Source organism: Streptococcus australis (assembly GCF_040226615.1).
In the GTDB taxonomy this organism is placed as follows: domain Bacteria; phylum Bacillota; class Bacilli; order Lactobacillales; family Streptococcaceae; genus Streptococcus; species Streptococcus australis_E.
In genome coordinates this window covers 1-57,671 of sequence record NZ_JBCOAT010000003.1, presented here as the reverse complement: position 1 = coordinate 57,671, position 57,671 = coordinate 1, and the positions used below count along the sequence as shown (strand labels likewise).

Below are 57,671 nucleotides of genomic sequence, written 5' to 3'. Positions count from 1 at the left end.
GGGTTGTCTTTTAAGTACATTTGAGCAGCTGAAATATAGTTTGCTGCGCGCCACCACGCATCCACTTTATCCAAGTATGCTTTGCTGTTAAAATCAACAGTCATATTGTCTCCTCTCAAATTCTAGCTATGATTCTGATGAATTAGAATCCAGTGCAAGTATTTAGGTTATAAACATTCTGTTTCACTAACATGAAGACAGAATGAGCGCGAACCAAATTTAATTCAATTCTTTTCTATTCTATCAATAATTTATCTTTTTGTATATAGAAAAAATTAAAAAAAATATAGTTTTTTATAAAAAGTTACAAATCTCTTTTAAAATCAAACCATTTTTCAATCATTATACAGACAGCTTTTGGGTAAAACTACTAAAAAGCCTTAGAAATCAGCCGTCTATAAATTTCCTTGTCACATAAAATCTTTCATGATATACTTTAGATATCAAACTAAAGGAGGTCGATATGATTAAGGAAAAACGCAATAAAGGATTTGTTTCAGGTCTGGTGCTTGCCCTTGTCTTCCTAGCATTCGCAGGATTAATATTTTCATTATGGATTCGTCACCAAAATCCTGCTACTAGCTTTGCTAAGGCAGAAAAGTCTGGGGATCCTGTAACGATGCAAGTCTATGATATTTATCCAGAACCTGTCGGAACTGTGGACAAAAGGCATGTACTCTATATTGTCCAATACGATAACCAAAATGATGGTAAGTATGCAGGGATCGAAACCAAAAAAGACGATGCGACGATTAAAGAAATCATTGATAAAGCGAAGAATGGGGAACTGCAGACCGATCCTTATCAACTAAAGGGAACGCAATTAGCCCCTTTGGCAAAGGATAGCAAGAATACATCTCGCAATGGTCGCCTTGTCGGTTATAGTGAGTACATCCATTCCCTCCTTGACCCGACTTCTGTCGTGTCACTCAATATGACGACCAACTATTATCTAAGCCTTACGGAATATAACAAAGACTCCTTATTCCTCTTGCTAGGTTCAGTTGCTTTAGCTGGACTTACCATTACAATGGTTGTAGCCAGCTTCTCTGTTCGGAAACGGACCATTGCTTCCTATCAGGAACTCCACCAAAACTATCCCGAACTCCAAGGAGATCTAAACCGTTTGGCTGATGAGGCCAGTTACTACAATCAAGACTTAAAAGTTATCTTATACAAAAATCATTTGATCACCTATTTCAGAGGAACGCAAACGATTGATTTACGAGATGTTCAACAACTATACTTACATGTCACTCGAGTTCGTCAATCAGGTATTGCCCGCTCTATCTTCCAATTGTGCTACATCCGCAAGGACAAGCCAAAGAAACAGCACCGCCTAGCCATTAAAAATAAGAAGAACTCTGAAGAACAACTCTACACTCTCTTTGCACAGGTGTCTGAGCGATTCCCAGATGTCAAGGTTGGAATTTAAAGCTTTCTAACTCCTCTTTTGAAATACTTTTCTAAGCCCTAAAACCCCCTCATCAACCAATTCTGATGAGGGGGTTTTTCTATTTAGGTCACATTTAAAACGAAGAAAATTAAATCACTTTCTTACCATTCTTATAGACATCTGTCACTAGGTTAGTCGCAAAGAAATAGAAGAGATAATCTAGATTTGGTGCGTCATAAATCGTGATATCAGCTTGTTTTCCAACATCGAAAGAGCCAATCGTTTTGGCACGATCTACTGAGTAGGCTGCATTGATGGTCACTGCATTGAGAATTTCCACTGGAGTTAGGCGCATCATGAAGCAACCAAGGTGCATAGCAAACTGGAGATTGGCTGTCGGACAGGATCCTGGATTGCTGTCTGTTGTTAGGGTAATAGCCATGCCAGCGTCCAACATCTTACGAGCTGGTGCATAGGTATCTTCCATGAGGCTGAAGGTTGTTGCAGGCAAAAGATTTCCAATAACTTTTGCTTTTGCTAGTTTTTGAATGCCCTCATCAGTAATGACCATCAAGTGTTCTGCACTGGTAGATTCCAATTCGGCTGCTACATCCACGCCACCAATGGACTCAATTTCATCCGCATGAATTCGTAATTTGAAGCCCATTTCCTTGGCTTTTGACAGAAGATAGCGGGACTCATCTGCTGTAAAGACACCCTTTTCACAGAAGATGTCACAGAATTCAGCTAGATTGTCTTCTTTTACCTTTGGAATCATTTGTTCAATAATCAGATCTAAATATTCTTGAGAACGGCCCTTGTACTCTGTCGGGATCGCATGAGCTGCCATAAAGGTTGAAACCAGATCAATTTCATGGTCTCGGTCCAAGGCTGCTACTACATCTAATTGGCGTTTTTCCGTTTCCCAATCCAAACCGTAACCACTCTTGGCTTCAACAGTTGTCACCCCATGGCGCAACATATAATCCAACAGTCGTTTGGATTTGTCATAAAGGTTGTCGAAGGACGCTTCTCGTGTTGCCCGAACGGTGCTTAGAATTCCACCGCCTTGAGCGAGGATGTCTAAGTAGGAAACACCCGCTAACTTTTTAGCAAATTCATGTTCACGACTGCCTCCATAGACCAAGTGGGTATGGCAGTCAATCAATCCAGGGGTCGCAACTTTTCCTTCACAGGATTTTACTTCCGTATGGTCATCGATCAGTCCTGGATCTGGTTGACCGCTCCCCACTGCAAGTACCTTTCCATCTTTAATGGCGATATAAGCATCAGAAAGGATTTTTGCCTCTGCCATCTCCTTGCCATAAAGAGGATGACCGAGGTCGTTTGGACAAAACAACTGGTTAAAGTGGGTTAAGATTACATCAGCAGACATATGAATACTTTCCTTTCTATTTCCATTGTTATTCATTTTATAATTCTAAAGCAAAAGCGTCAAAAAAAAGTCAAAAAGTTTTTCCCTCATTTTTTTTTGCTTTATTAAAAATTAAATTTATTTTTGACTCTTTATTGACGTTTCTTGGATACAATAAAGAAAATATAAATTCATAGTTTATACATAAGGAGGTTCCTACTATGTCATTTATAGACGATAAAGAAATTGCAGCTGCTATGTCTGTCAAACTTGACTTTGATGTCCTACCTGAAAAGGCAACGTTTCAAGAAGGCATCCGTCGTGCACCTGATAGAGGCTTCCGCTTAACGCAAGCTCAGACTGAGATTGCCCTTAAAAACGCTCTGCGTTACATCCCTAAAAAATTCCACCAAGAGTTGATCCCAGAATTTCTAGAAGAACTAAAAACTCGCGGTCGGATCTATGGCTATCGCTTCCGTCCAAAAGATCGGATCTATGGAAAACCAATTGATGAGTACAAAGGAAACTGCACTGCTGCTAAAGCTATGCAGGTCATGATCGACAACAACTTGAGCTTTGAGATTGCTCTTTATCCTTATGAGTTGGTCACTTACGGAGAAACAGGTTCTGTCTGTGCTAACTGGATGCAATACAACTTGATCAAGAAATACTTGGAAGTGATGACAGAAGACCAAACCTTGGTCGTTGAATCTGGTCACCCACTCGGCCTCTTCAAGTCTAAACCAGAAGCTCCTCGCGTTATCATTACCAATGGTCTTTTGATCGGTGAGTATGACAACATGCACGACTGGGAAATTGCTGAAGAGATGGGCGTTACCAACTACGGTCAAATGACTGCTGGTGGCTGGATGTACATCGGCCCTCAAGGAATCGTTCACGGTACCTTCAACACTCTTCTTAATGCTGGTCGTCTTAAACTCGGCGTTGCTGACGATGGTGACTTAACTGGTAAACTCTTTATTTCATCTGGTCTCGGTGGTATGAGTGGCGCTCAAGGGAAAGCAGCTGAAATTGCAAAAGCTGTTGCGATCGTTGCAGAAGTGGACCGCTCTCGGATCGAAACCCGTCACTCTCAAGGCTGGATTAGTCAAGTGACAGACAGTGCCGAAGAAGCTGTGAAATTGGCTCAAGCAGCACTGGAAGCTGGTGAATCAACTTCTATTGCCTACCATGGTAATATCGTAGACTTGCTTGAATATGTCAATGAACACCAAGTCCATGTTCATCTTTTGTCTGACCAAACCTCTTGCCACAACGTTTACGATGGTGGTTATTGTCCAGCTGGTATTAGCTTTGAAGAACGGACACGCTTGTTGGCAGAAGACAAGGAAACCTTCCACCGTCTCGTCGATGAAACCTTGGCTCGCCACTTCGCAGTGATTAAAGATTTGACTGCTAAAGGTACCTACTTCTTCGACTATGGTAATGCCTTCATGAAATCTGTTTATGACTCAGGCATCAAGGAAATTTCTAAGAATGGTTTGGATGACAAAGACGGCTTCATTTGGCCATCTTATGTAGAAGATATCATGGGCCCTATGCTCTTTGACTATGGTTATGGACCATTCCGTTGGGTCTGCCTCAGCGGTAAACACGAAGACTTGATTGCAACTGACCACGCAGCTATGGAAGCGATCGATCCAACTCGTCGTTACCAAGACCGCGATAACTACAACTGGATTCGCGATGCTGAAAAGAACCAATTGGTGGTGGGTACAGAAGCTCGTATCCTCTATCAAGATTGTATGGGCCGTGTCAACATTGCTTTGAAATTCAATGAACTCATTCGCCAAGGTAAGATCGGACCAGTCATGATCGGACGTGACCACCATGACGTATCTGGTACAGATGCTCCATTCCGTGAAACATCCAATATCAAAGATGGATCGAACGTTACTTGCGATATGGCGGTTCAATGTTACGCTGGTAACGCTGCTCGCGGTATGAGTCTTGTTGCTCTCCACAATGGTGGTGGTACTGGTATCGGTAAAGCTATCAACGGAGGATTCGGTCTTGTTCTAGACGGTAGTCACCGAATCGACGAAATTATCAAATCTGCTATTTCATGGGATACCATGGGAGGGGTTGCTCGTCGGAACTGGGCACGGAACAATCATGCTATTGAAACAGCGATCGAATACAACCGTCTCCATGCAGGAACAGACCACATCACTATTCCTTATCTTGCAGACGAAGATTTGGTCAAAGATGCGGTTCAAAAATTGTTTTAATTCAAAAAAATAAAAATTGAGAAAGGGGAGGAGAATACATTGCCCTCCTTCCCCACTTCTCCTATAAAAAGAGGTAATCATATGGCAAAAATTGTTGAGTGTATTCCAAACTTCTCCGAAGGACGCAATCAAGCTGTAATCGACGGATTAGTCGCTACTGCGAAAAGCATTCCAGGTGTTACATTATTAGACTACTCGTCTGATGCTAGTCACAACCGCAGCGTCTTTACACTCGTTGGGGATGAAGAAACCATTCAAGAAGCGGCTTTCCAATTGGTAAAATACGCATCTGAAAACATCGATATGACCAAGCACGAAGGCGAACACCCTCGGATGGGAGCAACAGACGTTTGTCCATTCGTTCCAGTCAAAGATATCACAACAGATGAATGTGTTGAAATCGCTAATAAAGTAGCGGAACGCATCAATCGTGAATTGGGTATTCCAATCTTCCTCTATGAAGATGCCGCAACCCGTCCAGAACGCACCAACCTCGCTAAAGTTCGTAAAGGCCAATTCGAAGGAATGCCAGAAAAATTGTTGGAAGAAGACTGGAAACCAGACTACGGTGAACGCAAGATTCACCCAACTGCAGGGGTTACTGCTGTCGGTGTCCGTATGCCGCTCGTTGCCTTCAATGTCAACCTGGACACAGATGATCTAGAAATTGCCAATAACATTTCTAAAATCATTCGCGGATCCAGCGGTGGATACAAATACTGTAAAGCGATTGGTGTTATGCTAGAAGATCGCAACATTGCCCAAGTTTCTATCAACATGGTCAACTTGGAAAAATTCCCATTGTATCGCGTCGTTGAAACCGTTCGTTTCGAAGCACAACGCTACGGGGTTCGAATCATCGGAACAGAACTCATCGGACTTGCTCCAGCTAAGGCTTTGATCGACTCTGCTGAATACTACTTGCAATTAGAAGACTTTGACTACAGCAAACAAGTCTTGGAAAATCACTTGTTGGGTTAGAAAGGGAGTTCTATGAAACTAGTTGACTTAAGTATTACTGAGTTTGCCAAGGTTCTTGGTTCAGATGCCCCAGCTCCAGGTGGTGGTTCTGCTGCTGCCCTATCTGCTGCAAATGGGATTTCCCTTACAAAAATGGTCTGCGAACTGACCATTGGTAAGAAAAAATACGCTGAATTTGAAGACCACATCAAAGGGGTTCACGAAAAAAGTGCCCACCTCCAAGATCAATTACTAGAAGCTATTGACAAGGATACAGAAGCTTTCAACGTCGTATCAGCTGTCTTTGATCTTCCAAAAGAAACGGAAGAAGAGAAAGCCGCTCGTCGTGAAGCCATGCAAAAAGCTTTGAAACATGCGACAGTATCTCCTTTCTCTATGATGGAGCTCATCGTTGAGGCGCTTGAAACCACCAAAGAAGCTGTTGGCAAGTCCAATACCAATGCGGCGAGTGACCTAGGGGTGGCTGCTCTCAACCTTAAAGCTGGCCTTCAGGGGGCTTGGCTTAATGTCCTAATCAACATTTCAGGAATCAAGGACCAAGACTTTGTCCAAGAATACCACGGCAAGGGTCTCGAACTCCTCCAAACAGGCTCTGACCTTGCAGATAGCATTTACCAAAGCATTTTAGAAAGCCTATCATAAACCTATCATTCAACTTTATAACTTTAATACCTACAAAGAAAGAAGGGATTCTATGATTTTATCGGATATTGAAATTGCCAATTCTGTCCAAATGAAGCCCATCACAGAAATCGCTGCTGAACTTGGATTGACCGAAGAGGATATTTCACTCTACGGAAAGTACAAGGCAAAAATCGATAGCAATCAACTGGAACAACTAAAGGACAAGAAAGATGGAAAGCTGATCCTTGTGACAGCCATCTCTCCGACACCTGCCGGAGAAGGAAAAACAACCACCTCTGTTGGACTAGTGGATGCCCTCTCTGCTATTGGTGAAAAAGCGGTTATTGCCCTCCGCGAACCTTCACTTGGCCCTGTCTTTGGGATCAAGGGGGGAGCTGCAGGTGGTGGGTACGCCCAAGTGGTTCCAATGGAAGACATCAACCTTCACTTTACAGGTGACTTCCATGCCATTGGGATTGCCAACAACCTGCTTGCTGCCTTGATTGACAATCACATCCATCACGGCAATGAGTTGGGCATCGATTCTCGTCGCATCACCTGGAAACGGGTGGTCGATATGAATGATCGTCAACTCCGTCATATTGTCGATGGCCTCCAAGGAAAAACAAATGGGGTTCCTCGTGAAGATGGCTTTGATATCACAGTGGCTTCTGAAATCATGGCTATTCTCTGTCTCTCAGAAAATATCCTTGACCTCAAAGAACGCCTCGATCGCATCATCATTGGGTACAACTACCAAGGACAACCGGTCACAGCTAAAGACCTCAAGGCTGGAGGCGCTATGGCAGCTGTTCTCAAAGATGCCATCCATCCCAACTTGGTACAAACCTTGGAACATACTCCTGCTATTATCCACGGTGGACCATTTGCCAATATTGCTCATGGCTGTAACAGTGTGCTAGCTACTAAACTAGCTCTCAAATATGCAGACTATGTCGTGACAGAAGCTGGCTTCGGAGCAGACTTAGGCGCTGAAAAATTCATCGACATCAAGTGCCGTATAGCAGGACTCAAACCTGCTGCCGTAGTCCTCGTCGCAACCATCCGTGCTCTCAAGATGCATGGTGGAGTTGCCAAAGCGGACTTGGCTACTGAAAATGTCCAAGCTGTTATCGATGGTCTGCCAAACCTAGACAAACACTTGGCCAACATCCAAGAAGTCTATGGCCTTCCTGTGGTCGTTGCCATTAACAAATTCCCACTGGATACAGAGGCAGAGCTAGAAGCTGTCTATGAATCTTGTAAGAAACGCAATGTAGATGTTGTCATTTCGGATGTCTGGGCACATGGTGGCGCTGGTGGACGCGACCTAGCTGAAAAAGTCATTCAACTAGCTCAAGAAGAAAACCACTTCTCTTATGTCTATGACGACGAAGACAGCATTGAAACGAAATTGACCAAGATTGTCACAAAAGTCTATGGTGGAAAAGGTATCAGCCTAACGCCAGCTGCTAAACGCGAACTCAAAGAATTGGAAGCTCTTGGCTTCTCAAACTACCCAATTTGTATGGCCAAAACGCAATATTCCTTCTCGGATGATGCCAAGAAGATCGGAGCACCAAAAGACTTCACTGTTAAAATCAGTAACCTTAAGGTAGCAGCCGGAGCTGGCTTTATCGTAGCTCTCACCGGAACGATCATGACCATGCCTGGCCTGCCAAAAGTTCCAGCCAGTGAAAAGATTGATATCGATGCCCAAGGCAATATCACTGGTCTCTTTTAAGAAAGAGGACGTCCTATGGTGACTATCCTTCATCTTACCCCCGCAGATTATCAGATATCTACTTGGTCCGGTGGCCAAACTACCCAACTCTTCCTCTCTCCAAAAGAGGGAAGTTATCCAGATCGGACCTTTGACTTTCGCCTCTCCACAGCAACGGTAGAGGTTGAAACAAGTGACTTTTCCGATCTCACAGGCTACCACCGAATCTTGATGCCTCTGACTTCATCGATTACACTCACCCATCAAAAGAAAGAAGTGGTTTTGAAGCCATTTCAAAGCTACTTCTTTGACGGGGGAGATCCTGTATCCAGCCAAGGGACCTGTCAAGATTTTAATCTCATCTATAAGCCTTCCTATCAGGGGCATATGAGTGCTATATCCCCAAATGAAAGTGTCACGAGCCAGAGTCGCTATCAATGGATCTATGCTCTCTGTCCACTAACACTTGAATGGAAAAAGGGACAATCCTACTCCCTCCAAACTCACGAGCTCCTGTTTATTGAACAAGCATCTCCTCTTCAAGAGATGACAATCACGTTTTCACCCCTTCAGTCTGGGAAGCAACCGATTGCTATCTGGACTGCGCTAAGATAATGTTTTAAAGGAGAGACATTATGAACGGAGCACATAAACAGTCGATTGAGGAACAAGAAAAAGCGAAATTCAGCTTTAGCGGTGCCACTCTATACGGTATCAATGCCGTGATTGGGTCTGGTATCTTCCTCTTGCCCAAAAAGATATATTCTGGCCTCGGACCAGCTTCCCTGGCCGTCATGTTTGGAGTAGCTATTCTTGTCATGCTACTATCAGCCTGTCTGGCTGAAACGGCTGGCTACTTTGATAAAAACGGTGGAGCCATGCAATACTCAAAAGCAGCTTTCGGAGACTTTGTCGGCTTTAACGTCGGGATCCTCGGATGGGCCGTTACCGTTATCGCTTGGGCTGCTATGCTAGCTGGTTTTGCTAAGATCTTCATCATTACCTTCCCAGCATTCGAAGGCTACAACCTACAGATTAGTATCGTTATGTTGGTTCTCTTGAGTCTTATGAACATCGCCGGTCTGAAAACATCGAAAATGTTCACACTGACAGCTACTGTTGCAAAATTAATCCCAATTGTCCTCTTCTCACTCTTCGCCATCTTCTTTATTCCTGGTGGAGTAAGCAAGGGCAACTTCACACCTTTCCTTCAATTGGAAAGTGGATCAAATCTCTTTAGTGCTATTTCTAGTACCGCTGTTTACATCTTCTATGGATTTATCGGATTCGAAACCATGTCCATCGTTGCAGGGGAAATGCGTAACCCTGAAAAGAACGTTCCTCGTGCTATCTTGGGATCCATCAGTATCGTCTCAGTTCTCTACATGTTGATCATCGCTGGAACAATCGCTATGCTTGGTGGAGGCATTATGGGAACCGAGGCACCAGTACAAGACGCATTTGTTAAAATGATTGGCCCTATCGGTGCCCCTCTTGTCTCCTATGGTGCTCTCATTTCAATCGCCGGTCTCAACATCGGTGAATCCATTATGGTTCCTCGTTTCGGTGCTGCCCTAGCAGACGAAAAACTCTTGCCAGCAGAACTTGGAAAAACAAACTCCAAGAATGCTCCTGTCATTGCCATTATCATTTCCGGTTTCTTTGCATTCTTACTCTTGTTATCTGGATCTTTCGAATCCTTAGCAACTTTCAGTGTTGTTTTCCGTTTCTTCCAATATATTCCGACTGCTTTGGCAGCGCTCAAACTCAGAAAAATGTACCCAGAGAAAAAGGTTACCTTCCGAGTGCCATTCGGTCCAGTTATCCCAATTTTGGCTGTTGTCATCAGTATCTTGATGATTGCAGGGGATAATCTAATGAACTTTGTATGGGGAGCTATCGGTCTAGTAATCGCTAGTGGACTTTACTTTGTTTTCCACGGTGACAAACTAGCTAAAAAATAAAACAGTCCTCACCAATTCTATTTACACATTAGATGGGAACTTAGGAGGAGCAAAGAATTTCTTTGCTCCCTAGCCCATCTAAGAAGCTACGAATATCAAACCTGAGCTCTTTTCTCTAAGACTTCTTTCAATCCTTCTAAGAATCATAGACAATGGGCTCACGTTTGGTATTCAAACCGAAGTAAACAAATCTACTTCTACAGAACAATTCATAATCGGAGGTTTTATATGACTCAATTGATTCATTTAGATGGTAACAGCTTAACACTGGAAGAGGTCATCGCCGTCGCTCGGCACGGTGCCCAATGTGAGTTAGACGAAGCAGCCAAAGAAGCTGTTATCGCATCTCGTAAAATTGTTGATGATATCGTCCGTGAAAAACGTGTTGTCTATGGTGTGACCACTGGATTTGGCTCTCTCTGTAATGTCAGCATTTCTCCAGAAGATACTGTCCAACTGCAAGAAAACTTGATTCGTACCCACGCATCTGGTTTTGGTGATCCACTTCCAGAAGATGCCGTTCGTGCTATCATGCTCATCCGGATCAACTCGCTCTTAAAAGGCTATTCTGGCATTCGTCTGTCAACTGTTGAAAAACTATTAGAATTGCTTAACAAAGGAGTGACTCCTTATATTCCAGAAAAAGGATCACTCGGAGCTTCCGGAGACCTTGCCCCCCTTTCTCATATGGTGCTCCCAATGTTGGGACTTGGACACGCCTACTACAAAGGTCAACTCTTGAGCGGTCAAGAAGCTCTCGACCAAGCTGGTATTGAAAAGATCCAATTGGCTGCCAAAGAAGGGCTTGCTTTGATCAATGGTACGACTGTCCTAACCGGTATCGGCGCTCTTGCGACTTATGATGGTATCCAATTGCTCAAACTGTCTGACATTGCCGGTGCTCTTTCAATGGAAGTCCACAATGGTATTACCAGCCCATTTGAAGAAGACCTTCATACTATCCGTCCTCAAAGTGGACAATTGGCAACCGCTCGTAATATCCGTAACCTCCTTGAAGGAAGCAAAAACACAACTGTTGCGACCCAACAACGGGTACAAGATCCTTATACACTCCGTTGTATTCCTCAAATCCATGGAGCCAGCAAAGACTCTATTGCTTATGTAAAAACAAAAGTTGAAATCGAAATCAACTCTGTGACAGATAACCCAATCATCACCAAGGAAGGACACGTCATCTCCGGAGGTAACTTCCACGGTGAACCAATGGCACAACCATTTGACTTCTTGGGTATTGCCCTTTCTGAGATCGGAAACGTATCTGAACGTCGGGTGGAACGCTTGGTCAACAGCCAGCTTAGTAAATTGCCATCCTTCTTGGTCAAACACCCTGGCCTCAACTCAGGCTTCATGATTACGCAGTATGCTTGTGCTTCTCTTGCATCTGAAAACAAAATCTTGTCTCACCCAGCCAGCGTTGACTCTATCCCATCTTGTGAAAACCAAGAAGACTTCGTCAGCATGGGAACTACAGCAGCTCGTAAAGCAGCAGAAATCCTTAAGAATTCACGCCGCATCGTTGCTACTGAAATTATGGCAGCCTGCCAAGCCTTGGATCTCAAACCAGAAAATCATGAACTTGGTAAAGGTACAAAACCAGCCTATGACATGATTCGCAGCAAGGTGGCCTTCATTGAATTTGACAAGGACATCGAAATCTTCGAAGAACTCAATAAAGCATCTGCTGTTGTCGAAAGTGAAGAATTCTTAGCAACCATCGAAAAAGCAGTTGACTTAAGCATTCAATACTGATACAGTAAGGATACAGCAGAAAAAGGCTGAGAAAATTTCTCAGCCTTTCCAATTCTAGCCAAATACCAACAAACGGAGGCATGTAACGTGCTTAGAGATTATTACCCAACGACTTACAGTTATTACCAAGGCAGTATTGAAGACAATCCTTATACAGCCAAATGGGGAATGCTGACGAAGTTTTTGGATTTGAATGATGAAACCTTGACTCCTTTTGAAGAAGTCACCTTTGGAATCCTTGGTTTTAAAAGCGATAAAGGAGTCTATATCAATAACGGTCGCGTCGGTGCTGTCGAAAGTCCTAATGCTATTCGCACCCAGCTCGCCAAACTTCCTTGGCACTGGGGCACCAACGTCACAGTTTTTGATGTCGGGAACATCGATGGCCCCAATCGTTCTCTTGAAGATTTGCAAGAAAGTCTCTCTCTAACTGTCAAACGGATGTTGGAGTTAAATATTCAACCAATCGTCCTCGGAGGAGGGCATGAAACGGCTTATGGTCACTACTTAGGCCTCAAATCCTCCTTGCAACCAGATGAACAATTGGCTGTCATCAACCTAGATGCTCACTTTGACCTGCGTCCCTACGACCAAACCGGTCCCAACTCTGGAACAGGATTTCGCCAAATGGCGGACCATGCAAAAGAAGAGTGCAAAGATTTCCCTTACTTAATCTTAGGAATTCAAGAACATAGCAACAACTTGTTCCTATTCAACTATGTGGCAAAAACACCAAGTATTGATTTCTTAACAGGACAGGATCTCTTCCGGATGAGCCACCAGGCCATTCTTGATCGGATTGATCAATTCTTAAAAAAACAGACAGCCGTCTACCTCTCTATCGATATGGATTGCTTTTCCGTTGGATCTGCCCCTGGCGTCAGTGCCATCCAGTCACTTGGTGTGGATCCAAAACTAGCCCTAATGTTGCTCCAACACATTGCTGCTAGTGGTAAATTAGTTGGCTTTGATATCGTGGAAGTCTCCCCTCCTCATGATATTGACAACCACACCTCCAACCTTGCTGCAACTTTCATCTTTTACTTGACCCAAATCTTGGCTCAACAAAAATAGAAACCAAAAGCTCTCTAACAATACGAAAGGCTTAGCAACATCCATCCCTAGGGTCTTGCTAAGCCTTTTTTCTTTCTTCCTTCATGACGAAGGAAAGCAAACTTGATAAGCTGGATAAAATACACTAGAGGTCTTTTAATCTCTTGAGGAAGGGACGATCTCTATATGGAGCCAAATGTTGCTCTGCTAGCTTTTTATAGTAATTCTTATCTTCTTTTAAGAAGGTGCTCAAAGCAGGATTCAATTGCTCTCCTTGCTCTTTTTGAGCCGACAGAAAAGTCAATAGATAATAAACCATCCCCTTATCCCGTGAATGAGTCGCTTGCTTCATGGTCAATTCTTTACGAGCCAGGTAATGGGCTACCTCCTCTTGCTCTCCGAAATGACAGGCGATTAAGGATTGATAAAATTCGAGTAATTCTTCCTTCCAAGGGAAGCGAACACCGGACAAAACCTTTTGAGCTCTGTCAAAATAGAGACGGGCTTGTACCAAGTCTCCCTTCCAATAGTAGGCAATCCCAAGGTCGATATCAAACACAACTCGCACGGAATCAACAGATTGATCTCCCACCAGACGTAGGACCTCTTCCAAATGGGTGACAGCTACTTGAAAATGTCCTCTCACTTGCTCTATTTCAGCGAGGTAGGCTAAAGATGCCGCAATTTGAATGGCATACTTGACCTGCATGCTATTGGTTAGACTAAAGCAATCAATCGAGCGATAGAGGTGGCGAGTCGCCTGCTCTTCATCACCCACCATCAAATAGTACAAGCCCTTCAAGCGTAACTGAATCGCAATGGCTTCATGGTTGTTGGCCTGAATAGCATCTTCTAAAGCTAAATCTGTGTAATAGGCCATTTCAGAAATATTTTCTGTTTGAATGCAATAATAAATGATTTGCCGGTAACCTTCTAAAAGGAAGTCGAGTCGCTTGAGTTCCCGAGCATAAGAGATGACCTTTTGAATATCATGAATCCCCTTTTGGTACTCACCGCTTCGAATAAAGTAGCGTCCCTCTAGATACAAGTAACGCAGTTTTAAATACTTGTAGTCTCTATCTTTCTGGTGCCTTGAGAAAAGCTCATCCAGTTCTCGACGAAGATGAGAGAGCTCCCCCAAAATGTCCAAATGGCTATTTTTTCCATCGGATACTCCCCCTTCTTCTCCCTTAGAATAAATCGGGAACAGTTCATGTTCCAACTGAAGGATTTCCTCTAAGTAGGTCAACTCAAAGGACAAGGAACGCAAGAGATTTTGGGACTGCTTGTATTGATAGGCAATCTCCTTATAGAAGAGAAGGTCTGTCGAATCTTCCAAGGTTTCTTCCAGTTTTTGCGCGATTTGTTGGTGGAAGAGGCGTCTTCTGGCTGGTGATAGGAGTTGGTAGAAGTACATGGCTACCAATCGCTTACAAAATTGGACCAAGAGATCCTCCCCTTCCTCCACTATTGAGATGATTCCTCTTTGAGCTAAAGAATCTAATAATGCTGTTAAAACAGAAAAATCTGTAGCTGTCAAATCGGCCAAGATAGACATAGATATCGGCTTATGAAAACAAGACAAATAATGAAGAAGAGACTCCTCTTCACTGTTCAGGTCACCTAGTTCTTGAGACAGATAAGCTTGAATGATATCAGGCAAGGGCTCTAAACTTTCCTTCTCTTTCCACTCTTCTATATAGCTGGACAGCAAGAAGGGGCTGCCTTCACTCCATTCCATCATTTGCTCGATTAGGGCTGGTTCTATCTGCCCCAATTGGCCTTGCAAGAGTGACCGACTTTCTGTCGGATCAAAATTGGTCAACTCTAGCTGGGACAACCGTCTCTCTACTTTTAAGCCACCAAAGAAGGTGACCAAGAATTCTGGCAAAGGACCCTCAGCTGTAAAAATCAGTTGCCATTTTTCCCCGCTACTTTTTTCCTCTAATTGCTTCACTTTGTCGAATGAGGCTACATCCATCCACTGGGCATTTTCGAGAAGAATCAGGAGAGGTTTTTCTTGGCTGAGTCTTTGAAGGTGCTTTCGAACAGAAGGAAGATCGTCCGCTTTTCCTAGAGGAGAGACTTCCAGCTCTTCACTCACTTTCTCTAAGGAACCTTTGAAGTCACCCCAGATCCCTTCATCTAGTTTGCGACTGCCGACTTTGCCTTCCACCTTGACAAAGCTAAAACTACGATTGGACATCAAGACCAATTGACGTATCAACCGTTTCTTGCCTGTCCCCGATTGTCCCATGACTAAGAGGGGACCGATCGCTTCCCCCTTCTCTACTAGGGAAAGGTATTCTTCCAGTTGAGACAGTTCGTGTTTGCGACCAAAGAAAGGGAGTTCTCGAACATTCACACGATTGCTCTGTTTATGGGTGCGTTTGGCTTCCAAAACAGAATGGTAGAGTTCTTCTATCGCTCGACTGGGACGAACATTCAGCTCACGATCCAGTAAATCGACCAACTTATAATAGGTCTCAAAAAATTTCCCCAGCTGGTGATGGACTCTATAATACTCCATCAAGAGTTGGTAGTTCTTTTCTTCAAATTCATCCAGCTCTACTAAATGGTGGAGTAAGGACTCTATGCTAGGGTCCCCTAGCCCCTCTTTGTCAATCTTCTGATAACAACTTTCAATATAGAGTTGCTTATAAGCGCTCCGTTTGCGCGAAGCCCACTGGTCAAAGTCTTCATCATCTTTGACGTAGAAGCCATCTAGAAAGTCCCCTTGATAGAGATACAAATTGCTTATCGGATCCCTTTCAAAAAGCTTTACATCCAAAGAAAGATTCAGCTCAGGATTAAGGGACAGGCTACTCCTACTTGGAGAGACGATGACATCTCCTTCAAAGATTTTATTGGCTTGGTAAACAGTATTCCGTAGATTTTTCCGAGCGACTTGGTTTTCCTTATCACCCCAAAGAATGCCGGCGATTTCATCACGGTTAACCTCACCCGATACAGCTAAGTAATAAAATAAAGCCTCCATCTTTGAGAAGGAAAAACGGATGTCTTTCTGTTGGAAAATAACCTTAGGGGGTCCAAATAACTTCAACGTGAGTTCTCTCTTCATTGCAAGCGCCTCCAAAATCTTTATATTAATACTATAAAAAAAAAGTTGTCTTTTAGCAAGCAATTGGCCCAAGTAAAAAAGAGACTGAGAAAAATTTTTCTCAATCTCTACAATTCCTGCTTAGACTGTTGATTAAATCACTTCCAACTTTGGTTGGTGTTCAAATAAGGCTTTTGTTGCATGATGGACATGATAGGCTACATCTTCATTGTTCATGGTGTAGAGATGGACACCTGCAACATCTTGTGTGACCAAATCAACAATTTGATCCACCGCATAGGCCAAACCAGCTGCACGAAGGGATTCTGGATCATGTTCATACTTATCCAGAATGGCTTTGAACTTCCGTGGGATATGAACATTTTCACAAGTCTTCAACAAGCGAAGGGCCTGATTTCTGTTAAGAATTGGCATCACCCCTGCATGAATGGGAACATCAATTCCCGCCAAGGTACACTTATCTTGAAAATCGTAGAAACGCTCATTGTCAAAGAAAAGCTGAGTCACTAGGCTCGAACATCCAGCATCCACTTTCTTTTTCAGATTTTGAATATCTGAAATTTGATTTGGAGAATCTGGGTGACCTTCTGGGTAACAAGCACCAATCACATCAAAGTGAGGAGCTTCTGTTTTAATAAATTCAATCAAGTCCGTTGCATAACGAAAGTCTTTTAAAGGTTCAATACCAGGAATAATATCTCCACGAAGGGCCAAGATCCGGTGAACTCCTACTTGATCTAACTCATGAAGGGTATCAGCTACCTTTTCCTTACTGAGATAGATAGCCGGTAAGTGGGCAATGGTCGGAATAGACAATTCATTCTGAATATGATTGGCTAAAGCAACCGTCGTCTCTTTGATATTGTATTTGTTATTGCTAGCTGTCACACTGATAAAGTGAGGAGCTAATTCCTGCATATTTTCCAAGGCACGTAAGAGCTTGGCATTGCCTACTTCAGGATTTGGAGGGAAAACCTCAAAGGAGAGCGACGGTGTTTGCTTAGTCATCAAATGTATTCCTTTCTTGATTGAGCGTTTTATTGCTAACCGGTAAGCTTAGGAATTGCTGCTTGCCTTATAGCGCTTTACGAGCAGCTTTTGCCGCTTCTACAAGACGGATCAAGCTTTCTCTAGTTTCTTTGATACCACGTGTTTTCAAACCACAGTCAGGGTTGATCCATACTTTCTTGCTTGGTACTTTAGCAAGGATGGCTTCGATGGTGTGGTCGATTTCGCCTTCGTTAGGCACACGAGGAGAGTGGATATCGTAAACTCCAGGACCCACTTCTGTCTGGAAGTTTTGAGCTTTGAGTTCGTCCAAGATTTCAAGATTTGAACGGCTAGCTTCAAATGAGATAACGTCCGCATCCATGTTGTCGATAGCTGGGATGATATCTGTAAATTCTGAGTAACACATGTGAGTGTGGATCTGTGTATCTGGCGCAACTGTTGAGTGTACCAAACGGAAGGCTGGAATAGCCCAGTCAAGGTAGTCTTCGTACCAGTCGCTACGACGGAGTGGCAATTTCTCACGAAGAGCAGCCTCGTCGATTTGGATGATTTTCACACCTGCAGCTTCAAGGTCAAGAACTTCATCCTTGATTGCAAGAGCGATTTGAAGAGTAGAATCCTTGATAGAGATGTCTTCACGTGGGAATGACCAGTTAAGGATGGTCACAGGTCCAGTCAACATACCTTTAACAGGTTTGTCAGTACGGCTTTGTGCGTAGCTAGACCATTTCACAGTGATTGGGTTGAGACGAGTCACATCACCCCAGATGATTGGTGGTTTCACCCCACGCATACCGTATGATTGTACCCAACCATTCTTAGAGAAGAGGTAACCTGACAAGTTTTGACCGAAGTACTCAACCATGTCATTACGCTCGAATTCACCGTGTACAAGCACGTCAAATCCAACTTCTTCTTGCCATTTGATCCATTCGTCAATGGTTTCAGCAAGGAAGGCATCGTATTCTTCTTGAGTCAATTCACCCTTACGGAAGGCCAAACGTTTAGCACGAACTTCTTTCGTTTGAGGGAATGAACCGATGGTTGTTGTTGGAAGAGCTGGAAGTTTGAAGGCATCTTCTTGGATAGCTTCACGTTCAGCAAAGGCTGGCAAACGAGTGTAGTCTGCGTCAGTCAATCCAGCGATACGAGCACGAAGCTCCGCATTTGCTCCGACACGTTCCGTCGCAAAGAGTTCTTTGTTGGCAGCAAGAGCTTGATCTCCTTGGCCATTGCGGATAGCATCCAAGTCACGAAGTTCTTCCAATTTTTCAACTGCAAAGGCAAAGTGGTTCAAGATAGCTGGCTCAAAATCTTCGTTAGCAGTTGTAAATGGCACATGAAGTAGTGAGCAAGAAGTTGTCAAAACAACGTTTTCAGCTGGTACTTGTTTTAAGATTTCCAAGCTTGATTCGTAGTTGTTGCGCCAGATATTCTTACCGTTGACAATCCCTGCATAAAGCGTCTTATCAGCTGGGAAACCACCTTTAACGAGTTCAAGAGTTTTCTTACCTTCAACGAAGTCCAAACCGATGGCATCTACTGGCAATTTGACAAGGTCAGCGTAGACGTCACGAACGTCACCGAAGTAAGTTTGAAGCAAAACTTCAAGACCTTTTTTGTCAGCTAACAACTTGTTGTAAAGGTTCAAGAAGAGGGCTTTTTCTTCTGCTGTCAAGTCTTTGACAAGAGCAGCTTCGTCCAATTGGATACGAGTTGCACCAAGTTCAGCCAATTTAGCAAAAACGTCTTGGTAAGCAGCTACTAAGCTATCTACAAAGTCTTCTGCTTTTACGCCTTCTTCAAAGTCTGACAATTGAAGGAAAGTGAAGGGTCCAACCACAACTGGGCGAGTGTCAAGCCCCAATTCTTTGGCTTCTTGGTACTCATCAAAAATCTTGTGACCAGCCAATTTAACTTCTGTTGTTTTTTCAAATTTTGGAACGATATAGTGGTAGTTGGTATTGAACCATTTCTTCATCGGAAGGGCACGCACATCCCCTTTTTCACCTTGGTAACCACGCGCCAAAGCGAAGTAACGTTCAAGGTCAGACAAGTCCAAGTTTTGAACCGATTCAGGAACCACGTTGAAAAGGAAGGCAGCATCTAGGAAGTTGTCATAATGTGAAAAGTCATTTGATGGGATTTCAGTGATGCCTTTTTCTTTGACAATATTCCAGTGTTTCGCACGCAATTCTTTTGCTGCAGTCAACAAATCTTCTGCTGTAATTTCGTTTCTAAAATATTTCTCAGTTGTAAATTTTAGTTCGCGGAATTCACCCAAACGAGGGAATCCGATAATTGTAGTTGACATGTTTTGTCCTCCAAAAATTCAAGTTGAGTCTATCTTATCAGAAGAAGCCCCTTCTGTATAATTGCTTTTCAATGGTTTATGGTATAGCCAGAAGCTATAACCTTATAGATCAAGGGTTTTCGCCCCTTGCCATTGACCAGAACTAATAGTCCTTATAAAAAATAACTATAAGGCTTCTACCAGACAGACTGAGCCCCCTCCCATTGGACAGTCCTCGCTCCCTCTAAAACAAAAAAAGAAGCGATTTGTCCGCTTCTTTTAGAATGTAGATAAACATTTCTTTACATGAAATAGCTAATTTGTTTTTCAAAAAAATTGGTTTCTTTATTAGTCATTCAAGCAGATCTAAAACTTTCCGCTGTGAGAAAAGTGCCTGAAACAATTGCGTTTTAGGCACTCGGGAGTTTTGGAACCTTAGTTCCAAAACTAAGTCATGGAACTTCTACGAAGTTCGCTGACGTCCGTACTCACCTAAGGAAAGTTTTAAAGAAGACTTTATATGCAATCTGAAAAGCTATCCGCTTCTTTTTTGTAGAAACTTATGCTCTAGTTAGTTGCACACAAAAAGCATCCCAAGGCTCCAACACCTTCTTCTCTTCGACCTGCTCTACATCTGTATTGCTAATAAGGACAGACTGGTAGTCTTCCTCCAGTTCAAACCTCTGGACTTGACTAGACAAATTGACAACGACCAAATAGCGCTGGTCTCCATCTACACGTTGGTAGGCAAAGACTTGATCTGCTGTATTAAGTAGCTCAAAGTCAGCAGAAACCAGCCAGTCTTGCTCCTTACGGAGGGCAACCAATTGTTGATAGGTATAAAAAATGGATGAGGGATCAGCCAAAGCTGCTTCTACATTGATTTCCTGATAGTTTGGATTGACTGCTAGCCAAGGGTGACCAGTCGTAAAACCAGCCTGTGGCTGCTTGGACCACTGCATAGGAGTCCGAGCATTGTCCCGGCCAATATGCCGGATCTGGTCCATAATGGTGTCGAGGTCTACTCCCTTTTCTAGACTTTCCTTGGCATAGTTGACGGACTCAATATCCTCAATTTCGTCTATACTTTCAAATTGATAGTTGGTCATACCAATCTCTTCTCCCTGATAGATATAAGGGGTCCCTCTCATCAAATGAAGAAGAATGGCTAAAGCCTTCGAGGACTTCACCCGGTAGGATTGGTCATCTCCCCAGGCAGAGACAAGTCGAGGAAGGTCATGGTTGTTCCAAAAGAGGGAGTTCCAGCCTTCGTCCATGCCCAGTTCCGTCTGCCACTTGTTGAAAATTTCTTTCAACTTAGGAACATTGAGCTTCTTAGCATAGTGCCATTTTGGCTGGCCTTCTTGGAAGAGAAGGCCAATGTGTTCAAATTGAAAGACCATCGACAATTCCTCATTGTCAGGACCAGAGTATTGCTTGGCAATCTCAGGTGTCGCTCCCCAGGTCTCCCCAACCGTCAACAAATCCTTATCCCCAAAGGTCGCTCGATTCATTTCCTTCAGATAGGGATGGAGCATGGGACCATTGGCTACGATCTTCTGATCTGGAATCTTTCCAATCATATCGATGACATCCATCCGAAAACCACCGATCCCCTTGTCGATCCAAAAATTCATCATATCGTAAATCTTCTGCCGAAGGGTCTCATTTTCCCAATTCAGGTCCGGTTGCTTCTTGCTAAAGAAGTGCAAATAATACTGCTGCGAAGCTGGATCAAATTCCCAAGCTGAACCACTGAAGTTAGAGAGAAGATCATTGGGTTGGTCTCTCCAAATATAGTAGTCTCGCTCTGGACTGTTTGGATTTTCCTTGGCCTCGATAAACCAGGCATGCTCATCAGATGTATGGTTGACCACCAAATCCATGATCATCTTAATACCGCGCTTTTGCCCTTCAGCGATCAAGTTTTCCATATCCTCCATGGTCCCAAAGATAGAAGCAATCTCCTCGTAATCGGAAATATCATAGCCATTATCATCCATAGGACTTTGGTAAACAGGCGACAGCCAAATGGCTGTAATGCCTAACTTCTCCAAATAATCCAATTTACTGGTAATCCCCTTGAGGTCACCGATTCCATCCCCATTGCTATCTAAAAAGCTCTTGGGATAGATTTGATAAATCACAGCATCATGCCACCATTTTTTCTCCATGTGTTTCTCCTTTTTGATTTCGCTTGTAATCCCTTACATCATAACCAAAGTTGAACGAAATTGCAACTCTTAGTCGTTTTATATGTCTTCCTTAAGGTAAAAAAAGAAAGTCTCTTTAGAGACCTCCCTTGTTAAAACTTCGATTCTTCCTTTCTTTTTGCCTAGAGTGATAAGAAAGCATGGCCACTCCAAAGAGATGGCTTCCAAACAAGGCCACCACAAAAATCAGCTTGCCCCTATCTGGATAAGAGAGAGGGAGATTGCTAAAGCCATAGCGAGCCCATTCGATGAAGATTGGATGCGAAAAGTAAAGCGCCACACTCATCTGTTTCAAATACTGTAAGTCATAGTTTTTTAGAAAGGACGATTTTAGGCAAGCATTGACCAAATAGACCGTGACAAAGGGAAGGAGCAAGAAAAAGTTCTTATCGATTCCTTCATGTTGAAAAATAACCAAGCCTTCTAAACAGAGAAAGCCAAAAGCCAGAGCAACCTTTTGCCAACAGTGAACCCTAAAGCTTGGTGAATCAAAATGATCATACAGATAATAACCCATAAAGATAAAAATGGGCGTATAGAAGAGACCATTTCGCGCTGTGAAAAATAGGTTGCTATAGAGCTGGTAGCCTTTTAGAAGACTTGTGGTGTCCAGATAAGCCGAATAGGTCTCAATCAAGCCCCAGCAATAGAGGAGCAAGGTGATCAAACCTGCCCAAACCATGCCTAGGCGTTTGACCAATTGATTGACCAAAAGCAAGCCTAGCAGAAAAGCTGGGATATACCATAGTTGGTAACACATCCCCAGATAGAGCAGAGCGATGAGGACGCCTGCTGGAAAGAGATAGACAGGGAGATGGAGACTAGAAAAAAAGAGCCAGGCATAGGGAAGATAGACACAACTCCAAAATAAATAGGTTTTTACGATTTTGACCAGATAGGCCTTCATTTCCCTTGCATCCTTTAGGGATTGCTTAAGAAAAAAGCTGGCACAAACGATAAAAAATGGCACCGCTAGCCGTCCAAGGATGCTCTTGAGTCCAAAATGCAGCGGTTCATAGGATGTTAAGCGACCACTATGCACCAAAATCACTGCAATCGCAAAGAGGTATTGAAAGAGACTAATACTTGAAGTGTTATAGAGGGAATTCTTTTGCATGTTCCTACTCCTTGCAAAATGCGGATTCTATGGTTATTTTAGCATGAAAGAGAGGACCAAGCAAGGAATCTTTAGAACCTTATCTACCTTTTTCCCTCTATTTTTGATATACTCAAAGCATGCACAAACAAACGATTATTGATTTTAAAGAGCTTGGATTGCGTCACCTTTTCACCAAGCCCATAAAGGAATTAAAAACCAGAGACCTCGACCAGGTAGAGACTCTTCTAAGAGAGGTAGAAGCCTATCAGGAGGCTGGTTTTTATGCCGTTGGCTATGTCAGCTATGAAGCCGCTCCTGCTTTTGAGAAAAAATCAGCCGTCCACCCAGCACCTCTCATGGGAGAGTACCTCCTCTATTTCACCATTCATGAGGAAGTCGAAAACCTTCCTTTCCCAGAAAACTACGAGGCTGTGGACCTTCCAGCCAATTGGCAGGAAGAGGTCGAGGCTCCTACCTACCAAGAAGCGATCAAGACCATCCATCACCACATCCGCCAGGGAGACACCTACCAAGTCAACTACACCGTCCAGCTTTCTCAAGAACTAAAGGCTGATCCTTTGGCCATCTACAACCGACTAGTGGTGGAGCAGAAGGCCCATTACAATGCCTTCATCCAGCACGATGATGTCGCCATCCTCTCCATTAGTCCTGAGCTCTTTTTTGAACAAGAAGATCGTCTATTGACCACGCGCCCCATGAAGGGAACGACTCGTCGCGGTCTCACCAACCAAGCCGACCTCAAGGAAGCCGCTTGGCTAGAAGCAGATCCCAAAAATCGGGCGGAAAACATGATGATTGTGGATCTCCTGCGCAATGACATGAATCGGATTTCGGAAATTGGAAGTGAGCAGGTGACCCGCCTCTGCCAAGTCGAGCAATACTCCACCGTTTGGCAGATGACGTCGACCATTGAAAGCCGCTTGCGACCCGAAGTCGATCTGGTCCAAACCTTCAAAGCCCTCTTCCCTTGTGGATCGATCACAGGCGCACCGAAGATTTCTACTATGGAAATCATCCAAAATACAGAGATTGCTCCTCGTGGAGTCTACTGTGGCACGATTGGGATCCTTCTTCCAAGAGGGAAACGGATTTTTAATGTGACCATCCGGACCCTTCAAATGCAGGGCACCAAAGCTATCTATGGCGTTGGTGGTGGCATCACTTGGGATAGTAAATGGGAAGGCGAATACCAGGAAACCAAACAAAAATCAGCTGTTCTCTATCGACAAGAGCCTCGATTTGAGCTTTTGACGACTGGTCGCATCCATCAAGGAGAGCTGACTTTCCTAGAGCAACACCTGACCCGTTTGAGAGAGGCCAGCCGCTACTTTGCCTATCCTTTTAATGAGCCAAAACTCCTGAATGACCTTCAAGAAGAGCTCACTCATTTGGATTCTAGCCTTGACTACCGTTGTCGCATTGCCTTGCAGAAAAACGGAAGCTTCCAGCTGACGATCACCGAGCTGAAGGACTTGCCAGCTAGCTATCTACAGGCCCAACTGACCGAGCAGAAGCTTGATTTAGCGACGCCATTTACTTATTTCAAAACGAGTCAGAGAGACCATCTCAGCCAGTCAGAACAGGAGCAGATCTACTATTTAGAAGACGGGACCTTGCTAGAGACGACCATCGGAAATCTCATCCTTGAGATTGACGGCAAGCGCTATACTCCTCCAGCTCACCTCCCTCTACTCGACGGGATTTACCGCCGCCATCTCTTAGAAACTGGACAAGTAGAGGAAAAACTGTTAACGCTGAAGGATTTAGAAGTCGCTGACCAAGTCTATGCCTGCAATGCCCTTCGTGGGCTCTATCCATTAGATTTCCAAATAAAGGACTCAGAATGAAACTTATTTTTTTACATGGCCTAGGCCAGGATGCTCACTCTTGGCAAGGGGTCCAAGATGCACTTTCCCCCTTGCAATCTGAATCTTTCGCTATTTTCTCCCATCCAAGCGAAAGCTACCAAGAGGCCACAGAAAGATTGACGGAGTACCTCCAGCAAGAAAGCGAACCCTTTATTCTGGTTGGACTCTCACTGGGAGGTGTTCTCGCTCTCGATCTCTCCAGCCGAGACTTGCCACAACTCAAGGGCTTGGTACTTTCAGGGACTCAATACAAACTCAACACCAATCTCCTCTATCGGCTCCAAATTCTCCTTTTTCGTCTGATTCCCAAGCATGTCTTTGAAAAGCAGGGTGCCAATAAACAGCACATGTTGCAAATATTTACCGAATTAAAAACCCTCAATCTAACCGATACTGCAAAAACTTGTCCTCTCCCTAGCTTAGTGATTTGTGGCAGCAAAGATGGGGCCAATCAGGCTTCTTCGAAAAAGTTGGCAAATCTTCTGCCCAAAGGTCACTATCAAGAAATCGCAGATGGAGGCCATCTACTTAATAGTCAGAAACCCAATGAACTCGCGCAAGCCATCAAGGAGTTTGTTGGTGAATTTAAAAATGAAGAGGCTAGCTTAAAAAACAGTTCCTCTTAATGTAGAAAAAGTATTTTTTCATGTTACATAACTTAAAAAATCAAGAAATTTAAAGAAATGTTCATTTTCTAAAGTTACTCATGAATACCTTGAGGCTTTCCACCGTGAGAAAAGTCCTTGAAATAGTGATATCTCAAGGACTCGGGAGTTTTGAAACTTTAGGTTCAAAACTAAGTCATGGAACTTCTTCGAAGTTCGTTGACGTCCGTACTCACCTAAGGAAAGCCTCTAGAAAACTTAAACTACAAGTAACGACTAACTTTTAAAAGGTTAGTCGTTTTTTTTTTAGAAAAATTTTAGAATTACTTGATAGTTATTTGAAAAGCAAGCTGTATACTAAGAGTGTAAAGAAAATAACCAAGAAGGAGTTCACTTATGAAAAAGAAACTAATGATTGTCGCCATCGCCTCTATCATTGCTCTTAGCGTCTGGAGCCTCGTACATAACGATTTAAACTTTGAGGTCACATTCAACGATAGTCAAACAAATTTAATAGAGCATAGCTACGAGCATGAAGCCTACGGAATCGTTTTCGATTTGTTAGAAAATAAGCTGTACTAAGGAGAAGAAGCCATGGAAAAAGTATTAGAAATTAAACATTTGAGCAAAAAATTCGGTCAACAATACGCCTTAAATGATGTGAATCTGACTATTCGCAAAGGTGATGTCTACGGCCTCATCGGTAAGAACGGAGCTGGGAAAACCACCCTCATCAAGGTCATCACCCAGCTGATTCAAGAAACGGACGGAAGCGTCTCCCTCTTTGCTTCTTCAAATCGCTCCCAGTGGACGCAAGCCCTGAAACGTGTCGGATCCGTCATTGAGAGCCCTGTAGCCCACAAGCATATGACTGCCTATCAAAATCTAGTCTACTATTGCAAGGCACGCCATATCCCAAACCCCGACCAGGTCATCAAAGAAACCCTGAATTATGTCGGCCTGAATAATACTGGTAAGAAGAAATTCCGTGATTTTTCACTGGGAATGAAACAACGGTTGGGAATTGCCATCGCGCTCATTGCCAAGCCTGACTTCCTCATTTTGGATGAACCCATCAATGGTCTCGATCCTGTTGGAATCAAGGAATTCCGTCAGATGATCAAGCGTCTCAACGACGAACTCGGCATGACTATCCTCATTTCCAGTCACATCCTCTCTGAACTCTATCTGGTTGCCAATCGTTTTGGCATTGTCGACCAAGGACGCCTGATCAAAGAAATTAGCAAGGCCGAATTCGAGGAGCAAGGCGAAGACTATATCATCCTCAAAACCAATCAACTAGCCCTTGCGAGTCAATTGATCCAAGATCAGCTCCATCATCGCATCAAGGTCATCGATAAGGATGGAGAAATCCATATCTTTGGCCAGACTCACGATATTAAAGTCATCGTCAAAGCCCTCGTTCAAGCGGATATTGACGTGGACGAAATCTACTATGCCCGTCAAGATCTAGAGAAATTCTTTACGGACTTGGTAGACTAGTCAACCCACCGTCTTGTATTACTTATCCCACACATTTCATTTAGGAGATTTATCATGTTGCATACCATTCAAGCAGATTTTTATAGACTTTTTCGCTCCAAAGGTTTTTGGATTACAGAAGCCATTCTCGTTCTCAACATCCTATCTGGAGTCATTTTTGGTGCTACCGGTCACGTCGGCGTCAATACGGAATCCAAATTACCCCAAGCAACAGAAGTTTGGACGGGCTTTAAAGCCTTGACCAACTATTCCGCCAGCATCAGTGTGACCATCCTCTTTACCATTATTGTCATAACCTTGGTCCTGGGAACAGACTTAACTCAAAACTTATACAAGAACAGTCTGGCCTACGGCGTTTCGCGCACCAGCTACTACTTTGCCAAAAGTGCAGTTGTCCTGACCATTGCTCTCTTCCAATTCCTTGTTTCTTATGGTCTTGTCTTCTTGCTCGCGACCTTCTACAATGGAATCGGGACCATGCCTGAGCACTTCCTTGCTCATTTTGGACTAACCGTGCTGATTCAGTTCCTCTCCACCCTTGCTTGGGTCAGCATTATTTCCTTCCTCCTTTATGCCAGCCAATCCATCACCTTGGCCTTCGTTGGCTACTTCATTGGAAATATCTTCTTAAGCCTTCCTGCGCTCTTCTTTAAAGATATTGATATTCTCCACTATCTAAACTTGGAATTCCAATATTCCATGGTCCAAAGTACGATAGCAACAAACAACACCCTCTCGATCGCCCTTGGCTTCATCCTTGTTTTCGGCTTCCTAGGACTAGCTACCTTTAAACACAAAGATTTATAACAAAAAGGCTTGAGCGGTGCTCAATCCTTTTTTCTTAGTGTAATGGTCAAGATAAACCAGTCTGCCTCCGTTGCCAGTTGCAAGTCGCCCCCTAAGATCTCTACAAAATTTTGAATAATGTAGAGACCCAAGCCAGAAGACTCTTCTGTATCCGATAGATTTTCTGAGTAGAAGCGGCTAGCCAATTGGTCTAAGTGTTGGATCGGTTGTTGCACAATATTGCGCAGCTCGACCCGAATCGTGTCCGTGTCCGACATCAGGGTCAAACGTGCCTGCTCCTTTCCATGCTTGAGGACATTGCTGAGCATGTTTTGTAAGAGTCGCTCCCAAAGCTCAGGATCGGTAGCATAATGGAGATGTTCTTCTAACTCTACCTCTAAGGCAATCCCCGCCTCAGACAAACTATCATAATACTGGAATAACTGCTGGGTTAGCACTTGGCTGAGATTAACGTCTGAAAGCCGAGGCTGGATGGCTCCCTCCATCAAGCGTCTGTACTCCAAGAGAGATTCCAAGCGTTTTGAGACGACTTGAAGATTGGAAGCAATTTTCTTCAGTTTTTCCTCTTCTTGCGTCCCTCCTTTGATAATTTGTTGGGTATAGCCCGAAGCAATGGTCAAAGGTGTCCGAATATCGTGAGCAATATTACTGATGGCCATATCCAAGGTTTTCTTCTCTTGAAAGGCAATCCGATTGGTCCGCTCGATCTGGTCAAAAAGATCACTGACCTGCTTGGTCAAGGCGACCAATTCTTTTTTTGAGACATGAGAGGTCAACCGGACCCCACTCCCATTTTGGAGTTTCTTTTGAATTTGCTCTTGCAAATCTTTGAGAGCAGAGAGTAGGCGAAGGTAACCCAGTCCAATGAGAAGGACAAGGACGACTAGAACTAGAACCAATCCCCACATTACTGGTCTCCTTTCAAGCGAACTCCCAAGCCCCAGACGGTTTCAATATAGTCCTCATTAGGATCGAGCTGAGCAATTTTCTTTCGGAGGTTGCTCAACTGGGCATTGAGCGTATTGTCTCCAGGCAGATAAACTTCTTCCCAGACCTCTTCATACAACTCTTCTTTGGTAAAAATCTTCTTTGGATGCGCCAGTAAGGTCTCAAAAATTTGAAATTCTTTTTTGCCTAAGCGAAGCGTCTGTTCCCCAGACTCCAATTCAAAGGTTTCTGGGTTCAGGACCAGATTTTTAAAAGTCAGCTTTTTCGATGATGGAGGTTCCTGTGCCGAAGTGTTGTTATTTCTCAGCTGCACCGTTACCCGAGCTGCCACTTCGTCCAGATTAAAGGGCTTGACGATATAATCATTGGCACCTGCAAGGAGATACTGGCTAATGAGGTGTTTGTCTCCAAGAGCGGTCATCATGATGACCGGCACTTGACTCCGCAAACGGATCTCCTCTAGGACCTGATCGCCATTTTTCCCAGGAAGCATGATATCGAGAAGGATCAAATCAATGGCTTCTTGCTGGAAGAGCCGCAGTCCTTCTGTACCTGAAAAAGCCTGAAGGACCTCATAGTCTTCACTTAAGAGACTGTATAAAATTTCTTGGATATCATTATTATCCTCGATTAATAAAACCCGTGCCACTTGCCTCACTCCTTTTTCCTTTGAACTTCAAATCATTTCTATTCCTCTAGCCTATCAAATAAAAACCCCTTCGTCAATGAAAATCTGATAAAATCCTATCGTACCCTGCAAATCTGCATGTTAGGTCATCACAAGATGAACTTGACTATCCTTTCTTTCAAAAGGTATAATGGGACCAATGACAGAATAGGGAGAATCATCTATGAAAAAAAATGCCAAAACTAAAATCAGCCTTGTATCCATCCTCATCATCCTGGGCGTTGCTGCAAGAATGATGCGAGTCATCCACCGCCAGCAAATCAGGGAGCAAAACAGACAAACCATTCAAACGACTAAAAAGGTTGCAGAGTTTCAGAAAACACTAGACGAGGAAGAAACGAAGAAACGGAACGAAACCTTCAACAAGATTTTTAATGAATCCCTAGTTCAGAAAAATTTTGAAAATTGGCAAAAGGTCGACGAACTTCATGGTTTGGGACAAAGAACTGGGCAATTTTATATCTATAACTTTGAAAAAAAAGAAGAGATTCTCTTAGAGAATACAGATCAAGCATTTGTTCTACCTATTCGAGACAAGAGTGATAACGTCACATTTCAGGCTATTTTTGCCCATAAGGACGGCCAGTGGCACATCATGAAGCCAGACGGAAGTTCGCAGTTGCAACTAGGAGAAGCCAACATTTCCGCTGAATCTAAGTTTGTCATCGAGAACAATGTCTTAGATTACGACCAGTAAATCCATAAGGACTTGGCTAAACAATATACAAAAAGCTTAGGACCCCAGCTTGTGAGTGGGATTCTAAGCTTTTTAGTTACTGTCAGAGAGGCATCCAGAAGATGGTTTAGCTCTAGAGGAGACTTTTATTTAACAGAAGCTCCATTGGTCGCAATGACTTCTTTGTACCAATAGAAGGATTTCTTGCGCGAACGGGCTAAGGTTCCCTTGCCTTCGTTGTCCCTATCCACATAGATGAAGCCGTAGCGCTTCTTCATTTCTCCAGTCCCGGCAGAGACCAGGTCAATACAGCCCCAAGTCGTATAGCCCCAGAGGACAACACCATCTTCGTTAATGGCATCTCGCATGGCCTTGACATGGGCAGCCAGGTAGTTAATCCGGTAATCATCAGCTACATAGCCATTTTCATCTGGAGTATCTACTGCACCAAGACCATTTTCCACGATAAACATCGGCTTTTGATAACGATCCCAGATGGTATTGAGGGTAATGCGGAGACCAAGAGGATCAATTTGCCAACCCCATTCCGAGCTTTCTAGGTAGGGGTTCTTCAGAGAGGCAAAGATATTGCCCGCTGTTTTCTCCCTTTCAGCTGGATCCCCTGAAGCGACGCGACTAGCATAGTAGGAGAAGGAAATAAAGTCCACCGTATGCTCTTTCAATAATTGAAGGTCCTGCTCAGTCATATCAACCGTGATTCCCTGACGCTCCCACTCTTTCTTAGCATAGTTTGGGTATTCCCCACGCGCCTGCACATCGATGAAGAAATAGTTCTTGCGGTCTTCTTCTAGACCAGCCCAGACATCTCGCGGAGCACAGGTATGAGGATAGTTTGGTCCTGCTGCCAACATACAGCCCACCTTGTTGTTCGGATCAATCTCATGGGCTATCTTAGTGGCAATGGCTGAAGCGACCAATTCATGGTGAGCCGTCTGGTATTTGACTTGCTCCTCATTCTCCCCTTCTTCAAAGCAGAGCCCCGCTCCCATAAAGGGGGCGTGAAGGATCATATTGATCTCATTAAAGGTCAGCCAGTAGTTGACCAAGCCTTTGTAACGAGTGAAGAGCGTTCGGCAGAGGCGTTCGTAGTATTCCAACATCTTGCGGCTACGCCACCCTCCATACTCTGTAATCAAATGCATGGGGCAGTCAAAGTGGGTAATGGTCACCAAGGGCTCAATGCCATACTTGTGGCACTCCTTAAAGAGGTCTTCATAGAACTGTAGACCCGCTTCATTCGGCTCCAGTTCATCCCCTTTTGGGAAGATCCGAGACCAGGCAATGGACAAGCGATAGGTTTTAAAGCCCATTTCCCCAAAGAGGGCAATGTCTTCCTTATAGCGATGGTACATATCAATGCCATCTTTAGCTGGGTAAAAATAGCCCTCTTCAAAATCGAACATCTTTTTCTGACCCGTAATAATCGCATGACGATCAGGCCCAATTGGTACCACATCCACATTGGCCAAACCACGGCCATCTTCATTATAAGCTCCCTCACACTGGTTAGCAGCCGTCGCTCCACCCCAAAGGAAACCATCTGGAAATTGAAGTTTGTCTGTCATCTCTCTACCTCACTTGATTTGATAGGTCTATTATATCCCTCTTTAACCCGAAAGTCTTACAACATCCTAGGAAAAACTGATACTATTCTATGATTGCTGCTGTTCACGCGTAACACAAAAAGACCGGATGGCTCCGATCTTTTAATAGTTCATATTCTCATATTCTGTTTTAAGAATCATTATGGTTAACTTCAAATGACGAAGCATCCTATTTCATACGATAAAAATCAATGACTAGACCAGCAGGGCCTTCAACTAACAGGGATTCTGTTCCCCAATCGGTCACAACTGGCCCATGTAAAATCTCAATCCCTAATTCTTTCAAACGCTTTTGATTCTGTTCCAAATCTTCAACTTCAATGTGTAGGATGATTCCTGTCTGAAAATTTTCCAGAGGTATCAAATGATTTTGCGAGAACATGAGACAGTGACTGCCAATCGTGAACTGAGCAAAACCATCATCAAGATAGTCTGCCTTTTTATCCAAGATATGCTCGAATTCATCACAGACTTGGGGAACATTTGACACGATAATATCTAATTGATTTAAATTCATTTACTGTCCTCTAGAAAAAGACCGGATTGCTCCGATCTTTTACGTTTCTCTCTAAGAAAATTAAAGAATAAACAAGGCGGAACCAAGTTTGATGGCAAATCTTTGCTCATCAAACTACGAAAAATCCTTTGGGACTTTTTCTAGGCTCCGCACTAGATTCCATCATTGAAAATTAAGGTTTCAATGATGAAATCGTCGGCAGTAACCTAATAAAGAAGTCTACAAATTTATCTTTGATTTTCCACGAGAGGAATTATTTAATTGCGCGTGATTGCAATCCTTCTTCTTCCAAGAAGAGACGGAATGGTACAAGCTCTTCAGCTTCGTATTTTTCCTTAAATGCTTTGATCGCTTCTTCTGAGTGTTGTTTTGGATCCAACTCAAGTACTTCTACTGGGAGTGGACGATGTGGAGTGATGTGAGCATCGATAACAACAGTTTTACCTTCTTTGTTCAATTTAACAGCTTCAGCAACGACTGCGTCGATGTCTTCGATACGGTCAACTGTAAATCCAATAGCTCCTTGAGCTTCAGCGATTTTCGCATAGTCAGCATTAGGGAAGTCACAACCAAACAAGTGTTTGTTTGTGTCTTCGTATTTGTCCTTGATGAAGGCATATTTACCATTTGAGAAGACAACGTTGATAACTGGAAGGTCGTATTGAACGTTTGTGATCACGTCTGGGTAGCACATGTTGAATGCACCGTCACCCATGATGTTCCATACTTGGCGATCTGGATTGTCTTTCTTAGCAGCGATACCACCAGGAAGGGCAATACCCATTGTCGCAAAGAGTGGAGATGTACGCCACATGTTCTTAGGTGTCATGTGAAGGTGACGAGTAGATGTTTGAGTAGTGTCACCTACGTCGATTGAGTAGATAGCGTCTTGATCAGCATGTTTGTTGATTGCATTGTAAACTTGATACAATTGCAATTCACCCTCAGTTTTACCTTCGAGTTTATTCATGTAATCACGCCAGTTTTGGTTGTTCTTCACGTTTGCACGCCACCATGGAGTAGATTCAACTGGGTTCACTTTGTCGAGGATAGCTTTAGCTGCTTGACCTGCGTCACCAAGGATTGAAGCGTCAAGGGCGTGACGTTTGCCAAGTTTGTAAGGGTCAATATCCACTTGGATGAATTTTTCAGTGTTCTTGAATGCTTCGTAAACTTCAGCAAATGGGAAGTTTGAACCAAGGAAAAGAACTGTGTCTGCTTCAAAGACCACTTCGTTGGCTGGTTTCCAACCAACACGATAAGCAGAACCTGTCAAACCTTCGTAGTTCCATTCGAAAGCTTCGAAGTTTTTACCAGTTGTGATGATTGGTGCTTTGATTTTACGTGACAATTCAGTAATCACTTCACCAGCTTTAACACCACCGTAACCAGCGTAGATCACTGGACGTTCAGCGTTGTTCAAAATTTCAACAGCTTTGTCGATTTCAACTTCGTTCAAAGCAGGAGCGATGAATGAACGCTCGTAAGAACCTGAACCGTAGTATGAGTTTTCGTCGATTTCTTGGAAACCAAAGTTTACTGGAATTTCAACGACAGCTGGACCTTTTTTAGAAACGGCAGCACGGCAAGCTTCGTCGATGACTTTTGGCAATTGTTCTGCGTAAGCTACACGTTTGTTGTAAACAGCGATACCGTTGTACATTGGGTTTTGGTTCAATTCTTGGAAGGCATCCATGTTCAATTCGTTAACTGGACGTGATCCAAGGATAGCAAGGAATGGAGTGTTATCCATCGCTGCATCGTAAACACCGTTGATCAAGTGAGTCGCACCAGGTCCACCTGAACCAACTGCAACACCGATAGATCCGCCAAATTTAGCTTGCATAACCGCTGCAAGAGCACCTGTTTCTTCGTGGCGAACTTGCAAGAAACGGATATCTTTGTCTTCAGCCAAAGCGTCCATTAATGAGCTAAGTGTTCCTGATGGGATACCGTAGATAGTATCTACGCCCCATGTTTTCAATACGTTGAGCATTGCTGCAGATGCAGTAATTTTCCCTTGAGTCATAATGATAACTCTCCTTCAATAAAATAATTGTCAGTCTTTGAACTGAATTCGACAAAGAGTGAAAACGTTTCAAATAACTTTACTATATCAATTTATCACGTTTTATTGTCCTTGTATAAGAATATGCTCACTAAACACCTGGAACTATTACATAACACAAAGCAAAAATCTGTTCTGTTTCCGTGAACTATTTTATAACAGAAGTCAGAAGCCGCATAATGAAAAGGTTTTTGCTTGTTATAAAATTGGTACAAAATAGAGTGTTTTCCCGAACTGTTTTATATAAAGCATAAAAAAATCCTAGCTGGAAAATCATTTTCCTTGCTAGGATGGGTTATATTTCGTTTTGAAGAGCCTTGCTCAAGATCCTGTATCCTTCAATTGTTAAATGAAGACCATCTGTTGTATAAGCTGGTTTGAGCTGACCATCCTCTCCAAGCAAATAGTCAAAAACATTGATAAATTCAACATTTATCATCCCTTGAGCCAGTTCACGATAAGCCTGATTCAAGGCCTGAATCTTTTGATTGGTCCGGATATAGACTGTCCCCTTGTAGGTTTCTCCCTCATTCACAGGGAGAACCGAAACAAGTTTGATTTGCGCCAAGGGCAAGAGTCGTACCATCTCCTGTAGGATTATGGACATGTTATCGATGGTTTCTGACAGAGGCATTTCCTTGCCAATGTCATTGGTTCCGATTAGTAGGAAAATCTTATCCACTGCTTGACCAAAAACATGGGCATCTAGATGCTCTCTTAAGAGGTCTGTCTTGTAGCCTCTAATCCCCCGGTTCACTAGATACTGTTCTGTCAAAAACAACTCTTGAAGGGGATAGTATTCGACGATAGAGTCTCCTATAAAAAGTATATCGGGTTCTTTCAAAGGATTTCGATTTAGCTCTCGGTAGTTCTGTTGTATTTTTGCCTGTTCTTTCAACAGCCAGGTCTCCAATAATTGTACAGCCATAAAGACTCCTTTCGATTCGTATGGTAGAAACTGTGCAAGATAGGATACTCGCCTAATCAAAACTTAGTCTTCCGTCCAAATAAGCTTCGATGATTTCGTAGACCCCCTTTTTCTTGTGAGAGGGCGCTATATAGCGGGCAACTTTCCGAGCATGGGCATCGGCATTTTCCATTGCATAGGAATAGGTCGCTAACTCAAGCATTTCCACATCGTTTTGACTATCGCCAAATGCCATTAGGCGACCTCCATCTACGCCCCAGCGTTCTTCCAAGAATTGAATGGCTGTGGCCTTATTGACTTCCGGTTGCAGAATATCAATAGCTCCATAGCCACTAGCTGCTGGAAGCAGGCGCTCCCCAAACTCTTCTCGCAACTCTTGCACAAAGGCTTCTACTTTTTCGGTGTCAGTGACGACACTTAGCTTCAGAACCTGCTCACCATGCTCTTTGGTCAGATCATCCACAAACCGCATCCGTTTGTAAAAAGCTGCAGCTAGCTCAGGCGTCATCAATTGCTCTAAAAGAGGAAACTCTGTTCCTTTCTTGGCATAGCCCCCAGATAGGCTACTGACGACCAGATGGAGTTCTTCTTCTCGACCTTCTAGATAATGTAAGACCTCCTGCACTAGCTCTTCAGGCCAGCTACACTCTCGGATGAGTTTTCCCTTCTCTAATATCTGTGCACCATTAGCCAGAACCAAGGTGACGCGATCTTTCAGCTCTCCCAATACATGAGCCATACGGCTATAGCCATTCCCTGTCGCAATGACAAAGGGAATCCCTCTTTGGTCTAGCTGATCCAAGATGCGGCTCAAACGCTCACGGTCAACCTCTCCTTGCTCGTCCATCAGAGTACCGTCCATGTCTGTCGCAATCATTTGTAACATACCGCCACCTCTTTCTACCTTTTCCCTATTATACACCATTTCCTAGTCATTTTGGGCCTTCTTTCCCACAAGCGCTCCCTTTTCACCTTCCTTAAAATTTCAGAAATTCCATTGAATCCTCTTTAATTTTTAGTCCAATTTTATTATAATATAGATAGTAGATTTTCCCTGTATGAAGTAACTAGCAGACCCTCTCTCACCTAGTTGAAGCGTTTGCTACTCCCGAAAAAGATTTAAGAGGTAGGCATGAACACAAAGACCTTATACCGCCAAACATCCTTTACAAATAGCGATTTCCCTTTTTCAATCAAACAGATTAGCACTCAAAATGGCCAACCGGATATTTTATTTCATTGGCACACTGATATTGAGATTATTTATGTCAACGAAGGGACTGCCCAATTCCATATCGATTATGAATATTTTAATAGCCAGCCCGGTGATATTATTTTGATCCGGCCCAATGCCCTTCACTCCATTCATCCCATCCAGAGTTCTTCCCATACCATGGATATCCTCCATTTTAATCTAGACCTGATTGGGATTACCCATAAAAACATTGCCACTCTAAAATATTTACAACCCCTCTACAATGGTGATTTTGAATTTGTTCGACGCATTCAAGCCCAATCACCCGGTTACGAAAAAATTAAACAGAGCCTCTTGACCTGTATGGCAAACGGAAGAGAACAAGGCCCCTTCTATGAACTCCGACTCAAATCCCAGCTCAATGAACTCCTCTATCTCCTCTTTTCTCACCACTATATTGTCGAGAAGAAGTTTTCAACAGATGCTTATCGGAGAGAAGAAAAAATTCGTTTGGTCCTCGACCATATTTCGAACCATTACCAAGAGGAGCTCATGATTGAACATTTAGCAGAGTTGTGTCATTTTAGCCCGACCCACTTTATGAATTTCTTTAAGAAACAATTAGGGCTCTCTTGTATGGAGTATATCATCCAATATCGGCTGAAAAAAGCTGCCCATCTCCTCCAGCATTCCGATCTGGCAATTATTGATATCGCCAGCCAATCTGGCTTCAACAACCTCTCAAACTTTAATCGCCAGTTCAAAAAATACTATCAGGTTACTCCAAGCCAATACCGAAAAGCCTGTCTTTAACCAATAGATCAAATAATAAAAGCACATGAAACACAAATGAAGTTTGCGTTTTATGTGCTTTTTATTTTTTACAACAGAAGGTCTGATAAAGCCTAGCGACCTTCCTCTTTATCACTCAACATTCTATTTAAAGACCATTTCCCTGTCTTTTCATATTGTCCAATTAATTCTTGGGAAGTTTGAGTGATTTCTGAAGGGAAATGGAGGCTTTTCAATGTATTGACCGCATTCTTCGTTACTGCAGCCCCCTGCTTTATCTGATAATCAAAGACGATTTCCCCGTCAACATAACGACTATCAAAATGATAGTTATCATTTACTGCACCAGACGCCGCGACTAGCTCAATATCATGACTCGAAATCATATACAAGCAATCATGTCTAGATAGCCAGCGGACAATCCCCAAGCCAGATCCAATTCGCTCAATGGTATTGGTACCCTTAAAGAGTTCATCAATAAAGAAATAATGAAAGCCAGACTTTTCCAGACTCTCAATCATTCGGAGAATCGTTTTGCTCTCTGTAATAAAATAGCTATCTCCAACCTCAATATCATCGCTAACATCCATAGAGGTCATAACATGTCCATAAGAAAGCTCCAAACTTTCGCCATAGGCGAAGCCCAAGCCCTGCGCTAAAATACAGTTAATGGCTACCATTTTCAAATAAGTGGATTTCCCTGAGGCATTATCTCCACTGATCACCATATTTTTTTCAAAACTAACGTCATTAGCAACCGGATCCGCTAGCAAAGGATGGTAGATCCCCTTACCCTTGATCCCTCCATCTTGTTTAAAATAGGGATGACAGACCAATTTACCATCACGCTTATGGCGTAGAAGGCTAATAGCTACTTCCAATTCCCCCAAAAGATTGATTGTTTCCTGCGCTTCTTTCTGATGAGCCCTCACTTGCTGATAGATATAGATCTGGGCAATCTGCGGAATTAAGAAAAGAAAATTAAGGTAAATCAGGATAATTTCCATCTCGGAGCTTCCTGTTGGAGTTTGTAAGATGCTGGAAATGACTTTCGTCTTCTTAAATGGTTGGACAGCTTGTTTGAGTGCTTCTTGTTTCGGAAGCGCTAAACGACTCAACTTTTCCGCTGAAGCAAAGATGCGAACCAGGTAACTAACTTGATCCAAGCGCATTTTATTCGACCAATTCCGAATGCTCGAAAAAACAATATTAAACGTCACACTCGCTATCAAGACTGACATGGCTTGAATTTGAAAAAACGGAAGAAAGAAAAGAGAGAGGACTGGCAAACACGCTAAAAAAATATAGAGAGAAAGATAGATCCTCGAATCTTGCTTCCCTGGATTCGCCACAATACTTCTAGCCATATTGTGGTTCTTTTTTCCTAACTGGTTCATAACAACCTGAACCTTCAGACGGAGATCCGGGTGATGTTCAAAGAAATCTTCTAACTCCTGCAAAGATGCATCTTTTTGAAAATTTAGCAAACGCATCTTCTGATACAAGGCCTCAGCCCCTATACTAGACTGTGTATGGTTCAACTGATCAAATACTCTATACAGATCCAAATCATGCCAAGTTTGGCCGTCTACTTGACTATCTGTTGGTTGGAGTGTTGACGCCAAGAGCATGGTTTCTGCTAAACTTTCTTCACTATCTTTTTTTATAAAAAACCGTTCGCCCTCCCAAGCCTTGGCTAATTTTTTTCTCAGAAAAATCGTTGCTATACAGTTTGTTAGAACCATAACGATGATCAGTCCAACAAATCCGATTGGTAACCATCCAAGTTTATCCATTCCTTCATCCGCTCCTTCCTATTCCCAATTCAAATTCACACGTTCTTTCACTTCCTGGTAGGCTGTATCGACACGCGCCTTTGTTTCATCATCCAATTGATCCCGATACTTGCCTCCTTCAATCCAGTCCTCCAAGATATAGGTCTGGAAATGATAGAGTTCATAGCCTTCAGGAGAATAATTGTCCTTTGGCGTCCGGTTAACCCAAGTAGGATGGGCTATTGCTGTTTTGATACGGGTCTTGCGCCCTACCTTCTCAATGGTTATATCCATCAGGACACCCCGTTCGGTCCATTGAGCATTTTCTATCCCTTCCATGGTTTCCAGTCGCTGATTCGAAAGGAAATTCCCCATCGAATAAATGATCAATTTCTGTTGCCCATCCTTATCCACAATCTCGGCTGGTTGGACGACGTGAGGATGGCCACCCAAGACAACATCAGCTCCCCAAGAAATCATCTTATGGTATAGTTCCTTTTGTTCCTCTGATGGCTCTAAATCATATTCAATCCCCATCTGAGGCATGACAATGGTAATGTCCGCTTCCATCTCAGCCTTTTGGATTTCCTTGCGCATACGTTCCTCGTTGAGGTCCGACAAACGATTGTCATAATCTCCTTGATCTAAATAAGCTTCCATCCCATTAAAGCCGTAGGAATAAGCCAAAATTGCAATCTTGATTCCATTTACTTCCTTGATCAGGATAGGGGCTTGATCTCGCGTCTCATGCGGATAGACACCAACCGTTTGGATCCCTGCGTCTTCAAAGGCTTTCGCAGTCGAAAACAGCCCTTCCAAGCCAGTATCGAGGATATGGTTATGTCCCAGGTCCATCACCTGATAGCCTGCATCCTTAATCGAAGCAACGACCGCACCAGGGGCATTGAAAATTGGATATCCCGAAAGTCCATAATCCGAATTAATGGTTCCTTCAAAATCCCCCAAGACCAGATCCCCTTGCTTCAACCATTCCTGAGCATAGTGATAATTCTCAGAAAAATCATAGCTTCCATCTTCCTTGACGGCACTCATATAAACCAAGTCATGGTAGAGTTGGTCTCCATTTGCCATGATCCGAGCCGTATGTGGCAACTGATCCGGATGAATTTCTTCTTGCTTTTCAACAACTTCCGGCATCTCTAGTGCTGTAATGGGGAAACCATTCCATTTTTGAACCCATAAGACCAGATTCGCGGACGCAAATACTGTAATCAGCAAACCATAGACAAACTGTTCGTTGGTTAGACGAACAACTGTCACCTTTCCCAATCCAATATCAAGCCATTCATTGAGCATCCTGAGGATATCTTTCCCGAGCTCACTCCATCTCTTTAGGAGATCCTTCCAATTCTTCATCTTCTTCTCTTCCTATCCATTTCTCTTGCTCTTGCCAAAGGCCCCTACGTCATCTGTCAAGCCTTTTTTCATTGTAACACAATTTTGATAAAAGAAAACAGACTGACCTAAACTTCCATGTATAGATAAATGGAGGGACTAAAAAGAGGGCTTACAGCCCCCCTCTCCATCATACTTTTAGTGCATCTGCTTGAGTAGATCCCCGTATCCCTCTACCTCCATCTCCTCTTTAGGAATAAAGCGCAGAGAGGCCGAATTGATACAGTAGCGAAGGCCACCTTGCTCTCTTGGCCCATCGGTAAAGACATGGCCGAGATGGGCATTGCCTGAGCGGGAACGAACTTCAATCCGCTCCATCCCGTGGCTATGATCCTGGTAATAATGAACGACATCTTTGGCAATAGGGCGAGAGAAACTCGGCCATCCACAGCCAGACGCAAACTTATCCTTGGCAAAGAAAAGAGGCTCTCCAGTCGTAACGTCCACATAGATTCCCTCTTCAAAGGTCTGGTCATAGGCATTGTGGAAAGGTCGCTCTGTCGCACTCTCTTGAGTGACTTGGTACTGCTCCTCTGTCAATCGTGCCTTTAATTCCTCTTGACTGGGCTTGGGATAGGTTGCCGGATCAATCAAGGGTTGGTCAGCATCCGTCACATCGATATGGCAATAGCCCCCAGGATTCTTCTTGAGGTAGTCTTGATGGTAGTCCTCCGCCAAAATATAGTGGCGCAAGGGTTCTAGTTCAACCGCTATTTTGCTACCAAGTTGCTTCTCTTCTTCCGCAAACACTTGGGCGATCACCTCACGGTCCGCATCGTCCAGGTAATAGACACCGGTCCGGTACTGGCGACCTCGATCATTTCCCTGCTTGTTCATGGACAAGGGATCGATCACCCGGAAATAGTAGAGCAGAATCGCTCGTAAGGAAATCTTATCTGGATCGTAGATGACTTGTACAGTCTCTGCATGATCCGTTTCCTTAATCAATTGGTAATTGGTCGTTTCTACCTGGCCATTGGCATAGCCCACCGTCGTCTTTTCTACACCGGGGATCCGAGAGAAATACTCCTCTAAGCCCCAAAAACAGCCACCTGCTAGATAAATCTCTGCCATCTTTTTTCCTCGCTTCCTGCATTCCCTAAGAGGAACGCTTAACATCTATTAGCTCCATCATAATCCAAGAGCCTCAGATTTTCAAGGATTCTGCATCAAAAATCCCTTCTACTATACTAGTAAAAGGGATAAAGGCACTCCCACTTATTTTTCAAATAAGAAAAAGAGCGAATAACCAAGATTTCGTAGAGACACTAAAAACTGATGGAAAAAATCATGCATGAGAGACATGTCCCACACCTCCTTTGAATATCTGTGGATAAACACAAAGCTAGCATCAACTACAAAACCACCGTCGGTCCGTAGACCTGTAAGCGAGGCTTCACAACCTCGTAATGCCAGTGATCATAAGCTCGCCAAGCTTGAAAGGTTTCTTCATTTAAACGCAACCCGCCCAGACCAATCAATAGACTGGCGGTCTGATAAAACTTTTCCAACTCGATCAACAGGCGGTTGTCTACCTGCCTAGCCTTCAATAAAACTTTCAACATCTGATCTAGATTTTCTTTAAATCGAAGGGCATCTGGACTGGGGGTGCATCCTTTAGAAAAGGCTGTTTGAAGAAGGCTGACCATCGTTCTTGCCTCTTGAATCACATCCCTTTCTCCCATCGAAATCACCTTCCTTTTCACCTCCATTGTACACCTTTTTCTCTCTATAAAAATGGAAAATCTCTAAAACTAGGAACAGAATGTTGTCTCTGGATAAGAAACCATAAAAAACTTCCCCAAGTTTCCACTCGAGGAAGTTCTTTTCAAAAAATTAGTCAATGTAGTGCAGTTTCCCACGGAAATCTTCCAGGCTTTGGTAGCCTTTTTCTTCCATGATGGCTTTGAGTTCCGCAGTGATGCGTTCAAAAGCCCCCACTCCTTCTTTATGAAGCGTGGTTCCGATTTGTACCATACTCGCGCCACAAAGGATATGTTCAAAGGCATCACGACCAGTCAAGACGCCTCCTGTCCCCACAATCTGAATTTCTGGATTCAACCGTTGGTAAAAAGCATGGACATTAGCCAGAGCAGTTGGTTTGATGTATTCTCCACCAATCCCACCAAAGCCGTTCTTCGGACGGATCACAACGGATTCATCCTCGATGTAAAGGCCATTTCCGATTGAGTTGACGCAATTGACAAACTTGAGCGGGTATTTGTTAAAGATCGTTGCTGCTTGATCAAAATGAACGATATCAAAATAAGGTGGCAACTTGATCCCAAGAGGTTTGGTAAAGTAGGCAAAGACCTCTGACAAGATCCGATCCGTCGTCTCAAAATCATAAGCGATCTGAGGTTTTCCTGGGACATTGGGGCAGGAAAGGTTCAATTCAGTCAAACCTTTAAAATCACTGTCTTCTACCTTTTTCAAGATGGTATGGGTTTCCTCCGGGGACATTCCGACTAGAGACAAAAAGAAAGTCCGATTCGGATCAGAAGTTTGTAACTCAAGGAGGTAATCTAAATAATAATCCAAGCCTTGGTTAGGTAGCCCCATCGAATTGATTGAGCCCAGTGGGACATCTTGGTAGCGTGGCTCTGGATTTCCAGAACGGAACTCCAAGGTAGCTGTTTTGGTCACAAAGGTCCCAGCAGCCGAATTCTTCACTTCTTCTAATTCCTCAGTGGTCATACAGGCCACACCTGCCGCATTCATCAGGCAGTTGTCAAATTCAAAACCAGCAATTTGCGTCTTTGTCGATACCATCTTCTTCTCCTTGAAATGAATTCTTACAGCCATTATAGCACGAAAAGAAGGATTCATGGCTAGAAAACTAAAAAAGAACAAGGATCGTCCGGAAATAGAAAAAATTACCATAAATGTTATCCATTTATTTTCTATATAGAGGGGAAAAATCAGACATTTTTCCAATCCTATCGTCCTTTCGCATCCTTTTTTTCCCCACTTCATAGGTAGTTGTGAAAATTTTCAGAAAATTCAACTTTTTTCTTTACAAGTCAAAAAAAGTCTGCTATAATTATCGACGTAATAAAACATGACATTGCTTTCAGCAGTGCCTCCATTTACCAGTAAGTTCGCTAACCTGCTGGAATTCGTTTCAATGAAAAAAGGAGAAACATGATGACAACTGCAAAAGAATATATCCAAAGCACTTTCGAAACCGTAAAAGCTCGCAACGGCCATGAAGCGGAATTCCTTCAAGCTGTTGAAGAGTTCCTTAGCACTTTGGAACCTGTATTTGAAAAACATCCAGAATACATCGAAGAAAATATTTTGGCTCGCATTACTGAGCCTGAGCGCGTGATTAGCTTCCGTGTTCCTTGGGTTGACCGTGACGGAAAAGTTCAAGTTAACCGTGGTTACCGTGTTCAATTCAACTCAGCTGTTGGACCATATAAAGGCGGACTTCGTTTCCACCCAACAGTTAACCAAGGGATTTTGAAATTCCTCGGCTTCGAACAAATCTTCAAAAACGTCTTGACTGGCCTTCCTATCGGTGGTGGTAAAGGTGGATCTGACTTCGATCCTAAAGGAAAAACAGACGCTGAAGTGATGCGTTTCTGCCAAAGCTTCATGACTGAATTGCAAAAACACATCGGTCCTTCTCTTGATGTCCCAGCTGGTGATATCGGGGTTGGTGGACGTGAGATTGGTTACCTTTACGGTCAATACAAACGCCTTCGCCAATTTGATGCTGGTGTCTTGACTGGTAAACCTCTTGGTTTCGGTGGTAGCTTGATCCGTCCAGAAGCAACTGGTTATGGTTTGGTTTACTATACGGAAGAAATGCTCAAGGCCAACGGCGACAGCTTTGCTGGTAAGAAAGTCGTAATCTCAGGTTCTGGTAATGTTGCCCAATACGCTCTTCAAAAAGCAACTGAACTTGGTGCAACTGTTATCTCTGTATCTGACTCAAACGGTTACGTGATCGACGAAAACGGAATCGACTTCGATCTTCTTACAGATGTGAAAAACAACCGTCGTGCTCGTTTGACAGAATACGCTGCAGAAAAATCAACCGCTACCTACTACGAAGGTTCTGTATGGACTTATACCGGCAACTATGACATCGCCCTTCCATGTGCGACTCAAAACGAGATCAACGGTGAAGCAGCGAAACGCTTGGTTGCTCAAGGCGTAAAAGTTGTTTCTGAAGGAGCTAACATGCCAAGCGACCTTGATGCTATCAAAGTCTACAAAGAAAATGGCATTCTTTACGGACCTGCCAAAGCTGCCAATGCTGGTGGGGTTGCTGTATCTGCTCTTGAAATGAGCCAAAACAGCCTCCGTCTTTCATGGACACGAGAAGAAGTAGATGGTCGTTTGAAAGATATCATGACTAACATCTTCAACACTGCTAAAACAACTGCAGAAACCTACGGTCTTGGTAAAGATTACCTTGCTGGTGCCAATATCGCAGCCTTTGAAAATGTCGCAAATGCGATGATTGCCCAAGGACTTGTTTAATTTGATTCTTTTGCCACACCTCTGAACCCCCTGGTTTCGGAGGTGTTTTTCTTGATAAAAAAAGAAGATTGGAAAAACCAAATCTTCTTTTATTTTTATAAATCATCCAAGGCGTCTTTGACCTTATCAAAGAAACCTTTTTTCTTTGGGTTGACCTTCAAATCACTTGCTTCCGCAAATGCACGAAGGGCTTCTTTTTGCTTGTCATTTAGACCTGTAGGTGTCACCACATTAACAGATACATATTGATCTCCTACAGAGCCACCACGCAAGCTTGGTGCTCCCTTGCCACGGAGGCGGAATTTCTTACCAGTCTGGGTTCCTTCTGGGATGACCAAGTCAACATCCCCATGAACCGTTGGTACATGAACCGTATCTCCAAGAGCAGCCTGAACAACGTTCAAGTTCAATTTATAGTAAATGGTTGATCCATCACGCTCAAATTTGTCGCTCGGCTCAACGTTGACCACCACATAGAGATCTCCGTATGGCCCTCCATTAAAGCCAGCTTCTCCTTGACCAGAGAGGCGGATTTGTTGACCAGTTTCGACCCCAGCAGGGATTTTCACATTGACACTGTGGGCTTGCTTCTCGTGACCAGTCCCATGACAGGTTGTACAAGGATCTTTGATTTCTTTTCCTCGACCATGACAGACATCACAGGTTACCTGACGGCGCATCATTCCTAGAGGGGTTTGCGTATCCACATTGATCACCCCAGAACCATGACAACGTCCACAAGTTACGGGACTTGTTCCTGGTTTAGCACCAGTGCCTTCGCATGTCCGACAGCTAGCTTCCCGATGGTACTTCACTTCCTTCTCAGTTCCAAAGATGGCTTCTTCAAACTTGAGGTTTACACGGTACTGAAGATCATCTCCCTGACGTGGAGCATTGGGATTGCGACTTGCACCGCCACCTCCAAAGAAGCTTGAGAAAATGTCCTCAAAGCCACCAAAACCAGCGCCATCAAAACCACCGAAACCACCAGCTCCGCCACCGAAGCCACCAAAACCACCGTTGGCTCCTGCAGCACCGTATTGGTCATAAGCCGCCCGCTTTTGTTCGTCACTTAAAGTCTCATAGGCCTCTTGAACTTCCTTGTACTTGTCCTCAGCACCAGGTTCTTTGTTGATATCCGGGTGATATTTCTTAGATAATTTCCGATAGGCTTTCTTGATCTCATCTTGAGATGCATTCTTTGAAACGCCCAAACGTTCATAAAATTCAGTATTGTTCATTTAAGATACTAAGAGCGAACAGAAAGCGACTGAAATTTAGGAAACCGACAAGAAATCCTGATTTCTTAGGCGGTTTATCTAATTTCCAAGCTTTCCGCTCGAGTTCAATTCTCCGAACGCTCTTTGTTCCTTTCTATTATATTGAATTAGAAACTTTAGAACCCGTGTTCAGTTGCGAACACTCTTTGTTCCTTTCTATAATTTTTATGTAAAACTTTAGAGGGTATTTTCTATACTTTGCTTCACTTGATCAAACTCTTCATCTGATAGAGTAAATATCAAATCCTCTTCTGCATACTCGTTCTTTTCTTTAAAATAGTTGTCCGTATTCTCTGCCAACCCTAAACTTAGAATCACTTTTCTTGCAAACTCTTGATGTGCAAAACCGATAGCTGTAATGATTTGTTTATCTTGCACAACCAGTTTGGGTTGGAAATTTTCACGTGGCAGAAATTCAAAATAGTCAAAGAAGTTTTGCCAAATTCCACCTGTAAATTTCGTGTCCTTCAACAGACCTGCCTTCGCTAATAAAAGAGGCGCTGAAGAAATGGCTGCAATTAGGATATCTTGCTCACCAAGGTCCCTCAAAAACGAAATCAATTTCTCATCCTGTAGGGCAGGCCCTATATTGACCATTCCTGGCAAAATCACACAAGAATACTCTTCTATACAGATTTGATCTAGTGTTTTCGTTGGTTGACAAGGCAGGCCATCTTCAGATATCACTATCGAATCATCCGAAGATACATAATCAATCGTGATGTCAAAAGACAGAGCTAAAGTACTCGTTAAAGCAGTTATCTCATAAAGAGAAAAATTAGGATAAATCAAGCAAAGTACTTTTTTCATACGCAACATCCTCTATTTTACCGAAAAACAGAGGCTGGGTTGCAACCTCTGGATTTCTTACTATACTTATGACATCAGACCGAGGCTAAGACAAAGACCTATCCGCCTCATCTAATTTTAAAAACAACTTTTGACGCGGTAGCTGATTGGATTTTGGGTTCGTCTTTCAGACTCCCAAAAATCCTAATCATCCTCGCGGGGGTTCGACTACGAACTAAAAACTTTCAATTTTTAGTTCTGTCTTACCGCCTATTTCTCAGTAAACTCTCCGTCTACGACGTCATCGCCTGCGTTTCCTGTTGCTTGTGCGCCTTCTGCTCCTGCTTGGGCTTGTTGCGCTGCTGCTGCTTGTTCGTAGAGTTTAACCGCAAGTCCTTGAGCTTTTTCGTTCAATGCTTCAAGTTTTGCTTTCATTTCGTCCAAGTTGTTGTCTTCTTGAGCTTTCTTAAGATCATCAAGGGCAGCTTGTGCAGCATCACGTTCAGCATCGAAGCCTTTGCCTTCAGTTTCTTTGATTGTCTTTTCAGTCGCAAAGATAGCTTGGTCTACTTCGTTACGAAGGTCTACTTCTTCTTTACGTTTCTTATCTGCTTCAGCGTTTGCTTCTGCATCTTTCATCATGCGATCGATTTCTTCGTCTGTCAAACCTGAGTTTGATTGGATAACAATTGTTTGTTCTTTTTGAGTTCCAAGATCTTTAGCCTTAACAGATACGATACCGTTCTTGTCGATGTCGAATGTTACTTCGATTTGTGGGATACCACGAGGTGCAGCTGGGATATCAGTCAATTGGAAACGTCCAAGAGTCTTGTTATCCGCTGCCATTGGGCGTTCCCCTTGAAGAACGTGGATATCAACAGCTGGTTGGTTGTCTGCTGCAGTTGAGAAGACTTGTGATTTAGAAGTTGGAATTGTAGTGTTGCGGTCGATGAGTTTTGTAAAGACTCCACCCATTGTTTCGATACCAAGTGACAATGGCGTTACGTCAAGAAGGACAACATCTTTCACATCACCAGTGATCACACCACCTTGGATCGCAGCACCCATAGCCACTACTTCGTCAGGGTTCACTGATTTGTTTGGTTCTTTACCAGTTTCAGCTTTAACAGCTTCAACAACGGCAGGGATACGAGTTGAACCACCAACAAGGATGACTTCGTCGATTTCTGACAAGCTCAAACCTGCATCTGAAAGGGCTTGGCGAACTGGAGTTTTTGTACGTTCTACAAGGTCACGAGTCAAATCGTCGAATTTAGCACGAGTCAAAGTCGTTTCCAAATGAAGAGGTCCAGCCTCACCAGCAGTGATAAATGGCAAGCTGATTTGTGTTGAAGTTACACCAGAAAGGTCTTTCTTCGCTTTTTCAGCTGCGTCTTTCAAACGTTGAACAGCCATCTTGTCGTTTGACAAGTCGATACCATTTTCTTTCTTGAATTCTGCTACTAAGTAGTCGATGATTTTTTGGTCAAAGTCGTCACCACCGAGTTTGTTGTCCCCTGCAGTTGCCAATACATCAAAGACACCATCACCGAGTTCAAGGATAGATACGTCAAATGTACCACCACCAAGGTCGAATACTAAGATTTTTTCTTCTTTGTCAGTCTTATCCAAACCGTAAGCAAGAGCTGCTGCAGTTGGTTCGTTGACGATACGTTCTACTTCAAGGCCAGCGATTTTACCAGCATCTTTAGTTGCTTGACGTTGAGCATCGTTAAAGTAAGCTGGAACTGTGATAACAGCCTTGGTTACTTTTTCACCAAGGTATTCTTCAGCATAACCTTTCAAATATTGAAGAATCATCGCTGAGATTTCTTGTGGAGTGTATTCTTTCCCGTTAGCAGAAACTTTTTCAGAAGTACCCATCTTAGATTTGATAGAGATGACTGTATCTGGGTTTGTGACTGCTTGACGTTTTGCAGCGTCACCAACGATGATTTCACCGTTTTTGAAAGAAACTACAGATGGAGTTGTACGGTTCCCTTCTGGGTTTGCGATGATTTTTGATTCAGTTCCTTCAAGAACTGCTACTGCTGAGTTTGTTGTACCTAAGTCAATACCAATAATTTTAGACATGTGTTTTTCTCCTTAAATTTATCTTCTTTTTTTCTTTTTGATATTTTCCCTTAAGTGGTGGGGACGTGAGCAACTCCCTTTGGGATTTCATCACTTATTTTTGAGCCTACTGTCTCAAAAATCCCCTGCTTCAGTAGCACAAGCTACTGAAACTTTCACCACTGCGGGAAATATCTTCCTTGCAAGCCTCCGGCTTGCATCTTATCTTTCTTTCATAGTTTAGTGTCGTTTCGGACAAGGTATCTATTATGAATGTTACGACATGAGGAGTCGAAATCGTGCGCAGTAGCTGATTGGCAGTTCACTTCGCAAACGCTCGTGACCAGCCTAATCAGCCTTGCGGGGGTGCGTCAACGAAATCACAGATTTCTGACTTACCGCCTAATTGTAGACAACGACCATAGCCGGTCTTAGGATGCGGTCATGGAGTTTGTAGCCTTTTTGGAAGACTTGTGCGATGGTGTCTGCTGGATGCTCGTCATCCGCTGGGACTGTTTGAATAGCCATATGGTAGTTATGGTCAAATTCACCGTCCGCTGGAATTTCTTCAATTCCTTCTTCTTTCAGGGCATGAATCAAGCTTTCTTGGACCATTTCTAGTCCTTTTTTGACATCATCTGTCAACCCTTCAACGGCAAGGGCACGTTCTAAGTTATCCAACGAAGGCAAGATTGCTTTTGCCAAATCTTGGCTACGATAACGTTGTAAGAGTTGGCGTTCTTCATTGGCACGGCGCTGAATGTTTTGCATTTCTGCATGAGCGCGAAGGTATTTATTTTCAAATTCTTCGGCACGCGCTTGTGCTTCTTCTAATTCAGAAGGTTGCTTGGTCTCCTCTACAACTTCTTCAGTTGTCTCGGCAACTTCCTCTTCTTTTACGTCTTCTTTTTTGATTTCTTCTGTCAAGGCATACACCCCTTTCATTTGGTCTTAATTTACTTCATAATGGTTACTGTTGAGGTAACGGTAGTAGTCCGTTAACTTCATGACCACTACCCGTCCGATAACATTGACCAGGCTAATCACACGCCTGTAATCCATCTCTACGGGACCAATCACATGCATGAGGGCCATCCCACGATAAGGAACCAGGAATTTATGACTAATCACGGTCACATTTTTCAAAGCCTTCTCTTGGGATTCAGCAACCAGGATCTGGGTCATTTGGTCTTCTGGTATTCCTCCTCGTAACTCCAAGGCTACGTGTTGGGGGTTATCTAAGAACTGATAGGTCTGAAGATCGGCGTAGGTTAAGGATGAAACCTTTCCTTCTACAAAGACCAGTTCTTGAAACAGTTGCGAGAAGACGTAATCAAACAGATCCAATACATTGTCTGTCGTCTTAAAATAGCGCTGTACTATCTGTGGAATCTCTGTCCTCAAGCGGTAGTGGATATCCAAGACTGTATTTCCAATGAAACGTTCTTGAACCAACTGATGGAAGATTTCCAAGTCACTGGTTAAGAAATTCTTTGGAATCGCAAATTGTACGGTAACAGGCTTTGATTCATCCAAGGTCAATACCGCCAAAGCATCGTGGTTGGATAATGGAACAATCTCAAAACCAGTCAAGCGCTGTCGTGTCGGCTCAACATCCTGGATCACCGCGGTATAGCCCGTCATCTGGGCTAGTAACTTAGCCGTAGCATCCAAGATATCGTCTAACTTAAAGGCTTCGAAATCGAAGGCTTTCACCACCTGGTAAACATCTTGCTCATCAATCAACTCTAGATCCAGCGAGTTCTGAACAAAATATTGAAAACCAGCTCGGCTGGGCATTCGACCACTCGAAGTGTGGGCTTTTTCTAGTAAACCTTGCTTTTCGAGGGCAGCCATATCATTTCGGATAGTAGCACTACTAGATTGAATGACATCTTGCAGTGCTTTTGAACCGACTGGTTCGTGGGTCTTGGTAAAGATATCGACGACAAGATTTAGAATCTCATTTTGACGTTCTGTAACCATGACCTCACCTCTCTTTCGTATTTAGCACTCTGAACACTCAAGTGCTAAACCATGATTCTATTATACACCCTCTCAAAAGAAAGTCAAGAAAAAAATCCAAAAAATTAGCACTCTTTTTCCAAGAGTGCTAAAAATCATTCTTAAGACCGATAGTCGTCTAAAAAACTTATAATCCTGCTTCTTTCAGTTTTTGGATGTATTCTTCTAAAACTAGCTGATGTTTGGCCATATACTGAGCATTCTCAACACCGACATAGCGGAAATGCCAGTTTTCATAGTCCACACCCGTAATCGCATTTTTCCCTTCTGGATAACGGAGAACAAACCCATATTGTGGCGCCAAGGCAATAATCTGCTGGGCTACCTCTTCAGACTGTCCATTTGGAGCACTCATATCAATCGCAAGACCTGTCTGGTGCTCACTAGCTCCTGGAACCTGCACTTGTGTTTGCGCTTGACGTTCTGCCTCTTCATGAGGTAGGCCTGTAGCTTCTAATTGAGCCACCCGCTCATTGTAGATTTCCGTTTGCTCCTCTACACTTCGATAACCCGAAATCAAGGATTCTTCAGGCGCAATAGCTCTTGCGGCTGCTAGAAACTGTTTGGTTTGCTCTGCAATCCGACTATCCACCTTGATTTCTTCAACATCGACTAACTGAGGGTTCAGCTCGGCTAACTTGTTGTCCCGATTGATCAAGACCAAATTCCAATCCTTAGTGGAAACTTGTGGAAGGTCAGTCTTCGGTTTTTCTTCCTTTTTCTCAACCTTTTTTGGAATGCTTGTTTCTACTTTTTTATCTTCAACAGAGCCCATATGAAGCCATTGAGGTTTCAAATAGAAAATACCCACTCCTGCTCCAATTAGACAGAGGCCTAAACAGCAGAGTACGATCCAGCTAACTTTCTTTTCTCTTTTCTTGGCAAGTTTATATTTAGTCATGATCTCCCTCTAACCATTTTGCTCCAACCTGGCGGTATGACAGATCTCCAACTGCTTCTAGTTTAAATTGGCCATCTTCATACTCAATAACAGTCACACTACCATTGTCCAAGACCAATTCTTTAAAGGCTTTTGGATCAATCAGGTAAATCAAGGTACTGATGGTCATCCCATGACTGACCACGATGGCATTCCCGCCACCTTGAGACTCGACATCCTTGGCAATCGTCGTAAAGCCATCCAAGATGCGATCACGAAGAGTTTCCCAGGACTCTGCCCAGCCGGCTGTATCCACTTCGACAATCCCTTCGGCCAACTCCATCAAGCTCAAATGATGGAAGTCATCAACCCGAAAGACACGTGGCAAAACGCCCAAAAAGAGTTCCCCATCGTAGGCGCCATCAAAACTTCCAAAGCACCATTCGCGGATGCGCTTATCATAACGGTAAGGAATCTTACCCGTTAACCCTAATTCTTCTAGCACAATCCCCATGGTTTGAATGGTTCGACCGGAGTCGCTGGACACCGCTTGTTGGAACTGAATCCCGGCTTCACGTAGACCAATCCCCAATTCGTGAATCCCTCGTTCCCCAGCTTCCGTCAAGGGACTATCAGACCAACCTTGGGCGCGACCAATGGTATTAAACATGGTTTTTCCATGACGGGCAATATACAATTTTGTCTTTGCCATTTTTATCCTCCTGCAATTGTTTTCTTCTTATATAGGGTATCTTATTTTTTTACATCAAGTTCTTCTGAGTGGGCTGCTAACCAGTTAGCACCCAGCTTGCGGTATGACTCATCTCCGATGGTCTGGATTGAAAATTGTCCATTTTCGTATTCTACCAAGGTGACACTACCATTTTCAACCCTTGGATCCAGCTCAATCTCTGGATTCAAAATACACACAAAGGAACCAATGGTCATGCTGTGACTAACAACCAAGGCATTTCCACCACCCTTGGCTTCAACTTCCTTGGCAATCTCCTCAAAGCCATCTACAATCCGTTTTTTCAACACATCCCATGGTTCAGCCCAACCGGCTGTATCTACTTGGTAGATTCCATTCGCTAACTCTTCCAGGGTAAGTTTCTTATAGTCTTCAATATCTAGAACCCGAGGAACGACTCCACGGAAAAGTTCCCCTCCGTAGGCACCATCAAAACTTCCAAAACACCATTCCCGGATTTTTTTGTTGAAAGTATAAGGAATCTGATCTGTGAGCCCAAGCTCGTCTAAAACAATTCCCATGGTTTGAATAGCACGACCTGAATCGCTGGAAACAGCACGGACAAAGTCCAAACCAGATTCTCTCAAACCAACCCCCAATTCACGGATGCCTTCTTCTCCTTGAGCAGTTAAAGGTGTATCCGACCAACCTTGGGCACGACCTATCGTATTAAACATGGTTTTTCCATGCCGAATAATAAATAATCTTGTTTTCGCCATGTGATCTCCTTTTACGTCCTTCTATTATATCATTTTTTATAAGGAAACTGGCAGCGATGACCTCTCGATTCACTTTCACTTTCTCAGCCAACATTAAAAGCCCTGAGCAAAAATCCTGCTCCAGGGCCATTTTTTAATTTTTAAAACTATGAACTGGGGCCGGAATTTGACCACCACGGGCAATGAAATCAGCTGACGAAGCTTTGTTGACCTTCATTACTGGAGCAGACCCAAGAAGTCCACCGAGCTCTAACATATCGCCTTCCTTACCATAAGGAATGATCCGAACGGCTGTTGTCTTTTGGTTGATAACGCCGATAGCTGCTTCGTCGGCAATCATGGCCGCAATGGTTGTATCTGGAGTATCAGCTGGGATGGCAATCATATCCAAACCGACGGAACAGATAGCTGTCATAGCTTCCAATTTTTCCAAATTGATATGACCTGATTGAACCGCCGCAATCATCCCCTCATCCTCTGAGACCGGAATGAAGGCACCTGACAAACCACCGACTTGGTTACAAGCCATGATGCCACCTTTTTTCACTTGGTCATTGAGCAGTGCAAGGGCTGCTGTTGTCCCGTGGGTTCCTACTACTTCAAGCCCCATGGCTTCAAGGACACGGGCAACCGAATCCCCAACAGCTGGCGTTGGTGCGAGAGACAAGTCGACAATCCCAAACTCAACACCGAGACGTTCACTAGCCATTTGACCTACTAATTGCCCAACACGGGTGATTTTGAAAGCTGTCTTCTTGACCGTTTCAGCCAATACATCAAAGCTAGCGCCTGGTACTTTTTCGATGGCCCGTTGGACGACACCTGGTCCTGAAACCCCAACGTTGATGACCACATCCGCTTCACCGACACCGTGGAAGGCCCCCGCCATAAAGGGATTATCTTCTACCGCATTGGCAAAGACTACGAGCTTACCAGGCCCCATTGGATCTGCTTGGGATGCTTCTTTAATGATACGGCCCATGTCTCGGACAGCGGTCATATTGATCCCTGTCTTAGTCGATCCGATATTGACTGAAGAGCAGACAAAATCTGTCTCCGCAAGGGCACGAGGAATCGAATTAATGAGGATTTCATCCCCTTTTTGGTAGCCTTTTTGAACAAGGGCTGAGAAGCCACCGATAAAGTTAACCCCAACTTCCTTCGCTGCACGATCCAGCGCCTTAGCAAAGGGTACATAGTCTGTCGCATCTGTTGCGGCTCCGATAATAGAAATTGGAGTGACTGAAACCCGCTTATTCACAATCGGAATGCCAAGTTCTGCCGCAATCTCATCCCCCACAGCCACCAAATCTTTGGCCTTTGTCACAATCTTATTGTAAACTTTTTCAGCTGACTTTTCGATATCCGGATCAATACAATCGAGAAGCGAAATCCCCATGGTGATAGTCCGAACATCGAAGTTCTGCTCCTCAATCATGGCAATGGTTTCTGTTACCTGTTTAATGTCCATAAATTCTCAACCCCTATCTTACAAATTGTGCATGGCATCAAAAATCGCTGCGCTTTGGATATTGATTTTCACATGCAGAGACTGACCGAATTCTTCCAACTCTGAACGAAGCTGTGTGAAATCTTTTTTCTCATCTGACGATACAACCGCCATCATGGTAAAGTATTCATCCAATACGGTTTGAGAGATATCATCGATATTGAGTCCTAATTCTGCTACTTTCGTTGCAACACCCGCTACGATTCCTTTTTGGTCTTTTCCAACGACTGTAATAATTGCTTTCATTTCACTGCTCCATTCTATCTATTTGCTTCCATTGTAGCATAATCGCCTTAATTTCGCATAAATGTTTTAGAAAAGGTTCGGTTTTATAAATAAAAAACATCCAAGAAAATCTCTTGAATGTCTGTTAGTCTTTATAAATCAACGATGGCTAAAGCGATTTTTCTTAAGGTCGTGGCTGAGGATAGAAACCCCAAGGTAACTCGCAATCCCTGAAAGATGCAATAGCGTTGAAATCCATCCGGTGATTGCCGGTAAGAGCATGAGGCCAGATAAAAATACTAAGAAAAGATAAAGCCATTTTACGGTGCGTGAAAATTTTTTCCACATATTTGGTAGGAGCATGACTCCCCCTGTTACAAAGGCATAGCCGACGGCAGAGATCCCTGTTGCCTGAATGTCCTGCCCCTGTGTTAAGAGATGAAAAATGATGGAAGAGAAGACTGTAGCCGTCACAAAAACGATCAGGACTTGTATGGAGCCTCTTTTTCTTTCTAGCAGTCCACCGAAGGGAAGGATCATGAGTCCGTTTAAAATCAAATGGACCCATAAAAACCAGACAGGGGCTCCTTTACTGCCATGCATCAGGGTCCCACTGACATATTGCCAACCATACACCGGCTTCGAATGAAAAGCCAATAGGTCATACATAGCATCCCCATAAAAGGAAGTCAATAAACCGAGCAACAAACAGATTAGAGCTATCGTACTGATAACAGGATAGGTTTTTATCATCGTTTTCATTTTAAAACTTCTTTTCTGTAAATAAATCAATTGTCTCACCTTGAGTATACTTTCATTATACCACCCCTAAACGAAAATAAGATCACTTTTAAAAAGTGATCCTAGTTTCATTAAACAACTCCAACCTCTAACTCCCATTTCACGCCCAGCTACAGAAACAAGGTTATTTAACAAGAAAATGCCAGTAGATATAATTGAAGATGAAAATCCAGATCGGTTTCCAAAAAGTGAGAAAATTGCTAAAAGCATGCAAGAAGATGGGCAACCGGATATCTTTAGTTTTCTTATAGACAGCTGCGAAGAAGAGCCCTGAACAGAAATAAAGAGAAAAGGTTACAGGGTCCCGATATTGATGGATCAGATGAAAGACAGCAAAGAGTAAGCCCGAAAGCAAAACATCTAAATGAAACTTACTTTCTTTAAAGAAGACATCCATCAGATAGCCTCTAAAAATAAATTCTTCGATCATAGGAGATGTAACAGTTGCTAGGACAAAAAACAAAATACCCGAAATACCAGGGCCATTTAGATAAATGGAGGATGGCAATTTGGTTTGATGAACAACAGGAACCAGCAAATCCTGAAAAGTTTGCAACACCCATCTCTCAACAAAGAACCACAAAACCACCAGAGCAAAATACCCCAGATAGTGCCACTTCCATTTCTGTATATTAGAACGAAGGGCTATCTTCTGCCTTTTAAACCAAAATAGAATGCCGATGAGAAGCAAAGAGTAGAGAATCAAATAGATGAAATAAAGAAAACTTACATCACCATTGAAAACTCCAGTTAGGTAGATACCCAGACCTTCAATCCCAAAAACAAATAGATATAACAGGAGCAGTAAAGCGACTCCATGTTTGGCATATTTCATATCATCTATTCTCCAATATCATTCTTTCGTACAATTATGTACAAGTATAACACATGGAAAAACTTGTAGGCAAGGTAGCCCTCAATTGTCCATTTTTGAACAGAAAGTGGTATCTACTTTTGTTTTTTACTCCACTTTGCTAGAAAAAAACAGCCGTTTAGATTTTCTAGCCTGACGATTCTACGCTATATTATTCCTTAATCACCTGGACGATTTTATTTTGAAATAGCGGAAGATCTATGTTTCTTCAATTAAAAACAAGGCAAGGACCTATTCATCCATCATTAGTTGCGATCTCACCATGACTCCTTCCCACTTTCAAAATACCGTAGCAAATATTTGACTTCCCATTTCAGAAGGCATATACTTATATTAATCTGAGCTAAATAGTTTTTTTATTTTTAAATGAACTGTCTTGAATTCAGATTAATAAAACTATTTACTTAACGGAGGTGATACTATGTCATTAGAAGATAAATTAAACCAAGTTAAAGGTTCTGTTAAAGAAGGTCTCGGTAAAGTAACCGGCGATAAAAAAACAGAAGCTGAAGGCGTTGCTGAAAAAGTTGCATCAAAAGCAAAAGAAGTTGCTGAAGACGCAAAAGAAGCTGTCGAAGGAGCTATCAACGGCGTGAAAAACATCCTTCACAAAGACGAAAACTAATCGTTAACGTTCTAAAACCACCCTATTTTCTGCAGTCCTATTTGACTGAGGAAGAAGGGGTGGTTTTTGTTTATCTTTGATTTAGTTTGGGTATAGAAAAAGAACACTCCAAAAGGTGCTCTTTGTATGTATTGTAATTCTTTTGAATGAACGTTTAGAGTGCAGTGGTTGCCATCCAATCAAACATCGCTACGCTTGTTTTCTTGGGGCAACTGTGCATAGCATATCTCTACGCGACTAAAGTCGCTAGAGCTATCCTAATTGCGCACCGCCAGTTCTGATACAAAAAACACCTTGCAAGATGCAAAGTGTTTTCGTTTGTATTCTGTATTCCAGTAACGAATTAACGTTTAGAGA

At 43.2% G+C, this 57,671-nt stretch carries 49 protein-coding genes (1 of these 49 running past the window's edge); 18 read left to right on the top strand and 31 right to left on the bottom strand.

The genetic code is table 11. The features are described 5' to 3' along the window. Window positions 1-104, bottom strand: the beginning of a protein-coding gene (locus ABT997_RS04080; protein ID WP_350018815.1) for a phosphoketolase family protein. It extends 2,281 nt beyond the left edge of the window; only the first 104 of its 2,385 coding nucleotides appear in the window; it begins with the start codon at window positions 102-104; its stop codon lies off the left edge, out of view. Between the two features lie 359 nt (window positions 105-463). Between ABT997_RS04080 and ABT997_RS04075 the strand changes: the two genes are divergently transcribed. Beyond that, a complete protein-coding gene (locus ABT997_RS04075; RefSeq protein WP_314369380.1) occupies window positions 464-1,435 on the top strand; it encodes a hypothetical protein in 972 nt (323 codons plus the stop codon). Window positions 1,436-1,544: 109 nt separating this feature from the next. On the opposite strand, the gene hutI is transcribed toward ABT997_RS04075, so the two are convergent. Next, window positions 1,545-2,792 carry an imidazolonepropionase gene (gene hutI / locus ABT997_RS04070; protein ID WP_350018814.1) on the bottom strand — a complete coding sequence of 416 codons (1,248 nt, stop codon included), beginning with the start codon at window positions 2,790-2,792 and terminating at the stop codon, window positions 1,545-1,547. Between the two features lie 200 nt (window positions 2,793-2,992). On the opposite strand from hutI, the gene hutU reads away from it, so the two are divergent. The 8 genes from hutU to hutG all read left to right on the top strand — a co-directional run bounded on the left by hutU (window position 2,993) and on the right by hutG (window position 13,159). Beyond that, window positions 2,993-5,023: a urocanate hydratase gene (gene hutU, locus ABT997_RS04065; protein ID WP_223355549.1), complete on the top strand. Its 2,031-nt coding sequence runs from the start codon at window positions 2,993-2,995 to the stop codon at window positions 5,021-5,023. 81 nt (window positions 5,024-5,104) lie between these two features. After that, window positions 5,105-6,004 carry a glutamate formimidoyltransferase gene (gene ftcD, locus ABT997_RS04060; protein ID WP_006595667.1) on the top strand — a complete coding sequence of 300 codons (900 nt, stop codon included), beginning with the start codon at window positions 5,105-5,107 and terminating at the stop codon, window positions 6,002-6,004. A 12-nt stretch (window positions 6,005-6,016) separates the two neighbouring features. Then, a complete protein-coding gene (locus ABT997_RS04055; RefSeq protein WP_125374493.1) occupies window positions 6,017-6,646 on the top strand; it encodes a cyclodeaminase/cyclohydrolase family protein in 630 nt (209 codons plus the stop codon). A 52-nt stretch (window positions 6,647-6,698) separates the two neighbouring features. Then, complete coding sequence (locus ABT997_RS04050) at window positions 6,699-8,372, top strand: formate--tetrahydrofolate ligase (protein ID WP_350018813.1); 1,674 nt, start codon at window positions 6,699-6,701, stop codon at window positions 8,370-8,372. 15 nt (window positions 8,373-8,387) lie between these two features. Further along, window positions 8,388-8,966: a HutD/Ves family protein gene (locus ABT997_RS04045; RefSeq protein ID WP_223355551.1), complete on the top strand. Its 579-nt coding sequence runs from the start codon at window positions 8,388-8,390 to the stop codon at window positions 8,964-8,966. Between the two features lie 20 nt (window positions 8,967-8,986). Continuing rightward, window positions 8,987-10,315 (top strand): APC family permease, encoded by a 1,329-nt coding sequence (locus ABT997_RS04040; protein WP_048716383.1) that lies wholly within the window; start codon window positions 8,987-8,989, stop codon window positions 10,313-10,315. A 228-nt stretch (window positions 10,316-10,543) separates the two neighbouring features. Beyond that, window positions 10,544-12,085 (top strand): histidine ammonia-lyase, encoded by a 1,542-nt coding sequence (gene hutH, locus ABT997_RS04035; protein ID WP_048716381.1) that lies wholly within the window; start codon window positions 10,544-10,546, stop codon window positions 12,083-12,085. Between the two features lie 87 nt (window positions 12,086-12,172). Next, window positions 12,173-13,159, top strand: coding sequence for a formimidoylglutamase (gene hutG, locus ABT997_RS04030; protein ID WP_350018812.1), 987 nt, complete (start codon window positions 12,173-12,175; stop codon window positions 13,157-13,159). 124 nt (window positions 13,160-13,283) lie between these two features. Here hutG and ABT997_RS04025 read toward each other — a convergent pair whose 3' ends face one another. From ABT997_RS04025 to ABT997_RS04005, 5 genes are all read right to left on the bottom strand, one after another. After that, window positions 13,284-16,220 (bottom strand): ATP-binding protein, encoded by a 2,937-nt coding sequence (locus ABT997_RS04025; protein ID WP_350018811.1) that lies wholly within the window; start codon window positions 16,218-16,220, stop codon window positions 13,284-13,286. 132 nt (window positions 16,221-16,352) lie between these two features. Next, window positions 16,353-17,228, bottom strand: coding sequence for a methylenetetrahydrofolate reductase [NAD(P)H] (gene metF / locus ABT997_RS04020; protein ID WP_126404786.1), 876 nt, complete (start codon window positions 17,226-17,228; stop codon window positions 16,353-16,355). 67 nt (window positions 17,229-17,295) lie between these two features. Continuing rightward, complete coding sequence (metE, locus tag ABT997_RS04015; protein WP_350018810.1) at window positions 17,296-19,545, bottom strand: 5-methyltetrahydropteroyltriglutamate--homocysteine S-methyltransferase; 2,250 nt, start codon at window positions 19,543-19,545, stop codon at window positions 17,296-17,298. Between the two features lie 539 nt (window positions 19,546-20,084). After that, on the bottom strand, window positions 20,085-21,698 hold the full coding sequence (locus ABT997_RS04010; protein WP_350018809.1) for a glycoside hydrolase family 13 protein: 1,614 nt from the start codon (window positions 21,696-21,698) through the stop codon (window positions 20,085-20,087). A 115-nt stretch (window positions 21,699-21,813) separates the two neighbouring features. After that, window positions 21,814-22,854, bottom strand: coding sequence for an acyltransferase family protein (locus tag ABT997_RS04005; RefSeq protein ID WP_350018808.1), 1,041 nt, complete (start codon window positions 22,852-22,854; stop codon window positions 21,814-21,816). A gap of 119 nt (window positions 22,855-22,973) precedes the next feature. On the opposite strand from ABT997_RS04005, the gene pabB reads away from it, so the two are divergent. From pabB to ABT997_RS03980, 5 genes are all read left to right on the top strand, one after another. Next, window positions 22,974-24,704 (top strand): aminodeoxychorismate synthase component I, encoded by a 1,731-nt coding sequence (pabB, locus tag ABT997_RS04000; protein ID WP_350018807.1) that lies wholly within the window; start codon window positions 22,974-22,976, stop codon window positions 24,702-24,704. Next, window positions 24,701-25,351, top strand: coding sequence for an alpha/beta fold hydrolase (locus ABT997_RS03995; RefSeq protein ID WP_350018806.1), 651 nt, complete (start codon window positions 24,701-24,703; stop codon window positions 25,349-25,351). The genes pabB and ABT997_RS03995 overlap by 4 nt, the downstream gene beginning before the upstream one ends. A 375-nt stretch (window positions 25,352-25,726) precedes the next feature. Further along, a complete protein-coding gene (locus ABT997_RS03990) occupies window positions 25,727-25,912 on the top strand; it encodes a hypothetical protein (RefSeq protein ID WP_350018805.1) in 186 nt (61 codons plus the stop codon). A 12-nt stretch (window positions 25,913-25,924) separates the two neighbouring features. Further along, window positions 25,925-26,833 (top strand): ABC transporter ATP-binding protein, encoded by a 909-nt coding sequence (locus ABT997_RS03985; RefSeq protein ID WP_123160591.1) that lies wholly within the window; start codon window positions 25,925-25,927, stop codon window positions 26,831-26,833. A gap of 54 nt (window positions 26,834-26,887) precedes the next feature. Then, complete coding sequence (locus tag ABT997_RS03980) at window positions 26,888-27,640, top strand: ABC transporter permease (protein ID WP_350018804.1); 753 nt, start codon at window positions 26,888-26,890, stop codon at window positions 27,638-27,640. A 20-nt stretch (window positions 27,641-27,660) separates the two neighbouring features. Here the strand turns inward: ABT997_RS03980 and ABT997_RS03975 are convergent, their stop codons facing one another. Next, complete coding sequence (locus ABT997_RS03975; protein WP_350018803.1) at window positions 27,661-28,548, bottom strand: sensor histidine kinase; 888 nt, start codon at window positions 28,546-28,548, stop codon at window positions 27,661-27,663. Further along, window positions 28,548-29,237, bottom strand: a complete 690-nt coding sequence (locus tag ABT997_RS03970; RefSeq protein WP_350018802.1) for a response regulator transcription factor — start codon at window positions 29,235-29,237, stop codon at window positions 28,548-28,550. The genes ABT997_RS03975 and ABT997_RS03970 overlap by 1 nt, the downstream gene beginning before the upstream one ends. 202 nt (window positions 29,238-29,439) lie before the next feature. Between ABT997_RS03970 and ABT997_RS03965 the strand changes: the two genes are divergently transcribed. After that, entirely contained in the window at window positions 29,440-29,973 is a 534-nt protein-coding gene (locus tag ABT997_RS03965) for a hypothetical protein (protein WP_350018801.1), read from the top strand. 125 nt (window positions 29,974-30,098) lie between these two features. Here ABT997_RS03965 and ABT997_RS03960 read toward each other — a convergent pair whose 3' ends face one another. The 5 genes from ABT997_RS03960 to ABT997_RS03940 form a co-directional block, all read right to left on the bottom strand. Further along, window positions 30,099-31,538, bottom strand: coding sequence for a 6-phospho-beta-glucosidase (locus tag ABT997_RS03960; RefSeq protein WP_350018800.1), 1,440 nt, complete (start codon window positions 31,536-31,538; stop codon window positions 30,099-30,101). A gap of 208 nt (window positions 31,539-31,746) precedes the next feature. Continuing rightward, window positions 31,747-32,094, bottom strand: coding sequence for a VOC family protein (locus ABT997_RS03955; protein ID WP_350018799.1), 348 nt, complete (start codon window positions 32,092-32,094; stop codon window positions 31,747-31,749). Window positions 32,095-32,347: 253 nt separating this feature from the next. Then, a complete protein-coding gene (gene spxB / locus ABT997_RS03950; protein ID WP_048688661.1) occupies window positions 32,348-34,123 on the bottom strand; it encodes a pyruvate oxidase in 1,776 nt (591 codons plus the stop codon). A 334-nt stretch (window positions 34,124-34,457) separates the two neighbouring features. Beyond that, window positions 34,458-35,090, bottom strand: a complete 633-nt coding sequence (locus tag ABT997_RS03945) for an SGNH/GDSL hydrolase family protein (RefSeq protein ID WP_156676423.1) — start codon at window positions 35,088-35,090, stop codon at window positions 34,458-34,460. Between the two features lie 52 nt (window positions 35,091-35,142). Continuing rightward, window positions 35,143-35,976, bottom strand: a complete 834-nt coding sequence (locus tag ABT997_RS03940; protein ID WP_156676424.1) for an HAD family hydrolase — start codon at window positions 35,974-35,976, stop codon at window positions 35,143-35,145. 246 nt (window positions 35,977-36,222) lie between these two features. Here ABT997_RS03940 and ABT997_RS03935 point away from each other — a divergent pair, with 246 nt between their 5' ends. Next, complete coding sequence (locus ABT997_RS03935) at window positions 36,223-37,098, top strand: helix-turn-helix domain-containing protein (protein WP_156676425.1); 876 nt, start codon at window positions 36,223-36,225, stop codon at window positions 37,096-37,098. 92 nt (window positions 37,099-37,190) lie between these two features. Here the strand turns inward: ABT997_RS03935 and ABT997_RS03930 are convergent, their stop codons facing one another. The 5 genes from ABT997_RS03930 to ABT997_RS03910 all read right to left on the bottom strand — a co-directional run bounded on the left by ABT997_RS03930 (window position 37,191) and on the right by ABT997_RS03910 (window position 43,040). After that, a complete protein-coding gene (locus tag ABT997_RS03930; RefSeq protein ID WP_350018798.1) occupies window positions 37,191-38,873 on the bottom strand; it encodes a MutS-related protein in 1,683 nt (560 codons plus the stop codon). An 18-nt stretch (window positions 38,874-38,891) separates the two neighbouring features. Next, complete coding sequence (locus ABT997_RS03925) at window positions 38,892-40,169, bottom strand: CapA family protein (protein WP_350018880.1); 1,278 nt, start codon at window positions 40,167-40,169, stop codon at window positions 38,892-38,894. A 237-nt stretch (window positions 40,170-40,406) separates the two neighbouring features. Beyond that, window positions 40,407-41,342 (bottom strand): peptide-methionine (R)-S-oxide reductase MsrB, encoded by a 936-nt coding sequence (gene msrB / locus ABT997_RS03920; protein ID WP_350018797.1) that lies wholly within the window; start codon window positions 41,340-41,342, stop codon window positions 40,407-40,409. Window positions 41,343-41,623: 281 nt separating this feature from the next. Further along, entirely contained in the window at window positions 41,624-41,980 is a 357-nt protein-coding gene (locus ABT997_RS03915) for a helicase BlpT (protein ID WP_350018796.1), read from the bottom strand. 124 nt (window positions 41,981-42,104) lie between these two features. Continuing rightward, window positions 42,105-43,040, bottom strand: coding sequence for a dihydroorotate oxidase (locus ABT997_RS03910; RefSeq protein WP_350018795.1), 936 nt, complete (start codon window positions 43,038-43,040; stop codon window positions 42,105-42,107). Window positions 43,041-43,415: 375 nt separating this feature from the next. Here ABT997_RS03910 and gdhA point away from each other — a divergent pair, with 375 nt between their 5' ends. Beyond that, window positions 43,416-44,762: an NADP-specific glutamate dehydrogenase gene (gene gdhA, locus ABT997_RS03905; RefSeq protein ID WP_350018794.1), complete on the top strand. Its 1,347-nt coding sequence runs from the start codon at window positions 43,416-43,418 to the stop codon at window positions 44,760-44,762. A 95-nt stretch (window positions 44,763-44,857) separates the two neighbouring features. On the opposite strand, the gene dnaJ is transcribed toward gdhA, so the two are convergent. The 12 genes from dnaJ to ABT997_RS03845 form a co-directional block, all read right to left on the bottom strand. After that, window positions 44,858-46,003: a molecular chaperone DnaJ gene (gene dnaJ / locus ABT997_RS03900; protein ID WP_350018793.1), complete on the bottom strand. Its 1,146-nt coding sequence runs from the start codon at window positions 46,001-46,003 to the stop codon at window positions 44,858-44,860. Between the two features lie 216 nt (window positions 46,004-46,219). Continuing rightward, the gene (locus ABT997_RS03895) at window positions 46,220-46,852 is read right to left on the bottom strand and encodes a DJ-1/PfpI family protein (protein ID WP_350018792.1); all 633 of its coding nucleotides are present in this window, start codon (window positions 46,850-46,852) and stop codon (window positions 46,220-46,222) included. A 249-nt stretch (window positions 46,853-47,101) separates the two neighbouring features. After that, a complete protein-coding gene (gene dnaK / locus ABT997_RS03890; RefSeq protein ID WP_350018791.1) occupies window positions 47,102-48,925 on the bottom strand; it encodes a molecular chaperone DnaK in 1,824 nt (607 codons plus the stop codon). 381 nt (window positions 48,926-49,306) lie between these two features. Then, a complete protein-coding gene (grpE, locus tag ABT997_RS03885; RefSeq protein ID WP_331250928.1) occupies window positions 49,307-49,831 on the bottom strand; it encodes a nucleotide exchange factor GrpE in 525 nt (174 codons plus the stop codon). A gap of 24 nt (window positions 49,832-49,855) precedes the next feature. Beyond that, window positions 49,856-50,890, bottom strand: a complete 1,035-nt coding sequence (gene hrcA, locus ABT997_RS03880) for a heat-inducible transcriptional repressor HrcA (RefSeq protein WP_350018790.1) — start codon at window positions 50,888-50,890, stop codon at window positions 49,856-49,858. A gap of 166 nt (window positions 50,891-51,056) precedes the next feature. Continuing rightward, complete coding sequence (locus ABT997_RS03875) at window positions 51,057-51,830, bottom strand: M15 family metallopeptidase (protein WP_350018789.1); 774 nt, start codon at window positions 51,828-51,830, stop codon at window positions 51,057-51,059. Continuing rightward, a complete protein-coding gene (locus tag ABT997_RS03870) occupies window positions 51,823-52,521 on the bottom strand; it encodes a histidine phosphatase family protein (protein ID WP_350018788.1) in 699 nt (232 codons plus the stop codon). Before ABT997_RS03870 ends, ABT997_RS03875 begins: the two co-directional genes overlap by 8 nt. Window positions 52,522-52,562: 41 nt before the next feature. After that, window positions 52,563-53,279, bottom strand: coding sequence for a histidine phosphatase family protein (locus tag ABT997_RS03865; RefSeq protein WP_350018787.1), 717 nt, complete (start codon window positions 53,277-53,279; stop codon window positions 52,563-52,565). 133 nt (window positions 53,280-53,412) lie between these two features. Next, complete coding sequence (locus ABT997_RS03860; protein ID WP_350018786.1) at window positions 53,413-54,750, bottom strand: PFL family protein; 1,338 nt, start codon at window positions 54,748-54,750, stop codon at window positions 53,413-53,415. 18 nt (window positions 54,751-54,768) lie between these two features. After that, window positions 54,769-55,035 (bottom strand): ACT domain-containing protein, encoded by a 267-nt coding sequence (locus ABT997_RS03855; protein ID WP_003004214.1) that lies wholly within the window; start codon window positions 55,033-55,035, stop codon window positions 54,769-54,771. Window positions 55,036-55,173: 138 nt separating this feature from the next. Next, complete coding sequence (locus ABT997_RS03850) at window positions 55,174-55,776, bottom strand: rhomboid family intramembrane serine protease (RefSeq protein WP_350018785.1); 603 nt, start codon at window positions 55,774-55,776, stop codon at window positions 55,174-55,176. A gap of 163 nt (window positions 55,777-55,939) precedes the next feature. Continuing rightward, window positions 55,940-56,650, bottom strand: coding sequence for a CPBP family intramembrane glutamic endopeptidase (locus tag ABT997_RS03845; RefSeq protein WP_350018784.1), 711 nt, complete (start codon window positions 56,648-56,650; stop codon window positions 55,940-55,942). A gap of 460 nt (window positions 56,651-57,110) precedes the next feature. Here ABT997_RS03845 and ABT997_RS03840 point away from each other — a divergent pair, with 460 nt between their 5' ends. Further along, entirely contained in the window at window positions 57,111-57,314 is a 204-nt protein-coding gene (locus tag ABT997_RS03840; RefSeq protein WP_350018783.1) for a CsbD family protein, read from the top strand. The last annotated feature ends 357 nt before the right edge of the window (window positions 57,315-57,671 follow it).

Bases quoted from the DNA above. Each gene is read 5' to 3' on its own strand.
- gdhA (WP_350018794.1), top strand. From the start codon at position 43,416: ATGACAACTGCAAAAGAATATATCCAAAGCACTTTCGAAACCGTAAAA.
- ABT997_RS03955 (WP_350018799.1), bottom strand. From the start codon at position 32,094: ATGAATTTAAATCAATTAGATATTATCGTGTCAAATGTTCCCCAAGTC.
- ABT997_RS04010 (WP_350018809.1), bottom strand. From the start codon at position 21,698: ATGGAGAAAAAATGGTGGCATGATGCTGTGATTTATCAAATCTATCCC.
- ABT997_RS03965 (WP_350018801.1), top strand. From the start codon at position 29,440: ATGAAAAAAAATGCCAAAACTAAAATCAGCCTTGTATCCATCCTCATC.
- ABT997_RS04045 (WP_223355551.1), top strand. From the start codon at position 8,388: ATGGTGACTATCCTTCATCTTACCCCCGCAGATTATCAGATATCTACT.
- ABT997_RS03915 (WP_350018796.1), bottom strand. From the start codon at position 41,980: ATGGAGGTGAAAAGGAAGGTGATTTCGATGGGAGAAAGGGATGTGATT.
- hutH (WP_048716381.1), top strand. From the start codon at position 10,544: ATGACTCAATTGATTCATTTAGATGGTAACAGCTTAACACTGGAAGAG.
- ABT997_RS03960 (WP_350018800.1), bottom strand. From the start codon at position 31,538: ATGACAGACAAACTTCAATTTCCAGATGGTTTCCTTTGGGGTGGAGCG.
- ABT997_RS04050 (WP_350018813.1), top strand. From the start codon at position 6,699: ATGATTTTATCGGATATTGAAATTGCCAATTCTGTCCAAATGAAGCCC.
- ABT997_RS04005 (WP_350018808.1), bottom strand. From the start codon at position 22,854: ATGCAAAAGAATTCCCTCTATAACACTTCAAGTATTAGTCTCTTTCAA.
- ABT997_RS04025 (WP_350018811.1), bottom strand. From the start codon at position 16,220: ATGAAGAGAGAACTCACGTTGAAGTTATTTGGACCCCCTAAGGTTATT.
- metE (WP_350018810.1), bottom strand. From the start codon at position 19,545: ATGTCAACTACAATTATCGGATTCCCTCGTTTGGGTGAATTCCGCGAA.
- ABT997_RS03985 (WP_123160591.1), top strand. From the start codon at position 25,925: ATGGAAAAAGTATTAGAAATTAAACATTTGAGCAAAAAATTCGGTCAA.
- ABT997_RS03980 (WP_350018804.1), top strand. From the start codon at position 26,888: ATGTTGCATACCATTCAAGCAGATTTTTATAGACTTTTTCGCTCCAAA.
- ABT997_RS03930 (WP_350018798.1), bottom strand. From the start codon at position 38,873: ATGGATAAACTTGGATGGTTACCAATCGGATTTGTTGGACTGATCATC.
- dnaK (WP_350018791.1), bottom strand. From the start codon at position 48,925: ATGTCTAAAATTATTGGTATTGACTTAGGTACAACAAACTCAGCAGTA.
- ABT997_RS03870 (WP_350018788.1), bottom strand. From the start codon at position 52,521: ATGGCAAAGACAAAATTGTATATTGCCCGTCATGGAAAAACCATGTTT.
- ABT997_RS03995 (WP_350018806.1), top strand. From the start codon at position 24,701: ATGAAACTTATTTTTTTACATGGCCTAGGCCAGGATGCTCACTCTTGG.
- ABT997_RS03935 (WP_156676425.1), top strand. From the start codon at position 36,223: ATGAACACAAAGACCTTATACCGCCAAACATCCTTTACAAATAGCGAT.
- ABT997_RS03865 (WP_350018787.1), bottom strand. From the start codon at position 53,279: ATGGCGAAAACAAGATTATTTATTATTCGGCATGGAAAAACCATGTTT.
- msrB (WP_350018797.1), bottom strand. From the start codon at position 41,342: ATGGCAGAGATTTATCTAGCAGGTGGCTGTTTTTGGGGCTTAGAGGAG.
- pabB (WP_350018807.1), top strand. From the start codon at position 22,974: ATGCACAAACAAACGATTATTGATTTTAAAGAGCTTGGATTGCGTCAC.
- spxB (WP_048688661.1), bottom strand. From the start codon at position 34,123: ATGACTCAAGGGAAAATTACTGCATCTGCAGCAATGCTCAACGTATTG.
- ABT997_RS03855 (WP_003004214.1), bottom strand. From the start codon at position 55,035: ATGAAAGCAATTATTACAGTCGTTGGAAAAGACCAAAAAGGAATCGTA.
- ABT997_RS03940 (WP_156676424.1), bottom strand. From the start codon at position 35,976: ATGTTACAAATGATTGCGACAGACATGGACGGTACTCTGATGGACGAG.
- hutU (WP_223355549.1), top strand. From the start codon at position 2,993: ATGTCATTTATAGACGATAAAGAAATTGCAGCTGCTATGTCTGTCAAA.
- ABT997_RS04055 (WP_125374493.1), top strand. From the start codon at position 6,017: ATGAAACTAGTTGACTTAAGTATTACTGAGTTTGCCAAGGTTCTTGGT.
- ABT997_RS04075 (WP_314369380.1), top strand. From the start codon at position 464: ATGATTAAGGAAAAACGCAATAAAGGATTTGTTTCAGGTCTGGTGCTT.
- ABT997_RS03850 (WP_350018785.1), bottom strand. From the start codon at position 55,776: ATGAAAACGATGATAAAAACCTATCCTGTTATCAGTACGATAGCTCTA.
- ABT997_RS03860 (WP_350018786.1), bottom strand. From the start codon at position 54,750: ATGGACATTAAACAGGTAACAGAAACCATTGCCATGATTGAGGAGCAG.
- ABT997_RS03975 (WP_350018803.1), bottom strand. From the start codon at position 28,548: ATGTGGGGATTGGTTCTAGTTCTAGTCGTCCTTGTCCTTCTCATTGGA.
- hrcA (WP_350018790.1), bottom strand. From the start codon at position 50,890: ATGGTTACAGAACGTCAAAATGAGATTCTAAATCTTGTCGTCGATATC.
- ABT997_RS03945 (WP_156676423.1), bottom strand. From the start codon at position 35,090: ATGGCTGTACAATTATTGGAGACCTGGCTGTTGAAAGAACAGGCAAAA.
- dnaJ (WP_350018793.1), bottom strand. From the start codon at position 46,003: ATGAACAATACTGAATTTTATGAACGTTTGGGCGTTTCAAAGAATGCA.
- ABT997_RS03875 (WP_350018789.1), bottom strand. From the start codon at position 51,830: ATGACTAAATATAAACTTGCCAAGAAAAGAGAAAAGAAAGTTAGCTGG.
- ABT997_RS03845 (WP_350018784.1), bottom strand. From the start codon at position 56,650: ATGAAATATGCCAAACATGGAGTCGCTTTACTGCTCCTGTTATATCTA.
- ABT997_RS03840 (WP_350018783.1), top strand. From the start codon at position 57,111: ATGTCATTAGAAGATAAATTAAACCAAGTTAAAGGTTCTGTTAAAGAA.
- hutI (WP_350018814.1), bottom strand. From the start codon at position 2,792: ATGTCTGCTGATGTAATCTTAACCCACTTTAACCAGTTGTTTTGTCCA.
- ABT997_RS03925 (WP_350018880.1), bottom strand. From the start codon at position 40,169: ATGCTCAATGAATGGCTTGATATTGGATTGGGAAAGGTGACAGTTGTT.
- metF (WP_126404786.1), bottom strand. From the start codon at position 17,228: ATGACTAAGCAAACACCGTCGCTCTCCTTTGAGGTTTTCCCTCCAAAT.
- ABT997_RS03910 (WP_350018795.1), bottom strand. From the start codon at position 43,040: ATGGTATCGACAAAGACGCAAATTGCTGGTTTTGAATTTGACAACTGC.
- ftcD (WP_006595667.1), top strand. From the start codon at position 5,105: ATGGCAAAAATTGTTGAGTGTATTCCAAACTTCTCCGAAGGACGCAAT.
- ABT997_RS04040 (WP_048716383.1), top strand. From the start codon at position 8,987: ATGAACGGAGCACATAAACAGTCGATTGAGGAACAAGAAAAAGCGAAA.
- ABT997_RS03895 (WP_350018792.1), bottom strand. From the start codon at position 46,852: ATGAAAAAAGTACTTTGCTTGATTTATCCTAATTTTTCTCTTTATGAG.
- ABT997_RS03990 (WP_350018805.1), top strand. From the start codon at position 25,727: ATGAAAAAGAAACTAATGATTGTCGCCATCGCCTCTATCATTGCTCTT.